This window comes from Thermanaeromonas sp. DSM 22490 (assembly GCF_056378755.1).
The window spans coordinates 1-56743 of record NZ_JBJHHE010000010.1; the positions used below are offsets into that span (position 1 = coordinate 1).

General features: G+C 51.3%; 58 protein-coding genes, 10 tRNA genes, 1 other RNA gene, 1 riboswitch and 1 other annotated feature (1 of these 71 cut by a window edge). Of the genes, 65 read left to right on the forward strand and 4 right to left on the reverse strand.

Going from position 1 to position 56743, the window contains the following annotated elements:
* The first annotated feature begins 177 nt into the window (after positions 1–177).
* From AC1BI1_RS07885 to radA, 13 genes are all read left to right on the forward strand, one after another.
* Complete coding sequence (locus AC1BI1_RS07885) at positions 178–1401, forward strand: ABC transporter substrate-binding protein (RefSeq protein WP_476716748.1); 1224 nt, start codon at positions 178–180, stop codon at positions 1399–1401.
* An 85-nt stretch (positions 1402–1486) separates the two neighbouring features.
* On the forward strand, positions 1487–2374 hold the full coding sequence (locus tag AC1BI1_RS07890) for a branched-chain amino acid ABC transporter permease (RefSeq protein ID WP_476716749.1): 888 nt from the start codon (positions 1487–1489) through the stop codon (positions 2372–2374).
* A gap of 39 nt (positions 2375–2413) precedes the next feature.
* Positions 2414–3370, forward strand: coding sequence for a branched-chain amino acid ABC transporter permease (locus tag AC1BI1_RS07895; RefSeq protein ID WP_476716750.1), 957 nt, complete (start codon positions 2414–2416; stop codon positions 3368–3370).
* On the forward strand, positions 3351–4136 hold the full coding sequence (locus AC1BI1_RS07900; RefSeq protein ID WP_476716841.1) for an ABC transporter ATP-binding protein: 786 nt from the start codon (positions 3351–3353) through the stop codon (positions 4134–4136). Before AC1BI1_RS07895 ends, AC1BI1_RS07900 begins: the two co-directional genes overlap by 20 nt.
* Positions 4123–4827: an ABC transporter ATP-binding protein gene (locus AC1BI1_RS07905; protein WP_476716751.1), complete on the forward strand. Its 705-nt coding sequence runs from the start codon at positions 4123–4125 to the stop codon at positions 4825–4827. Before AC1BI1_RS07900 ends, AC1BI1_RS07905 begins: the two co-directional genes overlap by 14 nt.
* A 67-nt stretch (positions 4828–4894) precedes the next feature.
* Positions 4895–4994 (forward strand) — tRNA-Sec (locus AC1BI1_RS07910).
* 36 nt (positions 4995–5030) lie between these two features.
* On the forward strand, positions 5031–5231 hold the full coding sequence (locus AC1BI1_RS07915; protein WP_476716752.1) for a DUF1858 domain-containing protein: 201 nt from the start codon (positions 5031–5033) through the stop codon (positions 5229–5231).
* A gap of 121 nt (positions 5232–5352) precedes the next feature.
* Complete coding sequence (locus AC1BI1_RS07920; protein WP_476716753.1) at positions 5353–6573, forward strand: HD-GYP domain-containing protein; 1221 nt, start codon at positions 5353–5355, stop codon at positions 6571–6573.
* Between the two features lie 49 nt (positions 6574–6622).
* Positions 6623–8083, forward strand: coding sequence for a two-component system histidine kinase PnpS (pnpS, locus tag AC1BI1_RS07925; protein WP_476716754.1), 1461 nt, complete (start codon positions 6623–6625; stop codon positions 8081–8083).
* Complete coding sequence (locus tag AC1BI1_RS07930; RefSeq protein WP_476716755.1) at positions 8067–8423, forward strand: AbrB/MazE/SpoVT family DNA-binding domain-containing protein; 357 nt, start codon at positions 8067–8069, stop codon at positions 8421–8423. Before pnpS ends, AC1BI1_RS07930 begins: the two co-directional genes overlap by 17 nt.
* 93 nt (positions 8424–8516) lie before the next feature.
* Positions 8517–8610, forward strand: a riboswitch (cyclic di-GMP riboswitch).
* Between the two features lie 83 nt (positions 8611–8693).
* Positions 8694–9329, forward strand: a complete 636-nt coding sequence (locus AC1BI1_RS07935) for an HD-GYP domain-containing protein (protein ID WP_476716756.1) — start codon at positions 8694–8696, stop codon at positions 9327–9329.
* 714 nt (positions 9330–10043) lie between these two features.
* Positions 10044–10790: a phosphatase gene (locus tag AC1BI1_RS07940; protein WP_476716757.1), complete on the forward strand. Its 747-nt coding sequence runs from the start codon at positions 10044–10046 to the stop codon at positions 10788–10790.
* A 15-nt stretch (positions 10791–10805) separates the two neighbouring features.
* Positions 10806–12164 (forward strand): DNA repair protein RadA, encoded by a 1359-nt coding sequence (gene radA, locus AC1BI1_RS07945; protein ID WP_476716842.1) that lies wholly within the window; start codon positions 10806–10808, stop codon positions 12162–12164.
* Here the strand turns inward: radA and AC1BI1_RS07950 are convergent.
* On the reverse strand, positions 12161–12556 hold the full coding sequence (locus AC1BI1_RS07950) for a DUF1573 domain-containing protein (protein WP_476716758.1): 396 nt from the start codon (positions 12554–12556) through the stop codon (positions 12161–12163). The two genes, radA and AC1BI1_RS07950, sit on opposite strands and share 4 nt — an antisense overlap.
* Before the next feature lie 247 nt (positions 12557–12803).
* On the opposite strand from AC1BI1_RS07950, the gene AC1BI1_RS07955 reads away from it, so the two are divergent.
* The 16 genes from AC1BI1_RS07955 to AC1BI1_RS08030 all read left to right on the forward strand — a co-directional run bounded on the left by AC1BI1_RS07955 (position 12804) and on the right by AC1BI1_RS08030 (position 23725).
* On the forward strand, positions 12804–13934 hold the full coding sequence (locus AC1BI1_RS07955; RefSeq protein WP_476716759.1) for a PIN/TRAM domain-containing protein: 1131 nt from the start codon (positions 12804–12806) through the stop codon (positions 13932–13934).
* Positions 13922–14659, forward strand: a complete 738-nt coding sequence (gene ispD, locus AC1BI1_RS07960) for a 2-C-methyl-D-erythritol 4-phosphate cytidylyltransferase (RefSeq protein ID WP_476716760.1) — start codon at positions 13922–13924, stop codon at positions 14657–14659. The genes AC1BI1_RS07955 and ispD overlap by 13 nt, the downstream gene beginning before the upstream one ends.
* A gap of 8 nt (positions 14660–14667) precedes the next feature.
* Entirely contained in the window at positions 14668–15147 is a 480-nt protein-coding gene (gene ispF / locus AC1BI1_RS07965; RefSeq protein WP_476716761.1) for a 2-C-methyl-D-erythritol 2,4-cyclodiphosphate synthase, read from the forward strand.
* Between the two features lie 39 nt (positions 15148–15186).
* Positions 15187–15423, forward strand: a binding site (T-box leader).
* A gap of 44 nt (positions 15424–15467) precedes the next feature.
* Entirely contained in the window at positions 15468–16184 is a 717-nt protein-coding gene (cysE, locus tag AC1BI1_RS07970) for a serine O-acetyltransferase (protein WP_476716762.1), read from the forward strand.
* Positions 16132–17565, forward strand: a complete 1434-nt coding sequence (gene cysS / locus AC1BI1_RS07975; RefSeq protein ID WP_476716843.1) for a cysteine--tRNA ligase — start codon at positions 16132–16134, stop codon at positions 17563–17565. The genes cysE and cysS overlap by 53 nt, the downstream gene beginning before the upstream one ends.
* Positions 17566–17623: 58 nt before the next feature.
* Positions 17624–18031, forward strand: coding sequence for a Mini-ribonuclease 3 (locus AC1BI1_RS07980; protein WP_476716763.1), 408 nt, complete (start codon positions 17624–17626; stop codon positions 18029–18031).
* Between the two features lie 82 nt (positions 18032–18113).
* Positions 18114–18797, forward strand: coding sequence for an FAD-dependent thymidylate synthase (gene thyX / locus AC1BI1_RS07985; protein ID WP_476716764.1), 684 nt, complete (start codon positions 18114–18116; stop codon positions 18795–18797).
* A gap of 4 nt (positions 18798–18801) precedes the next feature.
* Positions 18802–19599, forward strand: a complete 798-nt coding sequence (rlmB, locus tag AC1BI1_RS07990; protein WP_476716765.1) for a 23S rRNA (guanosine(2251)-2'-O)-methyltransferase RlmB — start codon at positions 18802–18804, stop codon at positions 19597–19599.
* Positions 19559–20059 carry an NYN domain-containing protein gene (locus AC1BI1_RS07995; protein WP_476716766.1) on the forward strand — a complete coding sequence of 167 codons (501 nt, stop codon included), beginning with the start codon at positions 19559–19561 and terminating at the stop codon, positions 20057–20059. The genes rlmB and AC1BI1_RS07995 overlap by 41 nt, the downstream gene beginning before the upstream one ends.
* A 126-nt stretch (positions 20060–20185) precedes the next feature.
* Complete coding sequence (sigH, locus tag AC1BI1_RS08000; RefSeq protein ID WP_476716767.1) at positions 20186–20830, forward strand: RNA polymerase sporulation sigma factor SigH; 645 nt, start codon at positions 20186–20188, stop codon at positions 20828–20830.
* Positions 20831–20925: 95 nt separating this feature from the next.
* Positions 20926–21011 (forward strand) — tRNA-Tyr (locus AC1BI1_RS08005).
* An 11-nt stretch (positions 21012–21022) separates the two neighbouring features.
* Positions 21023–21098 (forward strand) — tRNA-Met (locus AC1BI1_RS08010).
* A 1-nt stretch (position 21099) separates the two neighbouring features.
* Positions 21100–21175, forward strand: a tRNA-Thr gene (locus tag AC1BI1_RS08015).
* A gap of 79 nt (positions 21176–21254) precedes the next feature.
* Positions 21255–22328 (forward strand): redox-regulated ATPase YchF, encoded by a 1074-nt coding sequence (ychF, locus tag AC1BI1_RS08020; protein ID WP_476716768.1) that lies wholly within the window; start codon positions 21255–21257, stop codon positions 22326–22328.
* Between the two features lie 88 nt (positions 22329–22416).
* The gene (locus AC1BI1_RS08025) at positions 22417–22812 is read left to right on the forward strand and encodes a YkvA family protein (RefSeq protein ID WP_476716769.1); all 396 of its coding nucleotides are present in this window, start codon (positions 22417–22419) and stop codon (positions 22810–22812) included.
* A gap of 46 nt (positions 22813–22858) precedes the next feature.
* On the forward strand, positions 22859–23725 hold the full coding sequence (locus AC1BI1_RS08030) for a DNA-methyltransferase (RefSeq protein ID WP_476716770.1): 867 nt from the start codon (positions 22859–22861) through the stop codon (positions 23723–23725).
* 193 nt (positions 23726–23918) lie between these two features.
* On the opposite strand, the gene AC1BI1_RS08035 is transcribed toward AC1BI1_RS08030, so the two are convergent.
* Positions 23919–24269 carry an EamA family transporter gene (locus AC1BI1_RS08035; protein ID WP_476716771.1) on the reverse strand — a complete coding sequence of 117 codons (351 nt, stop codon included), beginning with the start codon at positions 24267–24269 and terminating at the stop codon, positions 23919–23921.
* A 191-nt stretch (positions 24270–24460) separates the two neighbouring features.
* Between AC1BI1_RS08035 and tuf the strand changes: the two genes are divergently transcribed.
* From tuf to larA, 32 genes are all read left to right on the forward strand, one after another.
* Positions 24461–25663 carry an elongation factor Tu gene (tuf, locus tag AC1BI1_RS08040; protein WP_476716772.1) on the forward strand — a complete coding sequence of 401 codons (1203 nt, stop codon included), beginning with the start codon at positions 24461–24463 and terminating at the stop codon, positions 25661–25663.
* A gap of 147 nt (positions 25664–25810) precedes the next feature.
* Positions 25811–25901, forward strand: a tRNA-Ser gene (locus AC1BI1_RS08045).
* A gap of 10 nt (positions 25902–25911) precedes the next feature.
* Positions 25912–26007, forward strand: a tRNA-Ser gene (locus tag AC1BI1_RS08050).
* Between the two features lie 130 nt (positions 26008–26137).
* A tRNA-Arg gene (locus AC1BI1_RS08055) sits at positions 26138–26214 on the forward strand.
* Positions 26215–26237: 23 nt separating this feature from the next.
* Positions 26238–26314, forward strand: a tRNA-Arg gene (locus AC1BI1_RS08060).
* 72 nt (positions 26315–26386) lie between these two features.
* Positions 26387–26869: a tRNA adenosine(34) deaminase TadA gene (gene tadA, locus AC1BI1_RS08065; RefSeq protein ID WP_476716773.1), complete on the forward strand. Its 483-nt coding sequence runs from the start codon at positions 26387–26389 to the stop codon at positions 26867–26869.
* Positions 26847–26942, forward strand: a tRNA-Ser gene (locus tag AC1BI1_RS08070). Before tadA ends, AC1BI1_RS08070 begins: the two co-directional genes overlap by 23 nt.
* Positions 26943–27007: 65 nt before the next feature.
* Positions 27008–27103 (forward strand) — tRNA-Ser (locus tag AC1BI1_RS08075).
* Between the two features lie 21 nt (positions 27104–27124).
* Positions 27125–27389, forward strand: an RNA gene (ffs, locus tag AC1BI1_RS08080) — signal recognition particle sRNA large type.
* A gap of 99 nt (positions 27390–27488) precedes the next feature.
* Complete coding sequence (gene dnaX / locus AC1BI1_RS08085) at positions 27489–29180, forward strand: DNA polymerase III subunit gamma/tau (RefSeq protein WP_476716774.1); 1692 nt, start codon at positions 27489–27491, stop codon at positions 29178–29180.
* Between the two features lie 23 nt (positions 29181–29203).
* Positions 29204–29521, forward strand: a complete 318-nt coding sequence (locus tag AC1BI1_RS08090; protein WP_476716775.1) for a YbaB/EbfC family nucleoid-associated protein — start codon at positions 29204–29206, stop codon at positions 29519–29521.
* Positions 29522–29544: 23 nt separating this feature from the next.
* Positions 29545–30147 carry a recombination mediator RecR gene (gene recR / locus AC1BI1_RS08095; protein ID WP_476716776.1) on the forward strand — a complete coding sequence of 201 codons (603 nt, stop codon included), beginning with the start codon at positions 29545–29547 and terminating at the stop codon, positions 30145–30147.
* 65 nt (positions 30148–30212) lie between these two features.
* Positions 30213–30437, forward strand: coding sequence for a DUF2508 family protein (locus AC1BI1_RS08100; protein WP_476716777.1), 225 nt, complete (start codon positions 30213–30215; stop codon positions 30435–30437).
* Between the two features lie 3 nt (positions 30438–30440).
* Positions 30441–30713 (forward strand): pro-sigmaK processing inhibitor BofA family protein, encoded by a 273-nt coding sequence (locus AC1BI1_RS08105; RefSeq protein WP_476716778.1) that lies wholly within the window; start codon positions 30441–30443, stop codon positions 30711–30713.
* A gap of 93 nt (positions 30714–30806) precedes the next feature.
* Positions 30807–31913 carry a ferredoxin oxidoreductase gene (locus AC1BI1_RS08110; RefSeq protein ID WP_476716779.1) on the forward strand — a complete coding sequence of 369 codons (1107 nt, stop codon included), beginning with the start codon at positions 30807–30809 and terminating at the stop codon, positions 31911–31913.
* Positions 31885–32655: a thiamine pyrophosphate-dependent enzyme gene (locus tag AC1BI1_RS08115; RefSeq protein ID WP_476716780.1), complete on the forward strand. Its 771-nt coding sequence runs from the start codon at positions 31885–31887 to the stop codon at positions 32653–32655. Before AC1BI1_RS08110 ends, AC1BI1_RS08115 begins: the two co-directional genes overlap by 29 nt.
* Positions 32655–33227, forward strand: a complete 573-nt coding sequence (locus AC1BI1_RS08120; protein WP_476716781.1) for a 2-oxoacid:acceptor oxidoreductase family protein — start codon at positions 32655–32657, stop codon at positions 33225–33227. Before AC1BI1_RS08115 ends, AC1BI1_RS08120 begins: the two co-directional genes overlap by 1 nt.
* Positions 33228–33303: 76 nt before the next feature.
* Entirely contained in the window at positions 33304–33558 is a 255-nt protein-coding gene (locus tag AC1BI1_RS08125) for a 4Fe-4S dicluster domain-containing protein (protein ID WP_476716782.1), read from the forward strand.
* A 121-nt stretch (positions 33559–33679) separates the two neighbouring features.
* A complete protein-coding gene (locus AC1BI1_RS08130) occupies positions 33680–34435 on the forward strand; it encodes a GntR family transcriptional regulator (RefSeq protein ID WP_476716783.1) in 756 nt (251 codons plus the stop codon).
* 22 nt (positions 34436–34457) lie between these two features.
* The gene (locus AC1BI1_RS08135) at positions 34458–34955 is read left to right on the forward strand and encodes a nucleoside deaminase (RefSeq protein ID WP_476716784.1); all 498 of its coding nucleotides are present in this window, start codon (positions 34458–34460) and stop codon (positions 34953–34955) included.
* Positions 34956–35076: 121 nt separating this feature from the next.
* Positions 35077–36195, forward strand: coding sequence for an ABC transporter permease (locus AC1BI1_RS08140; protein ID WP_476716785.1), 1119 nt, complete (start codon positions 35077–35079; stop codon positions 36193–36195).
* Positions 36195–37130, forward strand: a complete 936-nt coding sequence (locus tag AC1BI1_RS08145; protein WP_476716786.1) for an ABC transporter permease — start codon at positions 36195–36197, stop codon at positions 37128–37130. The genes AC1BI1_RS08140 and AC1BI1_RS08145 overlap by 1 nt, the downstream gene beginning before the upstream one ends.
* 42 nt (positions 37131–37172) lie before the next feature.
* The gene (locus AC1BI1_RS08150; RefSeq protein ID WP_476716787.1) at positions 37173–38234 is read left to right on the forward strand and encodes a BMP family lipoprotein; all 1062 of its coding nucleotides are present in this window, start codon (positions 37173–37175) and stop codon (positions 38232–38234) included.
* A gap of 12 nt (positions 38235–38246) precedes the next feature.
* Positions 38247–39773 carry an ABC transporter ATP-binding protein gene (locus AC1BI1_RS08155; protein WP_476716788.1) on the forward strand — a complete coding sequence of 509 codons (1527 nt, stop codon included), beginning with the start codon at positions 38247–38249 and terminating at the stop codon, positions 39771–39773.
* A gap of 179 nt (positions 39774–39952) precedes the next feature.
* The gene (locus AC1BI1_RS08160) at positions 39953–41860 is read left to right on the forward strand and encodes a sigma 54-interacting transcriptional regulator (protein ID WP_476716789.1); all 1908 of its coding nucleotides are present in this window, start codon (positions 39953–39955) and stop codon (positions 41858–41860) included.
* Positions 41861–42053: 193 nt separating this feature from the next.
* Positions 42054–43358: a four-carbon acid sugar kinase family protein gene (locus AC1BI1_RS08165; RefSeq protein WP_476716790.1), complete on the forward strand. Its 1305-nt coding sequence runs from the start codon at positions 42054–42056 to the stop codon at positions 43356–43358.
* 26 nt (positions 43359–43384) lie between these two features.
* Positions 43385–44428: a 4-hydroxythreonine-4-phosphate dehydrogenase PdxA gene (pdxA, locus tag AC1BI1_RS08170; RefSeq protein ID WP_476716791.1), complete on the forward strand. Its 1044-nt coding sequence runs from the start codon at positions 43385–43387 to the stop codon at positions 44426–44428.
* A 745-nt stretch (positions 44429–45173) separates the two neighbouring features.
* Positions 45174–46247 carry a TRAP transporter substrate-binding protein gene (locus tag AC1BI1_RS08175; RefSeq protein ID WP_476716792.1) on the forward strand — a complete coding sequence of 358 codons (1074 nt, stop codon included), beginning with the start codon at positions 45174–45176 and terminating at the stop codon, positions 46245–46247.
* A gap of 101 nt (positions 46248–46348) precedes the next feature.
* Positions 46349–46825 carry a TRAP transporter small permease gene (locus AC1BI1_RS08180; RefSeq protein WP_476716793.1) on the forward strand — a complete coding sequence of 159 codons (477 nt, stop codon included), beginning with the start codon at positions 46349–46351 and terminating at the stop codon, positions 46823–46825.
* 11 nt (positions 46826–46836) lie between these two features.
* Complete coding sequence (locus tag AC1BI1_RS08185) at positions 46837–48111, forward strand: TRAP transporter large permease (protein ID WP_476716794.1); 1275 nt, start codon at positions 46837–46839, stop codon at positions 48109–48111.
* Between the two features lie 101 nt (positions 48112–48212).
* A complete protein-coding gene (locus tag AC1BI1_RS08190) occupies positions 48213–49193 on the forward strand; it encodes a uroporphyrinogen decarboxylase family protein (RefSeq protein WP_476716795.1) in 981 nt (326 codons plus the stop codon).
* Between the two features lie 37 nt (positions 49194–49230).
* Positions 49231–50502, forward strand: a complete 1272-nt coding sequence (gene larA / locus AC1BI1_RS08195) for a nickel-dependent lactate racemase (RefSeq protein ID WP_476716796.1) — start codon at positions 49231–49233, stop codon at positions 50500–50502.
* A gap of 655 nt (positions 50503–51157) precedes the next feature.
* On the opposite strand, the gene AC1BI1_RS08200 is transcribed toward larA, so the two are convergent.
* The gene (locus AC1BI1_RS08200) at positions 51158–51490 is read right to left on the reverse strand and encodes a nucleotidyltransferase domain-containing protein (protein WP_476716797.1); all 333 of its coding nucleotides are present in this window, start codon (positions 51488–51490) and stop codon (positions 51158–51160) included.
* A 179-nt stretch (positions 51491–51669) separates the two neighbouring features.
* Between AC1BI1_RS08200 and AC1BI1_RS08205 the strand changes: the two genes are divergently transcribed.
* The 4 genes from AC1BI1_RS08205 (at position 51670) to hepT (ending at position 53007) form a co-directional block, all read left to right on the forward strand.
* Positions 51670–51879: an AbrB/MazE/SpoVT family DNA-binding domain-containing protein gene (locus AC1BI1_RS08205; protein ID WP_476716798.1), complete on the forward strand. Its 210-nt coding sequence runs from the start codon at positions 51670–51672 to the stop codon at positions 51877–51879.
* A gap of 90 nt (positions 51880–51969) precedes the next feature.
* Positions 51970–52149, forward strand: a complete 180-nt coding sequence (locus tag AC1BI1_RS08210; protein ID WP_476716844.1) for a PIN domain-containing protein — start codon at positions 51970–51972, stop codon at positions 52147–52149.
* Between the two features lie 6 nt (positions 52150–52155).
* Positions 52156–52551 (forward strand): type VII toxin-antitoxin system MntA family adenylyltransferase antitoxin, encoded by a 396-nt coding sequence (gene mntA / locus AC1BI1_RS08215; RefSeq protein WP_476716799.1) that lies wholly within the window; start codon positions 52156–52158, stop codon positions 52549–52551.
* Complete coding sequence (hepT, locus tag AC1BI1_RS08220) at positions 52552–53007, forward strand: type VII toxin-antitoxin system HepT family RNase toxin (protein ID WP_476716800.1); 456 nt, start codon at positions 52552–52554, stop codon at positions 53005–53007.
* 605 nt (positions 53008–53612) lie between these two features.
* Here hepT and nifJ read toward each other — a convergent pair.
* A protein-coding gene (gene nifJ / locus AC1BI1_RS08225) for a pyruvate:ferredoxin (flavodoxin) oxidoreductase (protein WP_476716801.1) crosses the window boundary here: on the reverse strand, positions 53613–56743 show its 3' portion. The gene runs 400 nt beyond the window's last position; the window shows 3131 of its 3531 coding nt (coding positions 401–3531); its start codon lies beyond the right edge, outside the window; its stop codon occupies positions 53613–53615.

Consider the following 56743-nt stretch of genomic DNA (forward strand, 5'->3'; position numbering starts at 1 on the left):
ATACTATACATAAATACCCACTTACCATTGGAGACAAACAAAATCAAAAAAATTACCTAGCTCCACTTGACAGCTTCGGGAGGCAACTGGCAATTGACAGTTGATCCGGAGCGGGTTTATAATAAGGCAAAGTGTGCATAAGGGCGCAAGAATAAATTAAAAAGGGGGTCCTGTAGAGTGAAGAGTTTAAGGAAAGTATTTCTTCTGGTAGTTTCCCTGTTGCTCTTAGCGCTTCTGGCAGCCTGTGGGCAAGCTAAACAAAGCGACAAGGCAAGCGGGCAGCCGGCAGAGAAAGGTACAGCCGAGGTTATTAAAGTAGGGCTGAATCTAGAGCTCTCCGGCGAAGTAGCTACTTATGGTACCGCTATTAAAAACGGTATCCTTTTAGCCTTTGAAGAGATTAACCAGGCCGGAGGCGTCCTGGGCAAAAAGTTAGAACCGGTAGTCCGGGATAACGCCAGCAAGCCAGAGGAAGCTATGAGCGTGGCCACCAAGCTGGTAACTCAGGAAAAGGTGGTGGCCATCTTGGGTCCGGCAACTACCGGCGCTACCAAAGCCTCCATACCCGTAGTAACGGACAATAAAGTTCCCCTTATTTCGCCCTCAGCCACTGCCCTGGATGTGACTTATGACCCGCAGAGCAAGAAGGTGCGCGACTTTATTTTCCGTACCTGCTTTACAGATCCTCCCCAAGCCGTAGTGGGAGCCGAGTTCGCCTTTAAAGAGCTGGGGGTCAAGAAAGCGGCTATCCTCTATGACAATACCAATGATTACAGCAAAGGTCTCTACAAAGTGTTTAAAGATGAATTCACTAGGCTCGGCGGACAGGTAGTAGCAGAGGGAAGCTTTGGTAAAGACGATCAGGATTTCCGGCCGCTCCTTACCAAAGTAGCCCAGGCCGGGGCCGAGCTCATTTACCTCCCCGCGTATTATGAAAAGGTGGGCAAGATCGTCGCTCAGGCCCGTGAATTAGGCATCAAGGTGCCTATGCTGGGAGCTGATGGTTGGGATTCTCCGGAACTGGTGAAGTATGCTGGTGGGGCCCAGAACCTGAAGGATACCTACTTTACCAACCACTACTCTTCGGCTGATCCTAGTGAAAAAGTGCAGGCCTTTGTCAAGGCTTACAAGGCCAAATACAATGCTGAGCCGGATTCCTTCGCTGCTTTAGGTTATGAGACAGCTTATCTTTTGGCCGATGCCATAAAGCGCGCAGGTAAAGCTGATCCGGTAGCCATTAAGGATGCTTTGGCTGCCACCAAGGACTTCCAAGGTATCACCGGTAAGATCACCATGGATGCTTATCACAACCCGGTAAAAGAAGTGGCCATCATTGCCCTGGTGGATGGTAAGCAGACCCTAAAAGCTAAGAAGTTGGCGCCGCAGCTTAAAGTAGAATAAGACATTATCATCAAGGCCAATGGGGGGGTCTAAACCCCCTCATTGGATTTCTTACCTGGGCCAAAAACAAGAGGAGTGGCAAAAGTTGGCAGAGCTGCTGCAACAATTGGTCAACGGCTTGACCTTAGGTAGCATTTACGCCTTGATAGCCCTAGGTTATACCATGGTTTACGGCATTATCCAGTTAATTAATTTTGCCCACGGCGATGTGCTCATGGTAGGGGCCTACATTGCTTTTTTTGCCGTTACAAGGCTCAAGCTCAACATCTTTGTCGCTCTGCTGCTGGCCATGGCCGGGTCCGCCCTGCTGGGGATGATCATTGAAAGAATTGCTTACCGGCCTCTGCGCCAAGCCCCGCGGCTGGCCGCTTTAATCACGGCCATAGGCGTTTCCCTTTTCTTAGAAAATGGCGGCCTGTGGTTACTGGGTACGGACTACCGTTCTTTTCCCTTGGGAATTATTACTAATAGGACCTACACTTTACTAGGCGGTATGGTGCGCTTTACCAGCATGCAGCTCCTTATCCTAGCCATTACTTTTCTGATCATGGTTATTTTGCAATATATCGTGCACTATACCAAAGCCGGGAAAGCCATGAGGGCTGTAGCCTTTGATAAGGAAGCCGCGGCTCTAATGGGTATCAACGTGGATAGTATTATTTCCCTGACCTTTGCTCTGGGGTCCGCCTTTGCAGCAGTGGCTGGTGTTCTTTTAGGACTTTACTATAATACTATCCATCCCCTTATGGGCTTGATGCCGGGCTTGAAGGCCTTTGTAGCGGCAGTTATAGGCGGTATAGGCTTAATCCCGGGGGCTTTGACCGGAGGCTTTTTCCTGGGAATTATTGAAGCCCTGGTCGCCGGTTACTGGACCAGCGAACTCCGAGACCCGGTTGTTTTCTTTTTGCTTATTCTTGTTTTGCTTTTCAGGCCGGCAGGCCTCTTAGGGAAACACACCATTGAAAAAGTGTAAAGGCTATTACAGTTTGAAGTTTGAATGAGGCGAGAAGCCATGGGTTGGTTGAGGAGCAAAAATATAGCCATTTTTTTGGTCCTTATCGCTATCTATTTTCTAGTAGACCTGCTTTTTCGGCAGGGTATCATCGGCAAATTTCAGGAAGTCAACCTCATGCTATTGGGTATCAATATTATCCTAGCCACTAGCCTTAATCTCATTGTGGGCTTCACGGGTCAGCTGGCCCTGGGGCATGCTGGCTTCATGGCCATCGGCGCTTATGTGTCCACTATTTTTACCCTGAAATTGGGACAACCCTTGGCCCTGGGGTTGGTGGCTGGAGCCCTGGCTGCAGCGTTGGCCGGCGTGCTCATAGGCTTGCCTACTCTGCGGCTCAGGGGCGACTATCTGGCCATAGCTACCCTGGGCTTCGGCGAAATTATCCGGGGGCTGGCCGTCAATATAGAATATGTAGGTGGGGCCGCTGGCATTATGGGTATACCTCGCCTCACCAACTGGGCCTGGCTTTATTTTACCACAGTGCTTACGGTGGTCATCATCAAACACTTTCTCAATTCTACTCACGGCCGGGCCTGTCGTGCGGTCAGGGAAAATGAAATTGCAGCGGAGACTATGGGCATAAATACTACTTTTTATAAGGTCGTAGCCTTTACCATAGGTGCTTTTTTTGGTGGGGTAGCGGGAGCCCTTTATGCTCACTACTTTTACCTCATACAGCCCGGCACATTTTCCTTTTTACGCTCCTTCGACATTCTGGTCATGGTAGTCCTGGGAGGGCTGGGCAGCTTGAGCGGCTCTATTTTAGCGGCTATGGGAATAACATTGGTCAATGCTTTGCTGCAAGACCTGGCCCTGTTGCGGATGGTCGTTTATGCTCTGTTGTTAGTTCTAGTGATGATTTTCCGGCCCCAGGGTCTTATGGGAACCCGGGAGATTACCCTTAACTGGCTAAGGGAAGGACGGAATGAAATCCGTGGCGCTGCTAGAAACTAAAGATCTGACCCTTTATTTTGGAGGTTTGGCGGCTGTCTCTCGGGTCAACCTCCAAATCCAAGAGGGCGAGTTAGTGGGCCTCATCGGGCCCAATGGTGCCGGCAAAACAACGGTTTTTAATCTATTAACCGGCCTTTATCGGCCCGATGCCGGCGATATTCTTTGGGAAGACCGTAGCCTGGTGGGTTTACGCCCCTTCCAAATAACCAAGTTGGGCATAGCTCGGACCTTCCAGAATATCCGCCTTTTTGGGGAGTTAAGCGTACTGGACAACATCATGATAGCCTACCACTGGCACAGCGGTTACCCGCTACTCGGGGCTATCGTTCGCCTTCCCTCTTATTATCGCGGGGAAGAGGAGATGAGGCGAAGGGCAGAAGAATTGCTGCATTTGTTTGATCTTACAGCCTATGCTGGCGAAAAAGCTAAAAACTTGCCTTATGGCGAGCAGCGCAGGTTAGAGATTGCCAGGGCCCTGGCCGCCCGGCCGCGACTTCTCCTCTTGGACGAGCCGGCAGCCGGCATGAATCCTCAGGAAACCCAGACTTTAATGGATTTTATCCGCTGGCTGCGCGAAAAATTTGCCCTAACCATTCTTTTAATCGAGCACGATATGTCTCTAGTAATGAACCTCTGTGAAAGGATTTATGTCCTGGATTACGGGGAGGTAATTGCCCAAGGTACACCTGAGGAAATTCACCGCCACCCCCGGGTTATCGAGGCTTACCTGGGCGAGGAGGTGGCTTCTGCCTTTGCTAGTGCTTAAAGATGTCCATGTTTACTACGGAGCCATCCACGCTTTAAAAGGGATATCTTTAGAGGTTAACCCAGGAGAGATAGTAACCCTCATTGGGGCCAACGGTGCAGGTAAAAGCACCACCCTAAAGGCTATTTCGGGCCTGGTCCGCCCTCAGGAGGGGGAAATAGTCTTTCAGGGCCATCCCCTGCACCGGCTTTCCCCCCAGCAAGTGGTCAAAATGGGAATTTCCCATGTCCCGGAGGGGAGGAGGATATTCCCCAACCTTACAGTGTTAGAAAACCTGGAGCTGGGGGCTTATTTAAACCGGGATAGAAGAAAAATACAGGCTGCCCTGGAGGAGGTTTGGCGTCGCTTTCCGCGCTTGAAAGAAAGGCAGAGGCAGCTAGCCGGCACTCTCTCGGGCGGAGAACAACAGATGCTAGCCATTGGCCGGGCTCTGATGACTAGGCCTAAACTTTTGCTGCTGGATGAACCCTCTATGGGGTTGGCTCCCCTTTTAGTAAAGGAGATATTCTCCATAATTCAGGAAATCAGTCATAGCGGAACCACCATACTGCTAGTAGAACAAAACGCCCACATGGCCCTGCAGGTAGCCCACCGGGGATACGTTTTGGAGACGGGGCGGATTGTGCTGGCCGGGCCTGCCTCTGAACTAACAGGAAGTGAAGAGGTTAAAAGGGCTTACCTAGGCGGCTAGGGTATTTTAGGGGGGTTCCTTGCTTAAAGGGCTAGTTTATGTTAAAATAAGCTGTGCAGCCTTAAGCGGGGGTGGATCGGGCCTGGTGGCCTGCCTGGACTTCAAATCCAGCTGGCGCGCGGGGTAACCTCGGGCGCGGTGGGTTCGATTCCCACACACTCCCGCCAGCCCCCCTTAAACGTAAATAACCGGAGGTGAGGATCTTGACCATTACCAAGAGCATGAGTATTACTGAGGTGGTAAGCAAATATCCCGAGACTGTCCCTGTTTTTATGCAACATGGTATGGGATGTCTGGGGTGCGCAGCAGCACGCTTCGAAAATATAGAACAAGGTGCCCTGGCCCACGGCATCGATGTGGATAAGCTCATCGAGGATCTGAATAAAGCAGTGGAAAAGGAGTAAAAAAAGATTCAACTTATAGAGGAGACTAAAAGCGGCCGGGGATGGAAGTAGATCGCTCTTTATCGTGATCAAAAGATCAGCGTAAAGGGCGATTTTTTATTAAGTACGAGGAGGTCCACCCATGGGTTGTTCTCCAGACCGCCCCTTTTGCGAGCTTATTGCCGCTCTGGCCACAGTGCTGGATATGGAAGACGATCATAAACTCTATCATGCCTGGCGAGTAGCTTTGATAGCCAGGGAGCTGGCACGGGAACTTATGCCGGCGGAAGAACCCTTTATTTTTTATGCTGGCCTGCTCCACGATTTGGGAGGCATTGGGTTACCTGACCATATTGTTCACCGGGCGCTCAAACCGGGGGCTGAAGAGGACCCCGAAATACGCCAGCACCCCCAGCGGGGCGCGGCTATGGTGCGCCTGCTGCCTGGCCTAGGAGAAAGGGTAGCTAGGCTGGTGGAGGAACATCACGAGCACTGGGACGGTTCAGGGTTTCCGCGGGGATTGAAAGGCCAAGAAATCGCTCCCGGCGCACTACTAATAAATATTAGCGATGTTTTTGATCTCCATCTACGGGTGGCACCTATTAAGGCTTGGGATAAAATCCGTACAGGCATGGCCCGCCTGGCGGATAGAAGTTACCCCGTAGAATTATGGCAGAAGTTTGACCATCTCATGTCCACTTCCTTCTGGGAGTACATAGCTACTGATGCTGCCCTGGATAAGGCAATCCTGGCAGCTATGCAAGAACTACCTCCGGTGGAATTTTCTCCAAATCAGACCTTAAAGGGCAGTGTTGCCCTCTTTTCCCAAATTATTGATGCCAAGCATGGCTATACCGGAGGCCATTCCCAGCGGGTGGCGGCGTATGCCGTTAAATTGGCCAGGTGTCTGGGTGTGGGCGAGGAAGAGAGGGAAAAATTGGAGATGGCTGGCCTTTTACATGATTTCGGCAAAGTAGCTGTTCCGCGGGCGGTACTGGATAAACCAGGACCCTTGGACAATGACGAGTGGCAAATAGTCAAGAAGCATCCGGGACGCACCATAACCCTGCTCAGCCAGATCTCTGATTTAAAGGAGCTGGCCGAAGTGGCCGGCTTGCACCACGAGCGGTATGACGGCCGGGGCTACCCCTATGGGCTCCAGGGACCAGAAATTCCCCTGGCAGCCCGTATCATTGCTGTAGCCGATGCCTTTGATGCTATGACTTCACCCAGACCTTACCAGCGCACCCGGTCCCCGGCTGAGGCCCTGGAAGTTTTGCAGCGGGATGCTGGTAGCCAGTTTGATCCCGACGTAGTGGCTGTGGCTAAAGTGTTAGCAGATCCGGAAGGAAAGTGCCCTTGATCCTTTAGAAAGCCGGAGCAGGAAGTATGAGGCCTTGGGGGTGGTATAAGTGCAGCGCCTGGCACGTAAGTTAGCCCTTAATATAGGCGCCCTGGCCTTTTTAATTTTATTGTTGACATATCTAATGATCCGCTATATGGTGTGGTATAAGCTGCTGAATCGGCTGCCAGGCCTAACCCCTTGGCTGGAGATGGCTGACTTAAAGGTCCTTAAAGGCTGGCTATTCCTGCTTTTTTTAATGATGCTGGTTTTTTTGACCCTGGGTACTTATTTTTTAGCCCGCAGTCTCCTCCTCCCTTTAGAAATCATGCTTCCCGCCACGAGGCGCATTGCCTCTGGTGATCTGGAACAGCGGATAGAGGTGGACGGGGATGACGAATTGGGTCTTCTGGCGCGGAACTTAAATGAAATGGTGGATCGCCTGCGCAGCAATATCCGCGAGATTTCCAATGAGAGAAATAAAATTAAGGCCATCCTGGCCAGTATGAAAGACGCCGTCTTGGCCGTAGATCAGGTAGGTCGGGTGATGTTTTTTAATCCGGCGGCAGAAGAAATGCTGGGTAAGAGGGAAGAAGAAGCCAGGCAAAAGTATTTGCTGGAAATAATTCGCAACCATGAAGTCGACAGGCTGGCCAAGGAGATTTTGGATAAAGGAGAGCCGGCTGAAGTAGAGCTGCGCCTTTTTCCCACTTCTCCTCGCATTTTTAGAGTTCATGGAGCCCCTATAATTGGCGAACAGGGCCGAATCGTCGGTGCTGTGCTATCCATTCGCGATATTACCGAACTTCGCCGCCTGGAGCAAATGCGTACAGAGTTTGTGGCCAATGTTTCCCATGAACTGCGTACCCCCTTAACCTCTATCCGCGGCTTTGTGGAAACCCTCCTGGAAGGGGCCTTGGAAGATGAAAAGATTAGCCGCCGGTTTTTGGGAATTATTAACAGTGAAGCCCGACGCCTGCAGCAGCTCATAGAAGACCTATTGACCCTTTCCAGACTGGAACACCATACCCCTGAACCTGTAACTAAAGGCGCCTCTTTGAAGCAAGCCCTGGACCGGGTCCTGGAGGTCGTAGGACCCCTAGCTCAAGAAAAAGGGGTAGATTTAAAGGTGGACATTCCGGAGGGCTTTCCGCCTCTCTGCTTGCCGGAACATTTTCTGGAGCAGATCCTGCTCAACCTCCTGGATAACGGTATTAAATATACCCCCAGAGGAGGCTCGGTGACCGTGGTAGCCTTCCAGGAGGGGCGAAAGGCCCGGGTGGAGGTAAGGGATACCGGTATAGGCATACCGAAAGAAAGCCTGGCGCGGGTTTTCGAGAGGTTTTACCGGGTGGATAAGGCCCGTTCCCGAGAGATGGGAGGGACAGGTCTAGGCCTGGCCATTGTCAAGCACATGGTGGAATCCTGCAGGGGCACCGTAGGGGTGGAGAGCACCTTGGGGAAGGGCAGCAACTTTTATTTTGTAATACCCTTGCTGGAAGGCATGGAAGGGGGTGACCGGGTTACGTGAGAAGAAGAGCGAGGGCTTTGACCAGGACAAAAGCCAGGAAGTCATTTATCGTCGAGTAGTAGACGATAAAGGGCGAGTAACTTTGCCCCTGGAGATGCGGCAGCAATTAGAAATACGCGCCGGCGAAGAAGTAGAATTTCTGGTCCGGGAAGATGGGCAATGGTATATACGCAAAAGCTTTCCCCAAAAAGTTTGCAGCTTTTGTGGTTGCATGGTGGATTTGCTCAATGTTTGGAGCCAAACTTTGTGCCGCCGATGCGCGGAAAAATATGTATACACCCTAGCCCGGGAGCTGGATTTAAAAATTTTGGTGGGAAAGGGTGGGAACTGGAAAGATTGAGTAGGATTTTGGGTGATAGTGTCGAATAAGTTAATAACCTCCATATCCCACAAATAAGCGCCAAACAAAATAAAGCATTTACAGGAAATGTGAGCTGCTTCAGGGTAAACCTGTCGAAAGGCAGGGGCACAAAGCCATGGGTCTAAGGCTCCTCCAGCAGGGAAGCTATGATCGCCAGGCTACCGGCTCGCTGAGGAAATAGCCTTGCCCTTGAAGCAAGGTTATTTTATTTTAACGGGCAGTAATGAGAAGAAAGGGATGTTAACCTAAGTGATCGCCGAGACCGTCACCGTTTTATTACAGCGATTGTTCCGCCACTCGCGCCTCACCTACAATCATAGCATTCACGTGGCAACAATAGCCTATCAGCTGGCGGGCGAGCTCGGTTTGCCTGAAGATGAGATAGAACAGATCTTTTTAGGAGCCTTGGTGCACGATATCGGCAAAATTCGCATACCTAAAAGCACCTTACATAAAAAAGGCGAGTTAACGCCTGCTGAATGGCAAAAGATGTACCGGCACCCGGAGGAGGGCTGTAAACTTTTACCGGACTTAGAGGCCTGGAAGCCTATTAAAGAAATGATACTTTATCATCATGAAAAATGGGACGGGGGAGGTTACTGCGGCCTGATAGGGCCAGCGATCCCTCTGGGGGCCAGGATTATAGCCCTGGCTGATGCTTTTGATGCCATGACCTCTCCTCGACCCTATCAAAAGATGCGCCATCTGGCAGCCGCTATGCAGGAAGTGGAGAGGTGTAGTGGTACCCAGTTCGATCCAGAAGTAGTCGAAGCCCTCTTTTCCCTGACCAAACACTTACTTAAAGGCCGGCGAGGAACAGGGCGCCGCAAAATTAATGAAATCTTAATCAGAACAACATTGAGTCTTAACAGTAATGAGTTATAATTTCACCTGAAAGGACACCCGCTAGCCCTTCAACCAAGCGTCCTCTGACCTCCTTTTTATCATATATACTTACTTTGCCCAGAGTTTAAATCTGGGCCATTTTTTTAAAATACGGAAGGCCACCCTAAAAAGAGTGGCCTTCTTTGTAAAAAGAGCCCATAAGGACCTTTGCTCCGGCTATGACAAATCCTTACATAGCCCACGGCAATCTTTCGACTACCGCAGACCATTACAGAACTTGCCATAACCTTAGCTCGATAGATCAAGGATACCTTAGAAGCCAGTATGGATCTCTCGACCCACTACTGACCTCCAGCTTATTAACGTAGAGCTAATAGCCTGCGGCATCCCAGACTATCTTAGCTCGACCACCGGTCATCCTTACAGACCTGCCGGCAATCCTTGGACTGCCGGCAAGCCCTGACGGACCTACCGGTGATCTGCCCGCCGGCTGGTACCGAGCCCTATGACCCGGTACCAACCTTTGGCCGAAGGTTACCGAGCCTTAAACTTAAGACCCGGTAACCTTCTGGGCTCGGCCCCTATGGACCCTGACGCTATTATTATTTACCCGTAACAGGAGAATTATTTATGCAACGCAAATTTATTTCTTGATAAATCCTGGTTTTTTAAGACGATTTTAAAAGACAAGGAGCTGTCCCTTACGCTATACTTTAGGTAAGGAGGCAAGAATGGAGAAAAGGGGCGAAAAAAATGTATTGTGAAGCCGATCTCCATATTCATACCGTTGCCAGCGGGCACGCCTATAGTACAATCAAGGAATTGGCGGAAGCAGCTGGTGAAAAAGGGTTAAAAATGATCGCCATTACCGACCACGGGCTTAAAATGCCGGGCGGTCCCCATGAACATTATTTCCACAACCTGGTGGCCCTGCCGCGCAAAATAGGGGAAGTAGAGATATTGCGGGGAGTGGAAGCTAACATTATCGATGACGAAGGGCACCTGGATGTACCAGAAAAAATATTGGAAAAATTGGACATAGTTTTAGCAGGTTTCCACCTGGACACCGGCTTTGACGGTCGCAGCCAGGAGGAATATACCCGGGCCGCTATAGCCGCTTTGAACAACCCTTATGTTCACATACTCGTCCACCCCGGCAATCCAGATTTTCCCTTGGACCTGGAGGCGGTGGCCCAGGCAGCCGCTGCCACCAACAAGGCATTGGAGTTTAACAATAACTCCTTTTCCATCAGTCGACCGGGAAGCCTCCCGCGCTGCCAGCAACTGGCTCGCTTGGCCAAGCAACATAAAATACCGGTAGTGGTGTCCAGCGATGCCCATATCTACACTGCTGTAGGTAATTTTGTACGAGCTTGGCAGGTGGTGCGGGGAGCCGGCATTAGCGAAGATCAGATAGTGAATTTAACAGTTAATCGAGTAAAGGAATATTTAGGCTGGCACCGAAGGCGTAGCAGGACCCCTAAAGGCCAGCAACCCTAGAGGAGGTAAGGGCCCATTAAGAACAAGGTTCGCTTTGTTTGCCAGGCTTGCGGCTACGAAAGCGTCAACTGGTTGGGGCGCTGCCCGGTTTGCGGAGGATGGGATACCCTGGCCAGGGAAATGGGGGTTATCTCCGGGGATGCCAGGTCTCCGGCAGGACATAGAACAGCCCCTGTAGCTTTACTCCAGGCGCCTGAGCTTGACGAAGCGCGCCTCACATCGGGTTTAAGGGAATGGGACCGGGTTCTGGGAGGGGGTCTCGTCCCTGGGTCCTTGACCCTGGTGGGCGGGGCGCCGGGCATGGGTAAATCAACCCTCTTGCTTCAATTGGCCCATTCTATAGCCCAAAGGTATGGGGCGGTCCTTTACGTCTCCGGGGAAGAATCCCTGGGCCAGACGCGCCTGCGGGCTGAACGACTGGGGCTTGTTTCTTCGTCCATTTATCTTTTGACCGAGACGAACGTTCAAGCTATCCTGGAACAAGTGGAAACCTTAAAGCCGGTACTATTAGTTGTAGATTCAATCCAAACGGTTTTTTTGCCGGAAATACCGGCAGCAGCGGGCAGCCTTTCTCAAGTGCGGGAGTCAACCTACGCTTTTTTGCGAGCGGCCAAGCAAGGCGGCCCGGCTGTAATCTTGGTGGGGCATATTACCAAGGACGGGTTTCTAGCCGGACCCAAGCTGCTGGAACACCTGGTAGATTGTGTGCTTTATCTGGAAGGGGAGGGGTTGCAGGCCTATCGCCTTTTGCGGGCTGCCAAAAACCGCTTTGGCTCTACCAATGAGCTTGGGGTTTTTGCTATGACATCTCAAGGGCTGGTAGAGGTCCCCAACCCTTCGGAAATATTGTTGGCCGAGCGGCCCCAGGGAGTGGCGGGTTCGGTAGTTACGGCCTGCTTAGAAGGAACCCGTCCTTTATTATTGGAGGTCCAGGCTTTAGTTACCCGGACCAGCTTTGGCCATCCCAGGCGGCTGGCCACAGGACTGGATTATAACCGGGCTTTGTTGTTGGTGGCAGTCCTGGAAAAGAGGGCTAATTTCCCTTTAAGCAGTTATGATGTTTACCTAAATGTGGCCGGTGGAATTAATATTAGCGAGCCGGCAGCCGATCTGGCTATATGTTTGGCCATTGCTTCTAGCATAAAAGAAGAACCCCTCGACCCTCATCTCCTGGTTTTAGGAGAAGTTGGCCTGGCCGGCGAAGTACGAGCAGTGGCCCAGGTCGAAAAGAGGGTGGAAGAGGCTCGGCGTCTAGGTTTTTACCATTTTATAGTCCCAGAAGGGAACAAAAACGCCTTCCCCCGTCCGGAAGGGGAAATATGTTTTGTGCGCAGCATAACTCAGGGTTTGCGCCTGGCTTTCAAAAAGAGCTAAGTAAGGCTAAAGAAACGCAAGGTGCTGAGTTTGTCCTGTTCCTTATCAAGTACAGTTGTCAGGCTGATGCCGAGGCTGTTACAAAGGGCGGTAAGATAGAGGAAGAGCTTGCCGAGTTCCTCTTCTACGGTTTCCCTGCAATCGGAGCAGAGTTCGCCTGAGAGGTGGTTAGTGAGGAGGGATGAGAGATCGGCTAAACTTATGTCAGGTGGAAGGGCCTGTTTTTCGGCCCGGATCTGGATGCAGCCGCAATTAGTTACTGCTTTAACTACAGCCCGGTGTACGCGGGCATGGGCTTCTTGAGCTTTAGAGAGTATATCTAGAATGCTTTTATGCCTAATGGTATATTGAGCTACCATCTCTTGAAAACGGTCGCATAGGAGATCGGACATGGGTCTTTTCCCCCCTTCAGGCTAATTATAAGCAAGGGGTTGGAGGCTGTCAACCGAAGGCCGATGCTGGTTTATCTCTAGTTTTGAACCTGTTTCGTCTTTGGATAGAGCGGGCCAAATCCAGAAGGCGGTCGAGTTTGCCAGCATTGCAAATATCTGTTATAATGAAGAAAACAAAAAGGAGTTGGTATAATATGGGGGTAGGTGAGGAATAATCGAGAAGGAGAAAAAAGGAGTAGGTGAGATAATGGTTTATCGTCTTATACGTACTGGTATTTCCTTGGCCATGGCCACCATCGGGTTTTCCCTGGCTCAAGCAGGCCTTTCCTTGTGGATTACGGGACCACCGGGCATCAAATGGCCGCTTCTAGGGTTGATTACGGTTCTTTCCGGTTTAGCCGGTTTTGGCATGTCTTCCCGTTTGATAAGTCTTATTATCCAATCCCTTCGCTGGCTGGAGGGAAGGCTGCAGCGCCTGTCGGCCCAGGAGATTGTGAGCGGCGCCATGGGACTTATTCTCGGTCTTATTATTGCTAATCTTTTAGGGGCGTCCTTTATCCACCTGCCATTTATAGGCCATTATATTTCCATGGTGGGGAGCATCTTTTTAGGTTATCTGGGCTGGAGCTTGGGGACCAAAAGGCGAGAAGAAATCTGGGGTTTGTTTGCTTTTTTACCCAAGTTAAGCGCTAAAGATAAAGCTAAAGGGGAGAATTATCGTAGCGGAGCTAAAATACTGGATACCAGCGTCATTATCGATGGCCGCATCGCTGATGTGATTGAGACCGGTTTCTTAGAAGGCACTATGATTATCCCTAGCTTTGTCCTGGAAGAGCTGCGCCATATAGCTGATTCCTCGGATATATTAAAGCGTAACCGCGGCCGCCGGGGTCTGGACATTCTTAATAAAATTCGTAAAGAGTTAGGTGTGAACGTCAAAATCTATGAGGAAGATTTTGAGGACCTGACGGAAGTGGATAGCAAATTGGTCCGCCTGGCTCAAAAATTAAAGGCCCCCATAGTGACCAACGATTATAATCTGAATAAAGTGGCTGAACTCCAGGGGGTACGGGTGTTAAACATAAACGAGCTGGCCAACGCAGTTAAACCTATAGTCCTGCCCGGCGAGGAAATGACCATCCAGGTTATCAAGGACGGCAAAGAAGCCGGGCAAGGTGTAGGCTATCTGGACGACGGCACCATGATCGTGGTGGAAAACGGTCGCCGCTACATCGGCCAGTCCATAGCGGTACTGGTTACGAGCGTCTTACAGACCTCTGCCGGCCGGATGATCTTTGCCCGACCCAAAGTGCTAGAGCGCAAAAACAACGCCCAGCATCCACCCTTGGAGCGGGGAGAATATCAGTGCCTTTCTTAACTGCCCTGGTAGCGGCAGCAGGACAGGGTAAACGGGTGGGGGCCGGTGGCAATAAAGTTTACTTAAGCCTAAAGGGAAAACCTTTAATAACTTACAGCCTAGACGTGCTAGAACGTTCACCTTTGGTGCAGGCTATCGTAGTGATTACCCGGCAAGAAGACATGGAACAATGCCGGAAGATTATTGCCGAAAACAGGTATACCAAAATTAGAGCCCTCGTAGAAGGAGGGAAAGAACGCCAGGATTCTGTTTACCAGGGACTACAACGCCTGCCCCAGGATACAGATCTAGTGGCTGTGCACGATGCAGCCCGACCCCTTCTAACTGCGGAACTTTTGGATAGGGTGGTAGCAGCGGCAGAAAAGGTAGGAGCTGCGGTAGCAGCTGTACCCGTCCAGGATACCATCAAACGGGGGAATGAGCAAGGCCTGGTGGAGAGCACCCTGGTGCGAGAGGGCCTGTGGGCTGCCCAGACACCTCAGGTATTTCGCCGCGAGTGGCTGGTGGAAGCCTACACCAGGGGGCTAGCCCAGGGCTGGCAGGTTACCGACGATGCTTCTTTAGTGGAGAAATGCGGCTATCCAGTAAAGTTGGTATTAGGGGATTACAATAACATCAAAGTTACTACCCCAACAGACCTGATCCTAGCGACAATTTTGCTCGCTACCAGGGAATCTCCTGGGGGACCGGCCGGGGAGCTACTCCGGCACTTTAAGGGGGTGTGAAACATATAATGCGCATAGGTCTAGGTTTTGATGTGCACCCCTTGGTGGAGGGGAGAAAGCTCATCCTCGGCGGGGTAGAAATTCCCTATGATCTGGGACTGGCAGGGCATTCCGATGCGGATGTGCTGCTACATGCCCTGGCCGATGCTCTGCTCGGAGCAGTAGCCTTGGGCGACATAGGCCAGCATTTTCCGGAGAACGATCCTCGTTTTGCTGGCGTAGCGAGCTCGTTGCTATTGCAAGAAGTGTGGCAGAAGGTTACTAAATTGGGTTATCACCTAGCCAATGCCGATTGTGTAGTTGTGGCCCAGCGACCGCGCTTAGCTCCCCATATACCGGCCATGCGGGAAAAAATTGCCGAGATATTGAGCGTACCGGTGAAAAAGATCAGTATAAAGGCCACTACCACTGAGGGGCTGGGTTTTGCCGGCCGGGGAGAAGGTATTGCGGCCCTGGCCACGGTGTTGCTTCTGCCGGAACTTCCTTGACAAGGTTAAAGATAGGGATTTATAATAGGCACGAAAGGGCTAAAGGCGAGGAACGGGAAGAGTAGGCGCCATAAGCCGCCTCCAGAGAGGGATCACCGGAGGCTGGAAGTGGTCCCAGGCCGGCGGGTGCTGAAGTGCCCCCGGGAGCTGTACGGCCGAAGGTCAGTAGGCCGTAACGGGTGGCTCCGTTAAAGGCTAAAGCGCTGTCTGGCGCTGGCAGAGTGGGGAAGTAATTTCCCAAGCAGGGTGGAACCGCGGAAGCCCTTCGTCCCTGGCGGGGCGAAGGGCTTTTTGCATCATGGAAAGGAGGTAAAAGATACATGTGGTGGCGGATAAAGCGGGATATTGAAGTTGTTTTTGAGCGGGACCCAGCAGCCGGTAGCCTACTAGAAGTCATCCTATGTTATCCTGGTTTTCATGCCATACTCTTGCACCGGGTAGCCCACTTTTTCTACCGGAAGGGGTTTAAGTTACTGGCTCGCCTTATTTCCCAGTTCAACCGCTTCTGGACGGGCATAGAGATTCACCCTGGAGCCAAAATAGGGGAAGGCTTCTTTATTGATCACGGTATGGGCGTGGTTATCGGCGAGACAGCAGAAATAGGAAACAATGTTACCCTCTATCAAGGAGTCACCCTTGGCGGAACCGGAAAAGAAAAAGGCAAGCGTCACCCCACCATAGGCAATAACGTGGTCATAGGAGCTGGGGCCAAGATATTAGGCAATATTACTATCGGTGATAACGTTAAAATCGGTGCCGGTTCTGTAGTGCTGCGGGATGTACCGCCCAACTGTACGGTGGTCGGAGTGCCGGGCAAGATTGTAGTCCGCAATGGCCGCCATGTTGCTGATACCAGGTTCACCGAGGTAGACTTGCGCCACGAAGATTTGCCGGACCCGGTGGCGGAGATGCTCCTCTGCCTGCAGCGCCAGATTCAACGCCTAGAGCAGCGGCTGGAAGAATTGGAGGGTAAAAATCTTGAGCCTGCATCTCTACAATACCTTGACGGGACGCAAGGAAAGGTTCGTTCCTGCTGAGCCGGGCCGGGTTAAAATGTACGTGTGCGGCCCTACTACTTATAACTACATCCACCTGGGCAATGCCCGGCCGCTGGTGGTCTTTGACTCTTTACGCCGTTACCTGGAATACCGGGGATATGAGGTGTTTTATGTACAGAACTTCACCGATATTGACGACAAAATAATTAAAAAGGCGCAGGAAGAAGGGCAGCCGGCTGCAGCCGTGGCTGCCCGCTATATCCAGGAATTTTTTAAGGACTCCGATGCTTTGAACGTCCGGCGCGCCAGTCTTTACCCCCGGGTTAGCGAACACATACCAGACATTATCACTGCCATTCAAGGGCTGATTAGGCTGGGGTATGCGTATGCGGTAGAAGGGGATGTTTATTTTGAAGTAAGTAAGTTTCCGGCTTATGGGAAGCTCTCCCACCGGCAGACGGAAGAAATGCTGGCCGGTGCTCGAGTAGAAATAGATGAGCGTAAGAAGAATCCCCTGGACTTTGCCCTCTGGAAGAGGGCCCGCCCGGGCGAACCTTACTGGGACAGCCCCTGGGGGCCCGGCCGGCCGGGATGGCATATTGAATGTTCCACCATGGCTTTAAAATACTTGGGACCAGGCTTTGATATTCACGGCGGCGGGGCTGATCTCATCTTTCCTCACCATGAAAACGAGATAGCCCAAGCTGAAGCCTTGACAGGAAAACCCTTCGCGCGCTTCTGGCTGCATAACGGCTTTATCACCGTGAATCAGGAAAAGATGTCCAAATCCCGAGGGAACTTTTTCCTGCTGCGCGATATTCTAGAGAGCTTCCGCCCCCAGGCGGTGCGGCTCTACCTTCTCAGCACCCACTACCGCAGCCCCCTGGATTTTGCTGATGAGTATCTTGAGGAAGCGGAACGGAGTTTTGAGAGGTTGGCCAATGGGCGCGCCGCCCTAGCCGAGGCTTTGGAGGAAGTGAAGGAAAAGGGGGAGGGAGAAGATCCCAGTTCCCGCCAGTTTAAAGAACGGATCAATTCTTTGCGGTATAAGTTTGAAGCCGCCCTGGACGACGATTTCAATACAGCCCAGGCCCTGGCTTCTCTCTATGAGATGGTGCGCGAAGTTAATAGCTATATCCATAAAGGAGAATTAGGGCCGGGCGCAGCAGACGCCCTTAAAACCGCCGCCTCTGCCTTGGACGAGCTGGGAGAGGGAGTCTTGGGCCTTTTTGGACCGGCCCGGGAAGAGGCGGATGCAGGGCTCATAGCAGGTTTGGTGGAGCTGATAATCAGCCTCAGGCAGGAAGCGCGCCAACGCAAGGATTGGGCTACAGCTGACTATTTGCGCGACCGCTTGAAGGAACTGGGTATTATCCTGGAAGACACTCCCCGGGGTGTCCGCTGGAAAATACGCCGTTAAAAGGCGGGGGAAAATATTTTAAAAAGGGTGAAGGAACACGGAAGAATTATTGCCAACGGTGCGTAACTTAAATAAGGTGCAGGTGGAAACCCTCTCCCCGGTGGTCCTGGCTTATGTGGGCGATGCGGTCTATGAGCTTCTGGTCAGGAGTTACCTCGTACAGGGGGGAGGAGGGGTGGATTACCTGCACCGCAAAGCTGTGGACTTTGTGGCCGCAACCAACCAGGCGCGGCTGGTACCCCAGCTGGAAAAGTTCCTGACTAAAGAAGAGAAAGATATCCTGCGCCGTGGCCGCAATGCCAAACCGGGACACCTCCCCCGGCACGTAAAAGCCCTGGAATACCGGTATAGCACCGCCCTGGAGACCCTCTTTGGCTATCTCTACCTTCAGGGCAATTGGTTACGCTTGCAGCAAATTTTTGCCGCCATCTGCCAACTTATCGCGAAAAAAGAGCCGCTTCTCTAGTTATTCGGGCTTCGCTGAACACTGGGAGGCGGGTGCCAGCGACACCTCCAAAGGTTATGTAGCCGTGGAGAGGAGAAAAAGGATGCGGGTAAACTTGATCAGCTATACCCCTGATCCGGAGAGGATAGTGGCTGCGGCAGCACGCCTTTGCTACTCCAAGCGGGGAGCAGGAGAATTGCTCGAAAATATGGGAGACCAAGAAGTAGGCCGTCTCCTGGAACACCTGTTGGCTAGCGGGCACGAATCTCCTGCCGAACACGTTACCTTTACTTTTGCCATTGAAGGGATTAGCCGGGCCCTTTCCCATCAACTGGTACGGCATCGTATAGCTTCTTATTCCCAGAAGTCACAGCGCTATGTAAGCGAAAACGACTTTGAATATATTGTACCCCCCAGTATTGCGGCCTGTCCAGAAGCCACCCAGATTTTTCAGCGCTGTATGGAGGAGATACGCAAGGCTTATGCGGAACTGGACAGGCTAGTACCACGGGAAGATGCGCGGTATGTGCTCCCGGCAGCCTGTGAGACCAAGCTGGTCTGCACCTTTAACGCCCGCAGCCTGTTTAACTTTTTTCGGCTCCGCTGCTGCTCCAGGGCCCAGTGGGAAATCAGGGAGCTAGCCCTAAGAATGCGGGAAAAGGTGCGGGAAGTGGCGCCGCGGCTGTTTGCTATGGCTGGTCCTGATTGCGAGGTTTTGGGGGTTTGCTATGAGGGCCGGTTCAGCTGCGGCCGGGCCAGGGTAATAAAAGAAAGGGGTCAAACTTAAAGATATGGATGAAATCCTGGCAGGGCGCAATGCGGTGAGGGAAGCCTTAAAGGCCGGCCGGCCACTAAATAAAATTTTAGTGACCAAAGGCGCTGAAGGCCGGGCGGTGGCTGAGATCCTATCCCTGGCCCGGGAGCAAGGTATACCTATTCAGCAGGTAGACCGCCGGGCCTTGAACAGGGTGGCTGGCAATGTGCCCCATCAAGGTATAGTAGCTCTGGTTGCGGCCAAAGAATATGTAGAACTGGAAGATATTCTTAACAGAGCTAAACTGAGGGGAGAACCGGGCTTTTTGGTCATGCTGGACGGCGTCGAAGACCCCCAGAACCTGGGAGCTATCTTGCGTTTAGCCGATGCCTGCGGGGTTCATGGGGTAATTATCCCCCGCCGGCGCAGCGCTGGGCTTTCGCCTGCGGTGGCCCGGGTTTCGGCTGGAGCCATAGAATATGTGCCTGTAACCCGCGTGGCTAACTTGAGCTCTACCTTAGAAAACTTAAAGGAACAGGGCCTCTGGGCCATAGGGGCCGATCAAGAAGGAGAGACGCTGGCCTTTGCTGCCGACTTTACCTTGCCTCTGGTGTTGGTGTTGGGTGGTGAGGGGAAGGGTTTATCTTCCCTTTTAAAACAGCGATGCGACCTGAGGGTAAGGTTGCCAATGCTGGGCCAAATCAACTCCTTAAACGTCGCCACGGCCGCTGCTGTCCTTATGTACGAGGTGGTTCGGCAGCGCAAATTTATTTCTCTCGCAAAGGAAAGTCAAGATGAGTGTCCTAATAATCGACGGTTACAATGTGATTCATAGTTGGCCCGAACTTCTTAAGCTTAAGGAGTCAAATTTAAGCCACGCGAGGGATAAACTAATAGATGAGATGATCAATTTTCAAGCCCTGCGCGGGGAAAAAGTAATCATTGTCTTTGATGCCCATCACTTTAGCGGTACCGAAGTAAGACGGGAAGAAACAACAGGAGTGGAGGTAATTTACAGCCGACAAGGGGAAACAGCTGATACGGTAATAGAGAGGCTGGCAGGGGAACTAGTGGGCAAGGGGGAAGAAGTCCTGGTAGTGACAGCCGACTGGTTGGAACAGAGGCTGGTATGGGGGAAAGGGGCTTTACGCTTATCACCCGCCGGCCTAAAAAGGATGGTGCTGGAGGTCCGCAAGGAGACGGAGAGCTATTCTCGAACCCAGGACCATAATCCCCTGGATGCCCGCTTACCCGATTCTGAGCGGATCGTTCTGGAAAAGTGGCGACGCGGCTAGAGGAAATTTTTCGAGTCTTGCTCTAGAGGTGGATTTCCTGTATAATTAATGGTGTCGTTGGACAAGGATATATAGCCTCCCGAGAAAGAAATTAGAAAATGGAGAAACCGGAGCGGAGGCGGTGCCATGAGCGTTAATCTCCAGCGCGACACCTTCCACACCTACGAGGTCATGGGGGACGAGGAAATTGTTATTTTGGCCCAGGAAGGGGACGATGTAGCCCAGGAATATTTGATAAATAAATATCGCAACTTTGTCCGGGCAAAAGCGCGCTCCTATTTCCTGGTGGGGGCTGATCGCGAGGACATCATCCAGGAAGGCATGATCGGCCTTTATAAAGCTATCCGCGATTTTCGCGGCGATAAACTTTCCTCCTTTAGAGCGTTTGCCGAGCTATGCATTACGCGCCAGATTATTACAGCTATAAAGACAGCTACCCGTCAGAAACACATACCCCTCAATTCCTACGTCTCCTTAAACAAGCCTGTTTATGATGAGGATTCTGACCGCACCCTTCTGGACATCATTTCCGGTTCCAAGATTGCCGACCCCGAAGAGCTGATTATCAGCCGGGAAGAATTTGATAATATTGAGGAAAAGATGGGAGAAATTTTGAGTTCCCTGGAATGGCAGGTGCTTATGTCTTACCTGGAAGGCAAATCCTATCAAGAGATAGCCGTAGACCTCCAGCGCCATGTTAAATCCATTGATAATGCCCTGCAGCGGGTAAAAAGGAAGCTGGAACGTTATTTAGAGAAGCGAGATAGTTGACTGGCTACAGGGCAAGAAATGGCATCCAAAAGTCCTTGACGGTAGCCTGGAGAGTTGCTATAATAACTTTTGCGTCGGAGAAAAAATAAAAAAGCGGAGGGGTACCCAAGCTGGCCAAAGGGGGCAGACTGTAAATCTGCTGGCGATGCCTTCGCTGGTTCGAATCCAGCCCCCTCCACCAGAAAATTTTATTGCGGGGTGGAGCAGTTGGTAGCTCGTCGGGCTCATAACCCGAAGGTCGCTGGTTCAAATCCAGCCCCCGCAACCATGCCCATATAGCTCAGTGGGTAGAGCGTCGCCTTGGTAAGGCGGAGGTCACCGGTTCAATCCCGGTTATGGGCTCCACAAAAAGCCCCGAAGGTTATCCTTCGGGGCTTTCGCCTTTAATAGTAAAATTGTTATACTTAAAACGAGGTGAAGAGAGTTGTCCTTAACCTGCGGCATAATCGGTTTGCCCCTGGTGGGAAAAACCACCTTATTTAACCTCTTGACCTGGTCCGAAGCCGAAACTTCGGCTTTTGCCGGCCGGACCAAGACCAATGTGGGCATGGCTCCTATTCCCGATCCCCGCCTGGATTTCCTGGCTTCCCTTTACCATCCTCGCAAAATCACACCTGCTACCCTGGAAGTTATCGATGTGCCCGGATTCACCCCAGGAGCAGGTGCAGCTTTTTTGACTGCAGTAAGGAAAGTAGATGCCCTGATTCACGTAGTCCGGGCTTTCCGCAATGAGACGGTACCCCACGTGGAAGGGAGCCTAAACCCGGTGAGGGATTTAGACATTGTAAATGCCGAGCTGCTTTTGACCGACCTGCAACTGGTAGAAACCAGACTGGAAAGGATTGCCGCTAGTAAGAAGATTAAAGGTGAGATGCTAGCCGAACAGGCAGCTTTGCGCCGTTGCCAGGAGGCCTTGGAGGCGGAAAAACCTTTGTCGGAAGCCGACCTAACCGAAGAGGAATGGCAAGCTTTGCGCCATATAGAATTTTTGACTACCAAACCTATGATTATTGTGGTCAATATTGACGAAGAACAGCTGCAGCAGGGGCGTTACGAGGGGAAGGAAGAGGTAGAGGCCTATGCCGAGACCAAGGGAATCCCTGTGTTAAGCTTATGTGCCAAGTTGGAAGTCGAAATAGCCAGCCTGGAGCCCGCTGACCGCGAAGCCTTCCTCAAGGAAATGGGTATTCGGGAACCCGGTATTCACCGCCTGGCTCGCGCCATCTACCGCCGCCTGGGGTTAATTTCTTTTCTTACTGCGGGCGAAGATGAAGTACGCGCTTGGACCATCCGGGAGGGTACCCGGGCTAAAGAAGCAGCTGGTAAAGTTCACTCCGATATGGAGCGAGGCTTTATCCGCGCCGAAGTAGTAAGGTTTGAAGACCTGCAAGCTTTAGGAACCATGGTCAAAGTAAGGGAAAAGGGATTGGTCCGGCTAGAGGGTAAAGATTACATAGTCAGCGACGGGGATATCATTAACTTCCGCTTTAATGTATAAGGCTGGCCTCTTCTTCTGACTGTATATGTGACCCTTAGTTGTTTGGGCGGTTTGTACAGCCAACGGTGTTTTAAGGGGGGATACTTTTTTGACTGGAGAGACCAGGTTTCTAGAAAGGTGGAAACATGAAGCAAGAAAGCTGAAAGCCAATGTTTATGCCCTTTACTTTGCCTATAGGGATCCTCGTGTTCCCTGGTATGCTAAGTTTTTTATCGCTGGCGTGGTCGGCTATGCCTTTAGCCCTATTGACCTGATTCCCGACTTCGTTCCCGTTTTAGGTTATTTAGATGACCTGGTATTAATACCTTTGGGCGTTGCCCTCGCTTTAAAAATGATCCCGAAATCAGTTATGGATGATGCTCGCAGCAAAGCTAACAGTTTAAGCCAAAAACCTAAGAATTGGGTAGCAGCAGCTGTTATTATCCTTATTTGGCTTTGTTTGATAATCCTATTCTTCAGGTTAGTAATCCTACTGTGGAGTTAAATCCACCATGCAGCAGGATAGGAAATTAATGGCAGGTGAGTGGCCGATGAGGGACGGGAGGGCGGAACCTCAAAAGGAGAACCTGATACTTGTAGACACCCCGGAAGTAAGAAGTTATTCCCTGGAACAAGTATTAAATAAGGTCATACTGGGCGATGCCTTAAAAGTTTTAAGAAAAATTCCGGCCGAAGCGGTGGACATGGTGTTCATGGACCCGCCCTATTTTCTTCAATTGCCTAAGCGAAACCTAAGGAGGTGGACGGTTAAGACGGTTGTGAAAGGAGTAGATGACGAGTGGGACAAATTTGGGTCTTTCGAGGAGTATGATGAATTTATTTGCAATATGCTTTTAGAAATAAAAAGGGTTATGAAGCCAACTGCAACCGTCTGGGCTATTGCAACGTATCATAGCATTTTCCGCATAGGTAAGATCATGCAGGATTTAGGGTACTGGATACTTAACGACGTCCTCTGGGTAAAGACCAACCCCATGCCCAACTGGTTGGGGGTGAGGTTTACCAATGCTACCGAAACTTTAATATGGGCAGTAAAGGACAAGAAAGCAAAAAAATATACCTTCAACAAGGAACTGGCTAGAGAATTCGGCATAGGGAAGGTAGCTGCTAATGTTTGGGTCTTACCTATTTGCGGCGGGTCAGAAAGATTAAAGGACAAAAACGCCAAAAAACTTCATTCTACGCAAAAGCCCGTTGAGCTCCTCCGAAGGGTGATACTCACCTCCACTAAAGAAGGCGATGTGATTTTAGATCCCGTGGCCGGAGTGGGTACCACAGGATACGTGGCTCAAGCCCTAAAAAGGAATTTCATTATGATAGAAATAAACCCCAAGTATGTAGAAGGTATACGGGGAAGGTTTGAGGCTACCGGAACGCCGGGGAGGTTTTCTACATAAACTGGGTATAGCCAAGACTTAGAGCGGGGGGATTAAAATGGATGAACTAGCTCCGGTAGAAACGGCGGCACCGATGCGTGACCTTGTAGCAGACGGAGCTTTAGTATTTCTTTTTCTGATTTTGCTCATATTCCTCGTTACCTGGCTGTAAATCGCCTCCACCCCTTCCCGCAAAGCCCTTGCGGGTATTTTTTTAGCTGCGTCCCACCAGAATAATGCCCAGGAGGATGAAGGCCAGCCCTACAAAGCGCACCGGCGGCAGGCTTTCACCTAAAAGAAACCGGGAGGCGACGGTAACTATCACATAACTCAAGCTCACCAGCGGGTAGGCATAGCTTAAATCGTAAGTGGCGAGAACCCGTAACCACAGGAAAAAGCTGGCTACAAAGAACAAAAGCCCGAAAAGTATATAGGGTCTGGTGAGCACCACTAAAAGACCCTGGAGACCCAAACTATAGCCTTCCTGGCTTACCCCTAATTTAAAAAGTACCTGGGCCAGCGCTCCTAAAATAACAGATAGCACAAGCAGTACTAAAGGCGGCATGATTTTTCCCTCCTAACAGTACACATTATATCCCGAAAAAGGGATTTGCTAAAGTGAAGTTCGGAATTATTCTCCAGATCAGCGGCAATAATATGCAGGAAAAGACGGACAAGCGTAGAATCATCCATTGGGAGAGAGCCGAGCTAATTAGTGGTGAAAAAGTAGGGCAAGGTAAGGAGGGAACCTAGAGAATGGCCAAGCAAAAATTTGAGCGTAAGAAGCCGCACGTTAACGTAGGGACGATAGGGCACGTAGACCATGGGAAGACGACGTTGACGTCGGCGATAACGTACTGTTTGTCGAAGATAGGGGGGGCCGTACCGACGGCGTACGACCAGATAGACAAGGCGCCGGAGGAGAGGGAGAGGGGTATCACGATAGCCACGGCCCACGTAGAGTATGAGACAGAGAAGCGGCACTATGCGCACGTAGACTGTCCTGGGCACGCGGACTATGTAAAGAACATGATCACTGGGGCGGCCCAGATGGACGGGGCGATATTGGTGGTATCGGCGGCGGACGGTCCGATGCCGCAGACGCGGGAGCACATACTATTGGCGCGGCAGGTGGGTGTACCGTATATAGTAGTATTCATGAACAAGGTAGACATGGTAGACGATCCTGAGCTATTAGAGCTGGTAGAGATGGAAGTGAGGGAGCTATTAAGCGAGTATGAATTTCCTGGGGACGAGATACCGGTAGTGAAGGGTTCGGCCTTGAAGGCGATGGAATGCGGGTGTGGTAGTAGGGAGTGCGAGTGGTGCGGTAAGATATGGGAGCTAATGGACGCAGTAGACAGTTACATTCCGACACCTGAGCGGGAGGTAGACAAACCGTTCCTGATGCCGATAGAGGACGTATTTAGCATAACTGGGCGGGGGACGGTGACCACAGGAAGAGTAGAGCGTGGGAAGGTGAAAGTAGGGGACGAAGTAGAGATAATAGGGTTACGGGAAGAAGTGAGGAAGACGGTAGTGACTGGGGTAGAGATGTTCCGGAAGGTATTGGACGAGGCGGTAGCTGGGGACAACATAGGGACGCTACTTCGGGGGGTAGAGCGTAAGGAAGTAGAGAGGGGGATGGTGCTGGCCAAGCCTGGGAGCATCAAGCCCCACACGAAATTTGAGGCAGAGGTATACGTATTGACGAAGGAAGAAGGGGGGCGGCACACACCCTTTTTCAACGGTTACCGGCCGCAGTTTTACTTTCGGACTACGGACGTAACTGGGGTAGTGAGGCTGCCGGAGGGGGTAGAGATGGTCATGCCTGGGGACAACATACGGATGACCATCGAGCTGATAACGCCCATAGCCATAGAAGAGGGTTTAAGGTTTGCCATACGGGAGGGTGGCCGCACCGTAGGCGCTGGCGTCGTCACCAAAATTCTGGCGTAGTATGATATGCATTAGAATGAGGTGGCCATGATCTGGCCAATCTGATTAAAGCTGGCCTGGCGGGCTTAGGGAGGTTTGCCAGGCCTTGTTTTTTCGTGTCATTGACAGTGAGCGGGTTCATGTGCTATACTAACCTTGCTATTAGCTGGAGGGGTGTCCGAGCGGCTTAAGGAGCTGGTCTTGAAAACCAGTGATGCCTGGAAGGGCACCGTGGGTTCAAATCCCACCCCCTCCGCCAGGGAAAATATGGAGAGATGGCCGAGTAGGTCGAAGGCGGTCGCCTGCTAAGCGATTGTACAGGTGTTAAGCCTGTACCGTGGGTTCGAATCCCACTCTCTCCGCCATTTCTTTTTATAAAGCATCCTGCCTTTTGAGGCAGGATGCTTTATAAAAGGCGTGCCAAACACCCTCTCCTTGACTTTGAGGAATATATTTGTTAGAATAAATGCTGCCGGCGATTGCCGACAAAGACAGGCGCCCGTAGCTCAACAGGATAGAGTAACTGGCTACGAACCAGGTGGTTGGGGGTTCGAGTCCCTCCGGGCGCGCCATTTTTTTATTAAAGGGAGTAAGTGCGTCCGTAGCTCAGGAGGATAGAGCAGCGGTTTCCTAAACCGCGTGTCGGGGGTTCGAGTCCCTCCGGGCGCACCATAGTCTTTTTAGAGCGGCCAGAAGGGATTCAGCTCGCAGCTGTCCGAGGAGAGGAGCAGCCTAAAAAATCCGGTGGATCACCACTTTTATATGAAGCTGGCCCTGGAAGAAGCCAGAAAAGCCTTAAACCTGGGAGAAGTGCCGGTGGGTGCAGTGGTAGTTCAGGAGGGGGAAATAATTGCACGAGCCCATAACCGGCGCGAGACAGATCAAGACCCTACAGCCCATGCTGAAATTCTGGCCCTGCGCCAGGCAGCCCAGAGGCTTAAGAGCTGGCGCTTGAATAGGGCAACGCTCTATGTGACGCTGGAGCCCTGTCCCATGTGTGCGGGCGCAGCAGTGCAGGCGCGGCTTAAGTGCCTAGTATATGGAGCACCGGATATCAGAGCAGGAGCGGTGGACTCGGTGCTCAATGTGGTGGAACATCCCCACTTAAACCACCAAGTAGAGGTGGTTTCCGGCATCTGTGAGGACGAATGCCGTCTGATATTGCAGGAGTTCTTTGGAAGGCTGCGGAGAGAAGGCGGAACACGGAGAGATGGCCGAGTTGGTTGAAGGCGCTCGACTCGAAATCGAGTAGGCGGCTGATGAAGTCGCCTCGTGGGTTCGAATCCCACTCTCTCCGCCATTTTGAACAACAATAAATAAAGAGAAAAGCGATAAACACGAGGCCCTGCGAAGAAACCATTACGCGGAGAGATGGCTGAGCTGGCTGAAGGCACTCGCCTGGAAAGCGAGTAGACGGGTGAAAAACCTGTCTCGTGGGTTCGAATCCCACTCTCTCCGCCATTTTCATTTATGCCAGATTGACCGTGCTAGACGGGGAGGTAGCGGTGCCCTGTAACCCGCAATCCGCTATAGCGGGGTCGAATTCCCACTGGCGGGCCTAATCTGTGGGGTCTGCCCGGTGTAAGGGATGAAGAGAGCTGGGTCCTGCGCGGCGAGAACTCATGAACCCCGTCAGGTCCGGAAGGAAGCAGCGGTAAGTGAGCAATCTCGGGTGCCGCAGGGGTGCCTGGCTGGAGTTACCTGCACCGGTAACGCCCGGAGGTTATGTCCAACAGTGGGTGCACGGTCTATCTTATTTGGGATACCTTCTGGGAAAGATAAGGAGAGATTATTCTTTTGGCCATTAAGGGAATAATCTCTTTTTTAATATTCGGTGGTGGAGAAAATGCCCCAATACCAGGCCCTTTACCGGCAGTGGCGGCCGCAGAGCTTTGGGGAAGTGGTGGGACAAGACCATATAACCGTGACCTTGCGTAATGCTGTACGAACAGGGAGACTTGTTCACGCTTATTTATTCTGCGGCCCACGGGGAACAGGGAAAACCAGTACAGCTAAGATTTTGGCTAAAGCGGTTAATTGTCTCCAACCCCAAGACGGTGAACCCTGCAACCTATGTCCCAACTGCCAGCGGATAACTCAGGGCCTCTCCCTGGATGTACTGGAAATCGATGCGGCTTCCAACCGCGGTATCGACGAAATCCGGCAACTGAAGGAAAAGGTACAGCTGGGGCCGGTGGAGGGCAAATATAAAGTGTACATCATTGATGAGGTGCATATGCTCACCACCGAGGCCTTTAATGCCTTGCTTAAAACACTAGAAGAGCCTCCTGCCCATGTTATTTTTATCCTGGCTACCACGGAACCTCGGAAAGTTTTACCCACTATTATCTCTCGCTGCCAGCGTTTTGATTTTCAGGCTTTAAAAGTCAACGCCATTACCCAAAGACTGCGAGAGGTGGCCGAGGCCAACGGTATAGAAGTAGAATCGGCAGCTTTAAATTTGCTGGCCCGCAAGGCTGCCGGTGGTTTGCGGGATGCTTTAAGCCTTTTGGATCAAATCCTGGCCGGTGCCCAGGACTGTGTTACGGCTGACCGAGTAGCGGCCCTCCTGGGGGTGCCCCGCCAGGATATTTTACAAGAGATGGTGAATGCTCTTCTGGCAGCAGATAGCAGCAAGATTTTGCACCTGGTGGATGTTGCCCTCCAAGAGGGAGTCGAGCCCCGTCGTATCCTAGAAGATCTCCTGGACTGGTGCCGCAATCTTTTGCTCTTGAGTCTAGATCCTAAGGCCGGAGAACTTATAGGGCTGCCGGAAGAAATGCTGGAGAATATGCTGGATACGGCCTGTACCCTGGACGGAGCTAGGCTTTTTAGGATTATGGAGAAGTTACAGGAGGCTGGTGGTGAGCTGAGGTTCAGCACTCAGCCCCGTATATCTTTAGAGATGGCCCTTTTGGGCGTTATAATGGGGGAGGGCGAGCTGTCCGCTGCTAGGATAAAGGGATTAGAGGACCGGGTAAAACATCTGGAGGAGCGTTTAATCAAGCTGGAGAACAACCAGGCTTTTAGAGAGGTTATCCCGGCTACAGCGGCTAATATTATAGCCGATTTTGAGCGCAAAGGTGCGGAAGCTATCCGGCTTAAGGCGCAAACAGGAGTTGAGGCTGGGGCTGCAGAAAAGGCCATGGCCTGGGACCAGGTAAGGGCCGCGCATCTGGAGACGGCGGCCACCATGGCCTTGACTTTGGAGGAAATTCAGCGCCTTTGGCCAGAGGTGCTGCAGGCAGCCCGCAAGAAAAGCATTCACTTGCAGGCCTATTTAAAGGGTGGAAAGCCTGCAGGTTTACATAATAACCGCCTTACCCTTTCCTTTAAGGCTGCCTTTCACAAAAGCATGCTGGAACAGCCTGCCAATAAAAAGGCGGTGGAAGAAATTCTGCAAATGGTCACAGGTTATCCTTTGGAGGTTGCTTTGGTTAACGAAACGCCTAGCGAAGAGGAAGGCAAAATTTCCGGAGACGTACTGCAAAGGATTATTGATTACTTCGGCCCGGATAAAGTAGAAATAAAAGATTAACTTTGTTATTAGGAGTGGAGACAATGAATATAGGCAATATGAACAAAGTAATGAAGCAGATGCAGAAAATGCAGAGTCAACTGGCCAAGGTCCAGGAGGAGTTGGGTGAGCGCACAGTAGAGGCCACGGCCGGTGGAGGGGCCGTCAAGGTAGTAGTAAACGGTCGCCAGGAAGTCGTGAGCCTTACCCTAAGCCCGGAGGCAGTGGACCCCACTGATGTAGAAATGCTCCAGGATCTTATAATAGCAGCGGTAAATGATGCTCTGCGCCGCTCCCAGGAGATGGTGGCCAGTGAGATGGCCAAAGTTACCGGACAGTTTAAGTTGCCAGGCCTCTTCTAAATCCTTACCCGGGGGATGATTTTATGCTTTACTATGCCGAGCCCGTCGCCAGGCTCATTGCCGAGCTCAATAAGCTACCGGGCGTAGGCCCCAAGACGGCTCAACGCCTGGCTTTCCATATTTTATATAGCCCCCCGGAGGAAGTTCGGGCTTTGGCCGAAGCCATCCTGGAAGCTCGGCAAAAAACGCGCTATTGTTCCCTGTGCGGCAACTTGACAGACAAGGATCCCTGCTTAATCTGCCAGGATAATAGCCGGGATAATTCTATAATCTGTGTAGTGGAGGAACCCCGCGACTTGGTGGCCTTGGAGAAAACGGGGCAATTCCGTGGCCGCTACCATGTGCTCCATGGCGCTATTTCTCCCATGGAAGGTATCGGCCCGGAAAAGCTGCGCATAAAAGAGCTTTTGGAGCGCTTGAAAGATAATACGGCAAACGAAGTGGTGCTGGCCACCAACGCCGATGTAGAAGGAGAGGCCACTGCTCTGTATCTGGCGAAAATTTTAAAACCCCTGGGAGTAAAAGTCACGCGGCTGGCCTACGGGATCCCGGTAGGCGGAGATCTGGAATATGCGGATGAAGTGACTTTGGCCCGGGCCTTTACCGGCCGGCGGGAAATGGAGTAGGCAGGCAAAAAATGGCCACCTCTTGCATATGTTTGTTTTAGAGATATGCAAAGGAGGTGGCTTTTATGCTGTCTCAACCTTCTCAATTTAATGCCCTCCCGGCGGAGGTAGAGATACTTGTTGCCGCCTTGAGGGAGGCCCAGAAGGAATGGCTGGAGGCGCAACAGCTTTTTGCTGAAGTTACTGAACCGGATCTGGTGGATCAAGCTATCTACCGCTTGCAAGCCGCTGAACGCAAGTTTGTGTACCTGTGGAAGGAAGTACAGCAGAAATGGACAAGGGGTGTCTGAGAAATGGGAGTTGCGGAGACCATACAACTAATTCTAGCTCTCCTCTTTTTAGCCTTCCTGGTGTATCTGGTAGGGCGGCTACTGCTCACCCCCTTAAGGTTGCTGTCTAAAATAGTGATTAATTCCCTGTTCGGTCTTCTCCTCTTATGGGCCTTCAATTTTGCAGGAAGTTATTTTAGCTTTACCATCCCTTTGAACTGGTTGACGGTGCTCGTTGCCGGTTTTCTGGGCATACCCGGCTTGATCCTGCTTATATTTTTCCGCCTGGTCCTCTAGAAAAACAAGCTGGCTTGGTCGCCGGCTTTTTTATTTTCCCTCCTTTTTGCTCATACTAATCTTGACATGGGAGATTGCGAGGAGGGCAATGCTTTGGTGTCCCAGCCAATTACAGGAGAACAACGGGCCTTTATGACGGGTAACGAGGTGATGGCTTGGGCTGCCCTGGTGGCGGGAGCTGAGGTTATGTACGGTTACCCCATAACGCCCCAGAGCGAAATCATGCATTACTGGACACGCCTGGCACCCAAGTACGGCCGCAAGTTTCTCCAGACCGAGGATGAGATTGCGGCTGGGTTCACCACTATAGGAGCCGTCCTGGCGGGCAAGAGAGCCTTTACAGCTACAGCCGGCCCGGGCAATATCCTCATGCAGGAGCCCCTGGCCATGGCCGAAATGATGCGCTTGCCTGTAGTGGTGATAGTGGCCCAGCGAGGCGGACCTTCTACAGGTACCGTAATTTATTCCCAGCAGGAATTAAATCTGACCTGTTTTGGTGGTAACGGCGAGGGCCTGCGCATAGTATATTCTCCGTCCAATCACCAGGAGCTCTTTGATTATACTTTCAAGGCTTTTAACATAGCCTGGAAATACCGTTTCCCCACCTTTATCCTGGGGGATGGTTATCAATCCAAGATGCGTGAACCCGTAACCCTTTATGATCCCCAAGACCAGGGGATGGAAGTGGTACCCTCTCGACCTCTAGTGGGCTTGCCGGGGACGCCGGGTAAGCTTCGGCCTCCCGTACACTTGCGCAACACTTACAACCTGGAAGAGGAGCTCTACGAAGCATTGCAAGAATCCATTGCGGCCTACGAAAAAGTGGGTCCGGAAATAGTGGAGTGGGAGGCTTACGGGACCGAAGACGCCGATTACCTGGTGGTGGCCCACGGGGTGGTGGCGCGGGCTGCCCGGGAAGGAGTAAAGATTTTACGGGAGACAGGGATCAAAGCGGGCTATTTTCGCCCCATTACTTTACGCCCCTTTCCAGGAAACCAACTAAGGGAAATCGCTTGCCGGGTGAAACTTGTCCTGGTAATGGAATCATCTTACGGACAGCTGGAACGCCAGGTAAGGGCAGAAGCTTACGGCTTGAGCGTCCCCCTAAGGGGTTATCGCCGGCCGGGAATGGGTATAACGCCAGAAGAAATAGTTAGCGAGGTACAAAAGTATGCTTCCCTCTCTACCCCAGATGCCTAAAGTTTGGCGGGTGGAAAGCAAGCCCCATAAGTTCTGTCCCGGTTGCGGACATGGCATCATCCTCAAATGCCTAGGAGAAGCCATTGACGAACTAGGCCTTCAGGACCGGGTCATTTTCGGCTGCGACATCGGCTGTTCTTTACTGGCTTGGGACTTCTTCAACTTGGACACCGTCCAGACGCATCATGGCCGCACTGCACCGGTGCTGGTAGGTTTGAAGAGGGTGCGGCCGGAGTTGGTGGCAGTGGCCTATATGGGTGACGGCGGAGCTTATGCCATTGGTGCCCAGCACCTCGTGGCCTCCGCCTGCCGCGACGATCCGGTGACAGTAATTGTGGCCAATAATACGGTATATGCCATGACCGGGGGCCAGATGGCCCCTACCACCCTGCCGGAGGAAAAGACTGAAACCACTCCCTATGGTCGAAAAATAGAGGAAACGGGGCCATCCCTACGCGGTCCGGAGCTGGTGGTTAGCATCGCTGCCAGCGGAAGCTATGTGGCGCGGGGGAGCGTAGCCAATGTTATCCAGCTAAAAAATTTTATCAAAAAAGGCCTGAAGGTCCAGTTAGAGGGCAGCCACTTTTCCTTTATCGAGGCTTTATCTACCTGCCCTACCAACTGGCGGACCAATGCCCGGGAGACATGGGATTTTTTAGAGAAAAAGATGCACGCTTATTTTCCCTTAGGGGAGTTCCCTGTTCCTGCTCGACCGGCGCTGGCCGGGGAGGGAAAAGTATAATGCTAAAGAAACGCCATCTAAAAATCGTCCTGGCCGGAGAGGGTGGTCAGGGAGTACAGTCAGTGGCCGAGATTATAGCTGAGGCAGCTTTCCGCAACGGATACCAGGCGCTGTATATTCCCAGCTTTGGGGTGGAGCAGCGAGGCGGGGTTTCCTTGGCCTTTGTCCAAATTAGCCAGGACGCTATTGGAGCCCCCATATTCAGGACCGCTGATATAGCAGGAGCTTTAAGCCGTCGGGCGGTCAAAAAAGTGGGCCAGTATCTGGGAGAATACACCTGGCTCCTGTATGATACCAGCTTGGAAGATGAAGTAAAGGACACCTATCCTCGTTTAAGGCACCTGGTAGGCATACCGGCTCTACGAGTGGCGCAAGAAGAAATGCACCCGCGCGTTTTTAATGTTATTATCTTGGGCGCACTGTTGCGCTTGATCGGTTTTTTACCCCGGGAAAAGGTGGAGGCTGCTCTGGAGAGGCAGTTAGGGCATAAATTCGCCCAGGATCCCAGCTTGAAGGAACTGAACTACCGGGCACTGGAGCGGGGCCGGGAATTATGTCCCAGGCAACTTTAGACCCCCTTTCCACATTTGCGCTTATAGCCCTGCACCTTTCTCCCATGAACCGGTTAAAAAGGAGGCAATTTTATCCTTGAGCCACTTTCAACCTATTACCACCGAAAACGGCAAAGGTATTTTTCATTTATACCCTGCTCTATGCAAAGGTTGCGGCCTGTGCATAGAAAAATGTCCGGTAAAAACCATCGGCTGGTCCAAACATCTGGGCGCATTTGGCACGCCGGTAGTGGAGCCCGGCCACGGTGAGCCCTGCATAGCCTGCAAGAAATGCCAGCTGGTCTGCCCAGATTGCGCCATTTGGATTGAGCGAAAGGTTGACAAGGAATAGATCAGCCGCGGGGCGAACCCAGTTAAAAAAGGTTCTAAAAAAACTATTGAAAGTAGGCACAAATAACGTTATGATTAAGTAGTAAGTAGTATGTACTACTAATCGGGGGCAGGAGAAAAATTTGATTTCTAATTTTATTCCCAAGATCGATAATGAGGAATTATCTCTAAAAGTTTACAGGGTTCTTTTGAAAATGCTAAGGGAAGGATGTTTTGGAGAGGCAGGGAAGTTGCCGGCAGAAGATGTTCTGGCGCAAAATTTGGGAGTTAGCAGGAATGTTTTAAGAGATGTTTTAGCCAGCCTGGAAGCTGAGGGGTTCATTACCAGACGACGAGGAATAGGAACAATCATAAATCAGTATGTTTTAAGTGCTACTTCCCGCTTAGACTTGGAAAAGGACTTTGAAGAAATGATAGCAGATGCGGGCTACCAAGCCTCCTTGGATTTTTTGGCCGCCGAAATTATTGGTGCCGAAGGGCATATCGCTGGCTATCTTTCATTGCCACCAGGGGAAAAGGTCTTAAGAATAGAAAAAATTTATTTGGCCGATAACCGTCCTGCAATTTATGTGGCGGATCATATTCCTTACAGCTTAATTATTGACCCCCAATACGATCTTGAGGAATTAAAAATACCGATTTTTCGGTTCTTAGAAAGAAAGTGCCAGGCCAAAGTTGAAATCGTTTTGATGGAAATCGAGCCGCGTTTAGCTGACTACAAAATTTCACAATTGCTTAAAATTATGGAAGGAGAGCCTGTGCTTTATTTACACGAAACAGGGTATAATGTGGCTCAAGTACCTGTACTATGGTCCCAGGCTTATTATCGCAATGGCGTTTTTAAGCTGACTATCCTCAGAAGAAATTATTTGGGGTGATTGGAAGGTGGACCTACAGGATATGCGACTCAAAACCTTTGATTTGGAAAAAGAAAAAGTATACCTTATGAAGGCTATCGAAGCCTCAAAAAGGGCGAGGGAGCATGGTAACACCCCCTTTGGTTGCCTTTTAGTGGATAGGGAGGGCAATATACTTCTGGAACAGGAAAACATCGAAATAACAGAACGTGATTGTACAGGGCATGCTGAAACTGCCTTGATGCGCAAAGCCTCCAGTCTTTACAGTAAAGACTTTCTGTGGAATTGTACCCTGTATTCTAGTGCTGAACCCTGTGCCATGTGTTCGGGCGCCATTTACTGGGGCAACGTAGGCCGGGTTGTATATATTTTAAGCGAAAAACGACTGCGGGAACTTACGGGTAACCATCCGCAAAACCCAACTTTGGATCTCCCTTGTCGCCAAGTCTTCGCAAGTGGGCAGAAAGATATAATCGTTTTTGGCCCCCTTCCAGAACTAGAAAAAGAAGCTATTGAAATACATGAAGGTTACTGGAAATAATCAGTAGAGCTATATTGTTCTAAAGCAGTGGGTAAAAAATCTGTCTAGTTTAGCAGGAATAAAAATAATTATGTAGAATAAAGTAATATTAAATATTACGATAGCAATGGGGAGTGGGTGTGTGAATAATCAAATAGCTAAATCCTGGCTTATTCAAACGTTAATTCTGCTAGGCGCCCTGGTGGGCGCCCTGCTGGTGGGTGCTGTGCTTCTGATTATAGCCGGGTCGGACCCCATAAAAGCTTACAGCGTTATGTTTGCGGGTCCCATAGGTAGCGAATTCGGCATCACAGAAACCCTGGTTCGAGCTACTCCTTTGCTTTTAGTGGGCCTCGGTATAGTCATATCTTTCCGCAGCGGTATTCTCAACATAGGTGGGGAAGGGCAAATACTTGTTGGAGCTATAACTGCCTCGGCCGTAGCCCTGGCTCTCCCCGGCTGGCCTAAGGTTATACTTTTACCCCTGGTGTTGCTGGCCAGCTGTGTGGCGGGCAGCATATGGGGTGGTATCGCCGGCTGGCTAAAAGCCCGTTTGTCGGTTAACGAGATTTTAAGCACCGTCATGCTAAATCAGATCGCCTTCCAATTTTACCTTTATCTGATAAGGGGGCCCTTGATCGATCCCCAAGAGGTAGCCTATGGTACCGGGGTACCGCAGACAGCCATGGTGCCTGAGCAGGTTTGGTTGGCCCGGTTAGTACCGGGTATGCGCCTGCATACAGGCTTTATTCTAGCGCTTATTCTGGCCGTCCTAGTGTATATATTCTTGTGGCGCACTACTATTGGCTACCGTATGCGGGCTGTGGGCGCGGGGCCAGAGGCCTCGCGTTATGGGGGAATTAGGGTGGAATTCTACCTTATTTTGGCCATCGCCCTGGCCGGCGCTTTTGCCGGCCTGGCAGGTGCAGTAGAAGTGCTGGGAGTTCACCATCGCGCCCTGGAGTCCCTTTCGGCCGGATACGGATTTAGCGGCATAGTAGCGGCCCTTTTCGGTCGCCTCCATCCTCTGGGCACCATACCGGCATCTATACTGATAGGCGCCCTTATTTTAGGGGCCGACATGATGCAGCGTGCTGTTAACGTGCCGGCGGCCATAGTTATGGCTATCCAAGGCCTAGTTATCCTGTTTGTAGTATCCAGCGACCTCTTGCTGCGGAAACCCGAATTGTTGACGCGGATTTTTACCCGGTATATCTTTCCCCGTTCTAAACAAACAAAGGAGGCAGGAACTGGAGTATAATGGAAGACGTAATCAGTCAAGGTCTAATAGTTGGAATACTGGCTACGGGAATTCGCCTGGCCACCCCCTTTTTGCTGGCAGCCCTGGGTGAAATGTTTACTCAGCGCTCAGGAGTGTACAACCTCGGTATCGAGGGGATTATGCTCATGGGGGCCTTTATGGGATTTTTCGTAACCTGGCGTACCGGCAATCCATATTTCGGTATCCTTACCAGCTTAATCGTTGGAGCCCTGATGGGCGTACTCATGGGCATAGTTAGTATAACTTTTAAGGCCGAACAAGGTATAAGTGGAATTGGCTTATATATGTTTGGCTGGGGCCTGTCGGGGCTGCTCTTCCGCCTTTATGTGGGGGCCATAACCGCCATTGAAGGACTGCGTCCCTTAAAAATACCTGTTTTAAGCGATATCCCGTATATTGGAACAATATTTTTCTACCACAACTGGCTGGTGTATCTGGCTTATATTTTGGTCCCTATAACCTGGGTTATTCTTTATAAAACTACCTGGGGCCTTAAGGTCAGAGCGGTAGGTACTACTCCCGAAGCAGCCGACACCCTGGGTGTAAGCGTAGACGGTATCCGTTACCAGTGTTTAATCTTAGGGAGCATGCTGGCAGGTCTGGCAGGAGCTTATCTTACGGTGGGACAGGCCAACATGTATGCGGACTATATAACTGCCGGTAGAGGATTTATTGCCGTGGCTCTGGTTTACTTCGGCCGCTGGAGCCCTCTGGGTATCCTGGCAGGCTCGCTACTCTTCAGTATGGCAGATTCTTTCCAGCTATGGGTTCAAGTGCTGGGCATTAGCGTGCCCTATGAGCTGGCAGTAATCCTGCCGTATGTAATCACCATAATGGCACTGGCTGTATCCTTCGGCCGCGTTTGGGCACCCGCGGCCCTGGGCAGGCCCTATGAACGCGGAACCCGGGGGTAAAGCAGTATTTCAGCATTGAAATTAAGAAGGAGGATCTAGGACATGCAGAAATGGAAGAAACTCTTAACCATCTTGTTGTCGGTAACCTTCTTAGCCACGCTGGCTGCCTGTGGCGGCAAACCTGCCACCGACACCCCAAAGGAAGGGGAGGCCAAGAAGCCGGAGAAAGTGCGCATTGCGCTGGTCCTTCCCAGCACTGTGGACGATATGGCCTGGAGCCAGTCCATGTATGAAGGTCTTAAAGCTGTGCAGGAGAAAATGGGTAAAGATAAGGTAGAGATTGCCGTAAGCGAAAGGCTGGGCAATGCTGTCGACGCCGGAGCGGCCATTAGGCAATATGCTAGCCAGGGGTATGACATTGTGATAGCCCATGGCGCCCAATACCAGAGCGTGCTGCGGGAGATTGCAGCCGATTTTCCTAAGACTACCTTTGCTTACGGGACCGGATTCCAGACGGCGCCCAACATCTTTGCCTATGATCCCCAGGCCCAGGAAGGCGGGTATCTCCTGGGGATACTGGCAGCTATGATGACCAAATCCGGCATAGTAGGTATAGTAGGCCCTGTAGAATCTGGAGATGCCATTAAGTATAACTATGGCTTCCAGCAAGGGGTGGCTGCCACCAAACCTGAAGTCAAAGTTCGCATTGCTTATACAGGTTCTTTCAATAATATCGTTGGAGCAGGAGAGCTGGCCAAGGTGCATATGGATGCCGGCGCTGACATTCTTACGGGTTCTTCTCAGCAAGCTGTGGGCGCCATACGGGCGGTGGCCGAGCGCAGTGGTAAGTACTGGCTATCCACCGATATGGATCAAAGCAGCATAGCTCCTAATACAGTCCTGGCCGCCCAGGTTTATCATTGGGAAAAGGTAGTCACCAAGATGATAGAACTAAGGAAGCAGGGGGTACTCGGTGGCCAACACCTGGTGTTGTCTTTTGCTGACGGCACTTTAGAGCTTAAATATAATTCCAAGCTGGCTGATAAGATACCGCAGGAAGCTAAAGATGCTGTAGAACAAGCCCGGCAAAAGATTGCCAGCGGAAGCCTAAAAATAGAGCTTCCTAAGGAACAGCCTAAGAAGGAAGAACAGCAAAAGAAGTAAAGGGGAAACTAGATGGTAGAAGAAATCAGGCATCTTGAAATGCGCGGGATTACCAAAAGGTTTCCCGGAGTATTGGCCAATGATCATGTTGACCTGGAAATACGGGCCGGAGAGGTACTGGCCCTTTTAGGGGAGAACGGGGCCGGTAAAAGTACCTTGATGAGCATCCTTTACGGCCTTTACCAGCCGGACGCGGGAGAAATTTTGGTAAACGGACAACCGGTAAAGATAACTTCTCCCCGGGTAGCCCTGGAGCTCGGTATTGGGATGGTGCACCAGCATTTTATGCTGGTGCCCACCCTTACGGTAGCTGAAAACGTAGCCTTAGGCTTGCCTTCTCCTAGAGGGCCTTTCCTGGATCTTAAAGCGGTCAGCCAGAAGATCAAAGAAATTTCCAGCACTTATGGCCTGGCCGTCAATCCGGAGGCTTATGTCTGGCAACTGAGTGTGGGAGAACAGCAGCGGGTAGAGATAGTCAAGGCGCTTTATCGAGGGGCTAGCCTGCTTATACTGGACGAACCAACGGCTGTGCTTACTCCGCAAGAAGCCAACGAGTTGATCGCGCTGCTTAAAGGTATGGCCAGGCAGGGGCGGCCTATAGTCTTTATCAGCCACAAATTAAATGAAGTCATGGCAGTAAGCGATAGGGTAACGGTCCTGCGGGACGGCAGGGTAGTGGCTGCGCTAAAAACTTCTGAGACCTCACCTCAAGAGCTGGCCCGCCTCATGGTGGGCAGGGAGATGGCTCCGCGGGTAGCCAAAAGGCAAGGTTCGCCAGGGAAAACTGTCTTGGAGCTTAAGGAGGTTTGGGCTCCTAGTGATAAAGGGACTCCGGCCCTCCGGGGAATATCTTTAGAGGTCAGGCAAGGGGAAATTTTGGGCATAGCGGGGGTTTCCGGTAACGGACAAAAGGAACTGGCCGAAGTTATAAGCGGGCTGAGAAAAGTAACTAAAGGCCAAATCCTATTAGAGGGAAAAGATATCACTAATTGGCCTCCGGAGAAGATTATCAAACAGGGGCTGGGATATATTCCTGAGGACAGACTGCATGTAGGCATTATACCTTCCTTTGCCGTGTGGGAAAATCTTATACTCAAAGACCATTACCTTCCACCTTATGCCAAAGGTATTTTCTTGCATAACCAGAGCATAAGATCGCGGGCTGCTTCGCTGGTGGAGAGCTTTGGAGTTAAAACACCTAACCTGGATACTCCCAGCGGCCGCCTTTCCGGTGGCAATATCCAGCGGGTGATCCTGGCCCGGGAGATTACACGTAATCCCTCCGTACTGGTGGCGGCCTATCCTGTGAGAGGGCTAGATGTAGGAGCCACTGAATACGTCCATATGAAGCTTATGGAAGCCAGGGACAACGGGATGGGGGTACTCCTCATTTCGGAGGATCTGGAAGAAATTATGACTTTATCCGACCGCATTGGCGTAATATATGAAGGGCAGATCATGAGGGTTATGGACGCGGAGGAAGCTGATGAACGCACTTTAGGGCTGCTTATGGCCGGAGTCAGGCAGGCAGCTTCTTGAGATTGTACCCACCATAAGAATAGCCCGCGCGCTATCACCGCCAAGACAGGCCCCAAATAAGATAGTTCACCAACCGAGGCTGTTGACCAAGCAGAAGGTCAACAGCCTTTCGTGTCGAATCCCTTAAAGGGATAAAGGCGCCAAAAACGTGACCCTGCGGGGGAAAGAGGGGGTAACCCGTGTCCGGCCGTTTAGCCCTCATCGCACCTTATGCCGAACTGGCCGAACTGGCATACCAGGTTTGCCGGGAACTAGGGATGGAGGCAGCTATCGCCGTCGGAGATCTGGCCGAAGGCGTTAGAGTAGCCCGGGAATTGGTGGCAGAAGGAGCAGAGGTAATAATCAGCCGGGGTGGTACGGCCACGGCCATTTCCTTGCAGTTAGATGTTCCAGTAGTGGAGATCGCCGTGAGCGCCTTTGACCTGGTCCGGGCCCTGGCCGAGGCCAGAAAATACGGCCGCCGGATCGGCGTGGTAGGCTTTCGCAATGTCATTTATGGCAGCAAGAGTTTGGAAGAAATATTAGGCGTCCATATCCAAGAGATAGAAGTCAAAACCGAAGAAGAAGCGCCGGCAGCCATCGCAATCGCGCGGGAAGCGAACTTGGAAGTCATAGTAGGCGACGCCGTTTCGGTCCGGTGGAGCAAAGAACGGGGCCTGGCCGCTGTACTGGTGACCTCGGGCAAAGAAGCCATAGGTCTAGCTTTGCGTGAAGCCCAGGAACTGGCAGAGGTACGCCGCAAAGAACGCGCCCGGGCCGAGCAGTTTAAAGTAATCCTGGACTTTACTTATGAGGGCATTATAGCCACGGACCAGGAAGGGCGCATATCCTTGGTAAATCCGGCGGCGGAAAAAATTCTGGGGGTAGCCGAAGGGCACCTGGTAGGCCGTCTTGCCAGCGAGGTTTTGCCAGGCCTGGCTCTGAAGCATGTGCAAGAGAGCGGTAAGGCCCGGCTGGGAGAACTGCACCGGGCGGGCAACTCCCTGGTGGTACAAAATGTGGTGCCCGTAATTGCGGACGGGGAGATCGTGGGTGCGGTGGCTACTTTTCAGGACGCCAGCCACCTCCAGGCGGTAGAGGCCAAAGTCCGTCAGGAGCTTTACCTGAAAGGGCATGTAGCCCAGTTTACCTTTGCCGACATCGTAACCGCTAGCCCGGCCATGCAGCGAGTAATCGCCCAGGCTAAGGAGTTTGCTATGGCCGAAGCCACCATATTAATTACCGGTGAAACAGGGTCAGGCAAAGAAATGCTGGCCCAGAGCATTCACAATGCCAGCTGGCGTAAAAACGGGCCCTTTGTGGCGGTAAACTGCGCCGCCGTGCCGGAAAGCCTGCTGGAAAGCGAACTGTTTGGTTACGAAGAAGGAGCCTTCACAGGTGCGCGTAAAGGAGGCAAAAAAGGCTACTTTGAGCTGGCCCATCATGGCACGCTTTTTTTGGACGAAATAGGCGAACTCCCTCTAAATCTTCAGGCCCGCCTTTTGCGCGTGCTACAGCAAAAAGCCATAATGCGAGTGGGGGGTGACCGGGTGGTCCCAGTGGATGTGCGCATTATTGCCGCTACCCATCGCGACCTGGAGGAAGCAGTAAAAGCGGGGGCCTTCCGGCGCGATCTTTATTATAGATTAAACGTCCTGCGCTTATACTTGCCCCCATTGCGCCAGCGTAAAGAAGACATTCCTTTGCTTGTACAGCAACTGGTGGAAAAAATCTGCTGCCGGACAGGGCGCTTGCCGCCCACGATTGGACTGGAAGTTTTACATGTTTTCCAGCGCTATGCCTGGCCGGGTAATGTCCGGGAACTGGAAAATATCCTGGAGCGGTTGGTGGTCTTGCGGAGCGGTATGGAGGTGAGCCTAGAGGATATAAGAGAATTGGTAGACATAGTACAGGCCGAGGCCCAAAATGGTGCTAATACAGAAACATTAAAGATAGATCTAAAAGGTACTCTGGCCGATATGGAAAAAGACATTATCTATCGCACCCTGGAAGCAACCGGTTATGACCGAGAGGAAACTTGTCGCCGTTTAGGAATAAGTAAAACTACCCTCTGGCGGCGCTTGAAGAGCTGGGAGGTTTCAAAATGAAAACATGTATTACAAAGTGAAAAACAAAGCCAGGTCGTTAAGTCTCTGGGAAACCAGGCTTATTTTTTGGTATAGCTTTTCAATATGAAAATCTACAAGGTTTTCACCAGAGCTCTAACTGAGGAGTTTCTAGCTTGGTATGGATCTTGCTACAGAATGAGAAGTGAATGCAGCACCAGGAGCGAGGGTATGTATGGAGCAAATAGCCATTATCGCTGACGATCTTACCGGGGCAAGCGATACCGGAATTCAGTTTTGTAAATATGGCCTGAAGACCATGGTCATTGTTGATTACCAGAATATAGAGTACGGGGATAAAGAGAAGGAAGTTTGGTCTATAAATGCAGATACCCGACCCTTGACGGTAGAAGAAGCTTATAAGCGTATATATGATATTACCCGAAAATTGAAGGATATCGGATTTAATCGTATTTATAAGAAAATTGATTCTACCCTTCGGGGGCATCCCGGAGCCGAGCTGGAAGCCATGATGGATGCCATGAAAGTCGATTTAGCCCTAGTAGTACCAGCTTTTCCTGCCAACGGCCGTTTGATGATAAATGGGTATTTAGTTTTATGTTCTCCTCCTAGCAAAGATATTGCGAAGGATGAGAGCAAAACGGATCTACCAGAGGGGAGCTCGTGCCATGTTCCGACCCTTCTTCAAGGGGAAATGCGGCGACAGGTAGGGAGTATAGGCCTGGAAAGCACACGTAAAGGGGAAGAAGAACTGGCGAGGGCCATTACTGCTTTGCGGAATGAGGGCAAACAGGTGTTGGTGCTGGATGCAGCCACAGAGGAAGACCTGGCCAGGATTGCTGGGGCCTGTAATTTATTGCCTGGGGAAGTGGTGATAGCAGGATCAGCTGGCCTAGCGGCCCACCTGCCGGCAGCCTGGGGGCTAAAAGCTTCTGTCTCCAGGATATTACCTCAGGAAGGTGTTATTCTGCTCGTAGCCGGCTCGCGCAATCCTGTTACAGCGGTTCAAGTAAAAGAAGTATTGGGAAGAATGAAGGCGCCTTTGGTAGAAGTGGGCATAGAGGCGATTAAGAGCGGACACCTTAAGGAAGAAGTTGAACGGGTAGTGCAGAGGGCTGAAAGGTGGCTTAAGGGTTTAGAGTTACCGCTTCTTCTTGTAATAGCTGTGGGCAGCCTATTTGCTGGAGAAAGGTTGTTAGAGAGGGGGGATAGCTCTTCACATAGCAAAGCCATTGCGAGTGGTTTAGGAGAGATTACCCGGCGTCTGGTGGCTGGAGGACGAGTGCGGAGTCTTGTAATAACCGGTGGAGATACTGCCGTTCATATATGCCGTGCCTTGGGAGCCCGAGGTATTGATCTAGTCACAGAGCTGCTCCCCGGTATTCCCTTAGGTAGACTTTTAGGAGGAATGGCTGAGGGTTTACCTGTGGTGACCAAAGCGGGGGGATTTGGTCCATCGGAAGCCTTTGTGAGGGTGGTGGAATATTTGCAAGAGCCAACTAGGGTAGTGAGAAGGTGAGCTACCTTTAAAGGAGATGAAGTTTGGTGACGATAAGGCCTATAATTGCCATTACAGTGGGGGACCCTTGCGGCATTGGGCCAGAAATAACCGCCAAAGCCCTATCACTTCCTGAAATATATGACCAATGTCGCCCTCTGGTCATAGCCGACGCCGGACTCATGTGTGAGGCCGTGCGGATATCTGGAGTCGATCTGGGGGTGAGGGCGGTAGAAAACCCTGCCCAGGGCCGCTATGAGTACGGCACCATAGATGTTTTGGACCTGCAAAACGTGGACCTAAACCAACTGGAGTATGGCAAGGTCACGCGTCTGGGAGGGGAGGCCAGCTTCCAGTATATAGCCAAAGCCATTGAACTGGCCCTGGCCGGAGAGGTGGATGCTGTCACCACCGGTCCCATCCATAAAGAAGCCCTAAATTTGGCGGGCCACCATTACGCGGGGCATACGGAAATTTTCGCCGACCTTACGAAAACGAAAGATTATTGCATGATGCTCATCGATAAAAATTTCCGGGTTTCCCACGTGACCACCCACGTGGCCTTGAGCCAGGTGCCGTCGTTAATAAGAAAAGATCGAGTGCTAAAAGTAATTGAGCTCACCCATGAAGCCTTGCTCAAGATGGGCATAGCCCGGCCCCGCATAGCCGTGGCCGGCCTCAATCCCCATGCCGGCGATGGAGGACTGTTTGGTCGGGAGGAAATCGAGGAGATCGGCCCGGCCATCGCAGAAGCCCGCAAACAGGGTAAGGAAGTAGAAGGGCCGCTGTCGCCGGATACCATCTTCGTAAAACTCCGTGGCGGCCAGTACGATGCCGTGGTGGCCATGTACCACGACCAGGGGCATATTCCTACCAAAGTTGTAGGTTTCCAATATGATGACACCTCTGGCACCTGGGGATCTGTGGCCGGGATCAACGTTACGCTGGGTTTACCAATCATACGTACCTCCGTCGATCATGGCACCGCCTTTGGCAAAGCAGGTAAGGGTACGGCCAATCCTGAAAGCATGGTGGATGCCATCAGATTAGCAGCAGAATTGGCGTGTGGGGGCAGGATAAGTAAAGGTTAGCAAATGGGAGGTAGAGGGGGCAAAAATAATGAAGGCTGCCACCGTTACTGAACCAATAAAGTAGTGATCCAAGAAATTGAAAATCCACTAATTGGACCTAACGGAGAATATTGGGCCATGGCTAGCCACCTTAGTCTTGAGAGTTAATGCCTGGAAGCTGGGTCACTTTCAGGCCCGCTCAAAATGGATAACCGTAGCTGAAATAGCAGTGTGCGCCTTTGCGCAAAAACTGCTGGGCTTAAGTTACTTCCCTTGGGTACTAGAAAGTTTAGTTTTGCTTTTAAGAGTAAGAGATAAAGGTGTTTGTTAAGGGGTTGTTAAGGGATATAGAAGGGCGGACTTGGACGACTCACAAGTTAGCCAAGTAGTTTTTTCAAGCTCGTTACGCGCCGTCGTCAAGAAACTGTAGGGGACAGTATCAAGGACCCCTGTTACAGGATGAGACGACTTGCTCATTTTGCTAGCACGGAGGTGGGGTAGCGGCTTTTCACCATATATTTCAAGTACTTTCAGAGAAATGAACAAAGTTCCATTGTAAATCCTCAAATTAATTCATTTTTCATCAAAACGCAATGAAGACTTACGGGGGTGAAAGCAACTTTACATTTTCAGATTAAATCACTAGGAACAAAACTTATTCTCCAATTGGCTCACCAAATTTTATTGTTAAACATAGGGGCGAATAAGGGAAGGAAATTGGCCTTTTAAACGAAAGCTGAAAAAATAACAAGGGAGGGCGAAGTTAATGAAGTCAGTAAAAAAGATGGTAGTAATTGCTGTGGGAATTATGATTTTAGGGCTCAGCTTACTTATAGGCGGCTGTGGGCAAAAAAGGTCAAGCCAGGGTCCCACAGGGCAAAAAGCAGAAGAACAATACGTAATACGCTTTGCCCACTATGCTCCCATGGAGCAACCTCTCCATAAGGGGGCAGAGGAATTAGCGAAAAACGTTAACCAGCGGTCCAAGGGTCGCCTCGAAGTGAAAATCTTTCCCAACAGCCAGCTGGGCTCCATTGCCGAGCAGTTGGAACAGTTGCAAAAAGGATCTATTCAAATGATGTTTGCCAATTCCTCCTACCTGGGAAATCTGGAGCCTAGTTTTGCGGTGTTTGATGCCCCCTTTGTCTTTGACAATGAAGAGCACGTAAGACAGTTTGCCCGTTCCGACATAGTCCAGGAGATGGCTAAGAGGCTGGTACAGAGCCGCGGGATACGTATCCTGGACGCTTCAGCTATTTTCGGGCCGCGCCACCTGAGCACTAAGTCAAGGCCCATTAGAAAGCCGGAAGATTTGAAAGGCCTGAAGATTCGCGTCCACGAGGCTCAAACCAGGGTGGATACCATAAAGGCTTGGGGAGCTGAACCAGTGGTCACACCCACAGCGGAAATGTACATGGCGCTTCAGACGGGGCTGGCGGATGGCCAGGAAAGCCCTTTATCCTGGCAAAGGGACAACAAGTACTGGGAGGTTCAAAAATACGTAATGCTGACTGGACATTTCGTGCAAAATGAAAATGTTGTAATCAACGAGAGTTTCTTCCAGTCGCTACCGGACGACCTGAAAAAAATACTCAAAGAAGAGGCCATAAAGCTGGCGGACAAGGTTACCCAAGGCTACAAAGAAGCCAACACAAAAGCCCTGGAGGACTTGAAGGCTCACGGTATGATTATCGTTGACGACGTGGATAAACAAGCCTTCCGAAAGGCAACGGAAACCATGTGGAACAAGTGGCAGAGCAAGTGGGGACAGGGCCTGCATCTCAAGGTAGTCAACAAGCAGTATAAAGTGCTGTCACCGGAGGAGTGGCAGAATTTCTAAACCCAAGCTGGTACGGACAGGGGCCGGAGGTGTTTGCCGGTCGCAGCTCCGGTCCCCTCTATTCTCGCTATGGTCGGAAAAGGGAAAGAGGTGTAAGAGGGATGTGGTCCAAGATAATAAACAATCTTGAGGAGATTATTGGGGGCGCTTGCCTGGTACTGGTTATTGTAATTGTGCTTTTAGCTATCGCCTTCCGTTCGATTCTAGGCAGGCCGCTGGTGTGGGCCGATGAATGGGCTAGACTCCTTTTCATCTGGGCCATCTTGGTTGGAGGAGCCGCGGGCATCAAGCGTCAAGGCCTGATAACCGTAGACCTGCTTTACGCCCATGTCCCGGGTAACTGGAAAAAAGCTATGGATGCTCTTGCCTTTGTATTGGAGGCCCTCTTGCTCATTCTATTAATATATGCGGGGGCCATGTTCACTGGAGCATTTACCAGGGATAAAACGCCCATGGCTGGCATTCCTGTCGTCTGGCTATATTCGTCAGTCCCTGTAGGGGGTTTTTTGATGCTTGTACGTTTAGTGCAAGCCTTTGTACTGAGGGTACGCTCCTGGAAGGTCCACTGGAGCAGTTAGGGGGTTAGGAAGTGGTCGCTTTCCTGTTACTACTACTGTTATTCTTGTTTGCCATTAACATGAGGGTAGCCTTTGCCCTTACCATTACTGCGGCAGCAGGGATGCTCTTGAGCACAGGTGTGGACCTTACCACCCTGCCCCAGCGGATACTGGGCGGGATGAATAGCTTTATTTTGCTGGCTGTTCCTTTCTTTTTGCTGGCCGGCATAGTCATGAACAAAGGAGGCATAACGAAGCGAATATTCCGTTTCGCCCAGAACTTGGTGGGCTATATTCCTGGCGGTCTGGGGCACGCCAACATCGTAGCTGGTATAATCATGGCTGGTATTTCGGGGTCCGCCCAAGCCGATGCGGCAGGCTTGAGCAAGATCTCCATTGAGGGTATGACCCGCGAAGGTTACGGCCGGGCTTTCAGCGCTGCTGTTATTGCTGCCGCAGCTACCATCGGACCGGTTATACCTCCCAGCATTATCTTGGTGGTATATGGAGCCTTGACCAATGCTTCGGTAGGAGCGCTTCTTCTTGCCGGGATCGTACCAGGCCTGACCATGGGGGTCTTTTTCATGATTGTTACTTATATATTAAGCAAGCGCAGGAATTATCCCGTGGTGCCACCCCCTAGGCTTTCTGAGGTGTGGGTCAGTTTCAAGGAAGCGGTCTGGGCCCTCCTTACTCCGGTGGTCCTAATTGGAGGGATGTTTGGTGGCACCTTTACTCCTACCGAGGCGGGAGCCATCGCCGCTCTTTATGCCATCATCGTCTCGCGCTTTGTCTACCGTGAATTACACTGGAAGGATGTCCCACAAATGCTTACCGAGCTGGTGGTAGCTAATGCGGGGGTGATGCTTATTATAGGTGCTGCCGCGCCTCTGGGCTATGTTGTGGCCTATGAGCAAGTGCCCCAGGCCATCGCAGAATTGATGTTGAGTATCTCTCAGACCAAGTGGGTGGTCCTTCTTCTCATCAATGTGGTGTTGCTAGTTGCCGGCATGTTTCTAGAAGGCATTGCCATCTTAACTATTATGGTACCGCTGTTGCAGCCCCTGGCCAGGTCACTGGGCGTGGATCCTGTCCACTTTGGTATAATAACAGTTCTAAACCTGATGATAGGGACCTTAACTCCTCCCGTAGGGGTTGTAAGCTATATAGTCGCCAGCATCGCTAACTTGAGCCTGGGAGAGTTCCTCCGGGAGCTATGGCCGTTCTTGCTAGCCCTACTAGCAGCCCTACTCCTGTTTACTTATGTTCCTGAGCTCTCATTGTTCATTCCGAAGTTACTTCTTTAAAAGTTTAATGCCAGCACAGGGCGGTTCTGGCTTGTTTCTTACATTGGTTACCTTTCCCATTGGCTACCTTCCATGTTCCTTACAGAGGAGGCGTTTAGAAAATGACTTCACGCGAACGTGTTTTGACTGCGCTACGGTTGCAGGAACCGGACCGAGTACCCTTTGTCGATACCATTGTACCGCGCATGCAGCAGATGCTCATGGGTCGGGAAGATTTTACGCCGGTCGAACTCGCCCGGAAATTAAACATGGACGCTATCTGGTTAGACATGTTCCCGCCGCTTTTTGCCAAGAAGCGCTGGTTAGAAGGAATGGAAATAGTAGAGGACGGGCTCATCAAGAGTGATAGCGACTTAAAGTTGATGGAATTTCCGGATCCTTCTAGTGAGAAATTGTATGAGCCGGTCAGGCGATTTGTGGACGCCTGGGGCCGCGAAGATCTCGCCCTTTGCGTCCGCATCCGCCTGGGCGCCAGTCCCACCCTGCTCAGCATGGGCTTGGAGAGTTTTTCCCTGGCCCTCTTCGACAACCGGGCCCTGGTCGAAAAAGTGCTAGATGCCTACACAGAATGGTCGGCCCGGGTGGTAGAGAAGCTAAATGTCATGGGGGTGGACTTCCTCTGGGCCTGTGACGATATAGCCTTTAAGACAGGTCCCATGTTTTCTCCCCAAGTCTTCCGCGAGCTCTTCCTACCGAAACTGCAACGCGTGGCCCGAGCCATAAAATTGCCGTGGATCTACCATTCTGATGGCAATCTTATGCCCGTACTAGATGACTTGCTGACCTTGGGCATGAACGGCCTCAACCCCATCGAGCCGGGGGCCATGGATATAAATGAAATAAAGAGAAAATACGGCCATCGCGTGTGCTTGGTAGGCAATATTGATCTTAATTATACCTTGACTCAAGGTACCCCGGAGGAAGTAGAAGAAGAGGTACGGCAGCGTATCGCCCAGGTAGCGCCGGGCGGCGGGTACATCTTGGCCAGCTCCAACAGCATTCCCCACTATGTTAAGCCGGAGAACATTTCTGCCATGGCCAGGGCAGTAGAGAAATATGGTTGGTACCCCATAACAGTTTAAGGATCTTAACGGGAACCTTTTGCAAGAAGGTGGAGAAATGATTCTGCGTATACCCTACGGCAAGTCTCACTTGAGCGCTGAAGTGCCAGATGAGAGGGTCAGGGCCATACTTGAACCCTGCGAATTGGATCCTGGTAAGGCGCAGGAAGACATAGTTCGGGAGGCTTTAGAATGCCCTCTAGGGAGTCCACCTTTAAAAGATTTGGCCCGTGGGGCAGGGTCAGTGGTCATTATCACCAGCGACCATACTCGTCCGCTCCCTAGCTCCATGACCTTGCCCCTTCTCTTGGCCGAAATCAGGGCTGGTAACCCGCAAGCAGACATCACTGTGCTAATCGCTACTGGCCTGCACAGGCCGCCTACGCAGTCAGAGCTTCTCGAGCGCTTTGGGGAACAGGTGGTCAGGCAGGAGCGAATTATAGCTCACGAAGCCCGCGACCGAGATAATCTCGTTTATATGGGGCAGCTCCCTTCAGGGGCTCCCTTGTGGCTTAACCGGCTAGCCCTGGAAGCTGATCTACTGATTGGGGAAGGATTCATTGAACCCCACTTCTTCGCAGGTTTCTCTGGCGGGCGTAAGAGCATTTTGCCTGGTATTGCAGGCCAGGAGACGATTTTATGGAACCACTCAGCCATGATGATTGACCATGCGAATACCCATGCAGGCCTTCTGGAGGGGAATGTCTTCCACCTGGATATGGAGGCGGCTGCCCGGAGAGCAGGCCTAGCGTTTATCTTGAACGTGGCGCTAGATTCTAGCAAGCGTATAATCGGCGCTTTTGCTGGCAGGCCTGACGCGGCCTTTAGTGCTGGGGTGAATTTCGTACGCCAGATTGCAACTATCAGACGCTGCCCTGCTGAAATAGTGATAGCAGGCAACGGGGGATATCCGCTGGACCAGAACCTTTACCAGGCAGTTAAGGGAATATATACTGCTGCTAGGACGGCTTGCCAGGGCGGTATTATCATTATGGTGAGCTCCTGTCTGGACGGGATAGGCGGAGAAAAATTTTATGACCTCTTGACGCGCGCCCCCGATCCTACCGCCTTGCTCGACCAGATACGGGCCACCCCGCCGGAAAAGACTGTGAAGGATCAGTGGCAGGTCCAGGTGCTGGCCAGGGTGCTCAAGGCCCATAAAGTAATACTTGTAACAGACCGGATCGAGGGGTGTCTATTGCGCCGGATGCATCTGGAACCCGCCGCCAGCTTGGAAGAGGCACTGGAAATGGCCGACCGCCTTCACGGAGAAAAGGCTTCGATAACTGTTGTTCCCAATGGAGCAGGGGTTATTATTGAAGACAGTTAGCCAGTGCAAAAACAGGAGGGTGACGCTTCTTCCGAGAATTTGAACCCCAAGAGGGTGATACTTAAGCCGCCCTTGTTCGATGCGCTTTCTTAGTTTTCTAGGGTCGGCTAAAACTCCCTCCCTCCGAGGTCTAACGCTTTTCTGGTCTCGGCCTGGTAAGTTATGCCTGAACTATATGCAGGTTAAAAGCGGGGGCACAACCTGGTCGGAGTACTTCTTTATTTGGGTCCAACTAACAGGGGGCAATAAGATTAAGGTCCTTTTCCTTTTCGGAGTCGGCAAAATAGGTAAGGCTTTTGAGGACGTGATACAGGTTAAAGTGGGTTCCTGCAAATTAACGCCGGTAGAGTTCCAGGTACTGGCGTAAGTTTGCAATTTCTCCGGCGGATAAATACAGGTGGTAAAGATCCTTTTTGCTGCCTTGCGAGACGATGGCTGCGGTTCAAACGATCTTCAATTTAGTTTGAGGCGCCACAATATAGGTAAAATAAAAGGATTATTTTCTAATAAGAAAGCTTTTTATCAGGCGCCTGACTTTAACCATAGCATCTACACACTGTTGGGCATGAAAGCATATCGCTTCATAAACCGGCACCTTGGTGCGCCTTCCCGGGAGGCTACTTTATAATCTCCTTCTGCTTTCTCTAACCACTCTTTAGTGAGGGGCTTCATATAATGTCACACCTCTGGTCAGGATTTCTTGAAGAAAGAAATCTCCTTGGCTAAGGCGCTCCTTTACCTGCTGAGGGGTGCGCACAATGATATCTAAAGGAACTGGGTGTTCTATTTCGAGGGAGATTTGCGTTGCCTGCAAAACAGGCCTCAGTCTAGTTTCCATGATTACAAGAAGGTCCACATCGCTGTCACCATGCGGTTTCCCGTAAGCATAAGAGCCGAATAATATAACCTGAGAGGGTTTAAATTTATTAACAATGTCCTCAACAATGCGTTTGATTTGTCCCAAGTCGGGTTGAACTTTCGTATTCATGCCCCATCCCTCTTCTTTTAATGAAGCCTCGAACCCCTTGCTTTCATTTTACATCATTATACCATTTTTTGTAGGATGTGAAAGTCTATTCAAGGAGCGGATACTAGTTACAAAACATTGATCTTAAATGTGAAATGTAATACGATAAAAGCATCGATTATATTCATGGGGGTATCGATATGGAGGTAAGAGTATCCAGCAAATACCAAGTAGTCATTCCTAAAGAGGTGCGCGAGCGCCTAAATATTAAGAAGGGGCAGACCCTGGAAATCATTATCAGAGGTAATTCTATAAGTTTGGTACCGGAAAAGGAACTGTCCGAGCTAAAGGGCTTTTTAAAGGGGATGAAACTAGATGATACCCGAGATGAGGAGGAGCCCCTGCTATAATAATTTACGAAGTTTATAAAAAAGTTAAACGAGAATATTCTGAAGCAGACGCTCTAACAGCTATCGGGCCTATCCCTTAAGACCAGAGTAATCACTCTGGATACCCCTTATCTTCTTATGGCAGCCGATATTAGCTTGCAGTACGGTTTGCCTATGGCTGATGCTATAGTTTATACGGTAACCACTATGTATGGAAGTCAGGTAGTGACCAGCGATAAGCATTTTAAAAACCTGGATATGGTAGTTTACCTTGGACAGGATAAGGGGTAATTCATTATGGAGAACAAGGTTTATCAACTTCTTAAACATTACTTTACCGGCCAACCCCATGTGCGCATGGCCTTCTTATTTGGTTCCTGGGCCAGGGGAAAGGCCAGGCTCGATTCTGATGTGGATGTAGGTGTTTATTTGGAGCCAGGGTATACTAGGCAGGATATATCCCGCATGTGGAATGAACTAGAGGATCTGGTGGAAACGAAGGTGGACTTGTTAGTATTAAATGAGGCCGATCCTTCTCTGGCCTGGGCGGCGTTGCGGGGGAAGCGTCTGGTGGTGCGGGACTTTGGTTTTTACCTCCAATACATGCTTGACATTTCGCGGGAAGCGGAGGACTTTCACGAATATATTCTGGACTGGTGGCGATGGCGTACGAAGTTAAGGAGGACGGAATAAATGGCGCCCATTAGTAAAGAACAGCAGGTGTCTATCATCCGGCGCTTAAGTTTTATGGAAACCGAACTTGCAGATATTAAAGCCTACAAACAGCTTGATTATTCCCAATACCAGCAAGATCGCAAAAGCCGACGTGATGTAGAAAGGATGATTGAGAACCTGATTAATGCTTCTCTCGATATTGCCAAGATTTTATTGTCGGGAGACGATAGAGAAGTACCTGCCACCTACCGGCAAGTATTTATACAGTTGGAGGAGGCGGGTATTCTGGATAAAGATCTGGCCTTGGCTTTAGCTGAAATAGTTAGGACTAGAAATGTCCTGGCCCACCAATACCTGGATATTAAATGGGAGTTAGTTAAAGATTTTCTAACGACTGGGGTTAGTGCTATAGAGCAGTTCAGACGCCAGGTAGAACGGCAATTAATTGCTTTACAGGAACGATCGGAAGTTTAGCTATACTTTATAATACATATGTTCAAAAAGCGGAGAGGAAGCGGAGGGAAAGCGGAGAGGTTGTGGGGAAGGTGAGTTAAGTATAATTTAAAAGAGCTAGTACGCGGGGCCCCTATGAGAAGCCGATTAGCCAAAAAATGGTGGCGACTTATTGTAACCACAAGACCCTGACTTCGGGATTACTGTTTTCCCGGTCCAAGGCAGTTTAACTCCTTTTGGTGTTCTCGCGCTAGATCTCCCAACAAATCGACGTTCCTGTATTTGCCATAGAGTTCCTCTGCGATGTTTTGTTTTGCAGGACTCAGAATGATTCTCTCGCCTTCGAGCTCAACTGTAAATTTAGCCCCCGGCTTCAGTTTCAAGACCTCTCTAATCTATTTTGGGATTACTATCTGCCCTTTGGTTGACAGAAAAGTGACGGTCAATACTATCACTCCTTAATTTCGTTCTTACTATAGAGTAAGATAACGCCACTCTTTTGCCAATGCAGATTTGAATGGGCGGAGATAGACACAGGAAAACCCCACAGCCTAAATCAAGCTGTGGGGTTTTGCACCTTTACTGCTAGTTAATGCTGGCGGCCTTCGGTGGGTAGCTTCCAATACTTATCTCTGGGCCAGCTTTTGGTAGAACGCCAGTCTGGCTTTAGCTTCCTCTTCCGCCTGGGCGAAGAGTTCTTCGGCTTTATCCGGGAACTGCTTCTTTAAGGCGGTGTAGCGGATTTCGCCCATTAGGAAGTCCTGGAAACTCAAAGAGGGGGCCTTGGAGTCCAGGATGAAGGGGTTTTGGCCCTGGGCTGCCAGTTCCGGGTTGTAGCGATATAGCGGCCAGTAGCCCGCCTCCACGGCCCGCCTACCCTCCCGCTGACTTTTGCTCATATCGATACCGTGGTTGATGCACGGCGCGTAAGCGATAATGAGGGAGGGACCGTTGTAGGCCTCGGCTTCCACCAGCGCTTTTATGAGCTGATTGGGGTTAGCCCCCATGCAGACCGAGGCTACATAGACGTAACCGTAGGACATGGCCATAAGGCCCAGATCCTTTTTCCTGGTCCTCTTGCCGGCCGCGGCAAAGCGGGCTACCGCACCGGACGGGGTAGCCTTGGAAGATTGGCCGCCGGTGTTGGAGTAAACTTCCGTGTCCAGGACCAGGATGTTTACATTGGCTCCGGTGGCCAGGACGTGATCCAGGCCGCCGTACCCGATGTCGTAGGCCCAACCGTCCCCGCCGATAATCCAGATGGATTTCTTGGTCAAGTAGTCCTTCAAGTTATCGATGGTTACCAGCAAATCCTGGAGTTCCCCTCTGGCCGCCTCCCTCTCCCGGGTCAGAAGTGCTTTAATCCGATCGCCGGCTTCCCGGGAACGAGCGGTGTCTTCTTTGCCTTCCAGCCATTCCCGGCAGGCGGCTTTAAACTCGGGGCTAAAGCCCTCGGCTGCCAGTGCCTTCTCCATGGCCTCGGCCAGCTCCTCCCGCCTCCTTTCCACGGCCAGGCTTATGCCGTAGCCGAATTCGGCATTGTCCTCGAAGAGGGAATTGGCCCAGGCCGGGCCAAACCCCTGGCGGTTGACCGTGTAGGGGCAGCTAGGAGCGCTGCCGCCCCAGATAGAGGAGCACCCGGTGGCATTGGCGATGATCATGCGGTCACCGAAGAGCTGGGTGACCAGCTTTACATAAGGAGTCTCGCCGCAGCCGGCGCAGGCGCCGGAGAACTCCAGTAAGGGCTGGCGGAACTGGCTTCCCTTAACGGTGGCCGGATTAAAGTTGACCTGTACCTGCGGCAGGGCCTCGGCAAAGGCATAGTTTTCGCTTTCAGTGGCCAGGGCCTCCTCCAGCGGGACCATGGTGAGAGCCTTGGTTTTAGCCGGGCAAACATCGAAGCAGTTGCCGCATCCGGTGCAGTCCAGGGGTGAAACCTGGATGCGGAAGAAGAGGCCCTCGGCTTCTTTACCCATAGCCTTTTTAGTGACGAAGGTTGCCGGCGCCCCTTGCAAGTCCTCCGGACGGGCCAGGTAAGGTCTAATGGCGGCATGGGGGCAGACCAAAGAGCACTGGTTGCACTGGATGCAGTTTTCCGCCTCCCAGCGGGGAACGTTTACCGCTATGCCCCGCTTTTCATATTTGGTAGTTCCGGTGGGGAAGAAGCCCCCCGGCGTAAAGGCGCTTACCGGCAGCTCGTCGCCTTTCAAGGCCAGCATAGGCCGCATTACTTTGCGGACGAACTCCGGTTCCTCTTCCCGGGTAGCTGCAGCTTGAGAAGAATCCTGCGTACAGTTGAGCCAGCTTTCCGGGTAGCGGATCTCCTCCAGGGCTTCGGCTGCCCGGTCCACCGCTGCCCAGTTCATCTTGATGATCTTATCGCCCTTTCTGCCGTAGGTTTTCTCGATGGACTCTTTAATATAGCGGAAAGCGTCCTCCGGCGGTATGATATTAGCAATCTTGAAGAAGGCCGCCTGCATGATGACATTTATGCGACCGCCCAGGCCCAGTTCCTGGGCTATCTTGACAGCGTCGATATTGTAGAATTTAAGCTTCTTCTCGGCGATGGTCCGCTTCATCTCAGCCGGCAACTTTTCCTCCATTTCTTCCAGACTCCAACTGGAGTTGAGGAGGAAAATGCCGCCAGGTTTAATACCCTCTAGCAGGTCATAGCGCCCTACATAGGAGGGGTTGTGGCAGGCTATGAGGTCCGCCTGGTCGATGAGATAGGCGGACTTAATGGGCGACTTTCCAAACCGCAGGTGTGAGATGGTTACGCCCCCGGATTTTTTAGAGTCGTAGACGAAATACCCCTGGGCGTACAGGTCCGTGTGGTCGCCAATAATCTTAATAGAATTCTTGTTGGCACCAACCGTACCATCAGACCCCAGACCGAAGAACTTGCAGCGATAAAGCCCCTTGGGTGCCGTATCAATACGCTCTTTAATTTCCAGGGAGGTCCCGGTAACATCGTCGGTGATGCCCACCGTGAAATGATTTTTGGGCTGGTCGGCGGCCAGATTATCGAAGACAGCTTTGACCATGGACGGAGAGAACTCTTTAGAGCCCAGACCATAGCGGCCGCCCACCACCAGGATATGGCTTTTACCCTTTTCCGCCAGGGCGGTAGTGACATCCTGGTAAAGGGGCTCGCCCAAAGCACCCGGTTCCTTGGTACGATCCAGCACAGCTATGCGCTGGACGGTAGGCGGAAGAGCTTCCAGGAAGTGCGCGGCAGAGAAAGGACGGTATAGCCGTACCTTAATAAGACCTACCTTTTCTCCCCGCTCTACCAGGTAATCCACCGTCTCCTCCACCACATCGCAGGCAGAACCCATGCAGACGATGATTCGTTCGGCATCCGGCGCGCCTATATAATCAAATAGGCGGTAATGACGGCCGGTCAGTTCGCCTACCTGCTTCATGACTTCTGCCACGATGGCCGGCGTAGCCAGGTAATAAGGATTGGCAGCCTCCCGGCCCTGGAAGAAGATGTCCGGATTCTGGGCGGTACCAGCCTGGTGGGGATGCTCAGGGTTAAGCGCTCGGCGGCGGAAGGCCTGAATAGCCTGCCAGTCCACAAGTCTAGCCATATCTTCATATTCAATGACCTCTATCTTTTGCACTTCATGTGAGGTACGGAAGCCATCGAAGAAATGGACAAAGGGCACGCTGGCCTTTAAAGTGGCCAGGTGGGCCACCAGGGCCAAATCCATCACTTCCTGTACCGAAGCAGAAGATAGCAGGGCAAAACCTG

Coding starts and splice junctions, on each gene's coding strand:
- AC1BI1_RS07895 (WP_476716750.1), top strand. CDS start 2,414: ATGGGTTGGTTGAGGAGCAAAAATATAGCCATTTTTTTGGTCCTTATC.
- AC1BI1_RS07920 (WP_476716753.1), top strand. CDS start 5,353: ATGGGTTGTTCTCCAGACCGCCCCTTTTGCGAGCTTATTGCCGCTCTG.
- AC1BI1_RS07940 (WP_476716757.1), top strand. CDS start 10,044: ATGTATTGTGAAGCCGATCTCCATATTCATACCGTTGCCAGCGGGCAC.
- AC1BI1_RS07950 (WP_476716758.1), bottom strand. CDS start 12,556: ATGTCCGATCTCCTATGCGACCGTTTTCAAGAGATGGTAGCTCAATAT.
- AC1BI1_RS07955 (WP_476716759.1), top strand. CDS start 12,804: ATGGTTTATCGTCTTATACGTACTGGTATTTCCTTGGCCATGGCCACC.
- ispF (WP_476716761.1), top strand. CDS start 14,668: ATGCGCATAGGTCTAGGTTTTGATGTGCACCCCTTGGTGGAGGGGAGA.
- cysE (WP_476716762.1), top strand. CDS start 15,468: ATGTGGTGGCGGATAAAGCGGGATATTGAAGTTGTTTTTGAGCGGGAC.
- thyX (WP_476716764.1), top strand. CDS start 18,114: ATGCGGGTAAACTTGATCAGCTATACCCCTGATCCGGAGAGGATAGTG.
- rlmB (WP_476716765.1), top strand. CDS start 18,802: ATGGATGAAATCCTGGCAGGGCGCAATGCGGTGAGGGAAGCCTTAAAG.
- AC1BI1_RS07995 (WP_476716766.1), top strand. CDS start 19,559: ATGAGTGTCCTAATAATCGACGGTTACAATGTGATTCATAGTTGGCCC.
- sigH (WP_476716767.1), top strand. CDS start 20,186: ATGAGCGTTAATCTCCAGCGCGACACCTTCCACACCTACGAGGTCATG.
- AC1BI1_RS08030 (WP_476716770.1), top strand. CDS start 22,859: ATGAGGGACGGGAGGGCGGAACCTCAAAAGGAGAACCTGATACTTGTA.
- AC1BI1_RS08035 (WP_476716771.1), bottom strand. CDS start 24,269: ATGCCGCCTTTAGTACTGCTTGTGCTATCTGTTATTTTAGGAGCGCTG.
- tuf (WP_476716772.1), top strand. CDS start 24,461: ATGGCCAAGCAAAAATTTGAGCGTAAGAAGCCGCACGTTAACGTAGGG.
- dnaX (WP_476716774.1), top strand. CDS start 27,489: ATGCCCCAATACCAGGCCCTTTACCGGCAGTGGCGGCCGCAGAGCTTT.
- AC1BI1_RS08090 (WP_476716775.1), top strand. CDS start 29,204: ATGAATATAGGCAATATGAACAAAGTAATGAAGCAGATGCAGAAAATG.
- recR (WP_476716776.1), top strand. CDS start 29,545: ATGCTTTACTATGCCGAGCCCGTCGCCAGGCTCATTGCCGAGCTCAAT.
- AC1BI1_RS08100 (WP_476716777.1), top strand. CDS start 30,213: ATGCTGTCTCAACCTTCTCAATTTAATGCCCTCCCGGCGGAGGTAGAG.
- AC1BI1_RS08105 (WP_476716778.1), top strand. CDS start 30,441: ATGGGAGTTGCGGAGACCATACAACTAATTCTAGCTCTCCTCTTTTTA.
- AC1BI1_RS08115 (WP_476716780.1), top strand. CDS start 31,885: ATGCTTCCCTCTCTACCCCAGATGCCTAAAGTTTGGCGGGTGGAAAGC.
- AC1BI1_RS08120 (WP_476716781.1), top strand. CDS start 32,655: ATGCTAAAGAAACGCCATCTAAAAATCGTCCTGGCCGGAGAGGGTGGT.
- AC1BI1_RS08135 (WP_476716784.1), top strand. CDS start 34,458: ATGCGACTCAAAACCTTTGATTTGGAAAAAGAAAAAGTATACCTTATG.
- AC1BI1_RS08145 (WP_476716786.1), top strand. CDS start 36,195: ATGGAAGACGTAATCAGTCAAGGTCTAATAGTTGGAATACTGGCTACG.
- AC1BI1_RS08150 (WP_476716787.1), top strand. CDS start 37,173: ATGCAGAAATGGAAGAAACTCTTAACCATCTTGTTGTCGGTAACCTTC.
- AC1BI1_RS08155 (WP_476716788.1), top strand. CDS start 38,247: ATGGTAGAAGAAATCAGGCATCTTGAAATGCGCGGGATTACCAAAAGG.
- AC1BI1_RS08165 (WP_476716790.1), top strand. CDS start 42,054: ATGGAGCAAATAGCCATTATCGCTGACGATCTTACCGGGGCAAGCGAT.
- AC1BI1_RS08175 (WP_476716792.1), top strand. CDS start 45,174: ATGAAGTCAGTAAAAAAGATGGTAGTAATTGCTGTGGGAATTATGATT.
- AC1BI1_RS08180 (WP_476716793.1), top strand. CDS start 46,349: ATGTGGTCCAAGATAATAAACAATCTTGAGGAGATTATTGGGGGCGCT.
- AC1BI1_RS08190 (WP_476716795.1), top strand. CDS start 48,213: ATGACTTCACGCGAACGTGTTTTGACTGCGCTACGGTTGCAGGAACCG.
- larA (WP_476716796.1), top strand. CDS start 49,231: ATGATTCTGCGTATACCCTACGGCAAGTCTCACTTGAGCGCTGAAGTG.
- AC1BI1_RS08200 (WP_476716797.1), bottom strand. CDS start 51,490: ATGAATACGAAAGTTCAACCCGACTTGGGACAAATCAAACGCATTGTT.
- AC1BI1_RS08205 (WP_476716798.1), top strand. CDS start 51,670: ATGGAGGTAAGAGTATCCAGCAAATACCAAGTAGTCATTCCTAAAGAG.
- mntA (WP_476716799.1), top strand. CDS start 52,156: ATGGAGAACAAGGTTTATCAACTTCTTAAACATTACTTTACCGGCCAA.
- hepT (WP_476716800.1), top strand. CDS start 52,552: ATGGCGCCCATTAGTAAAGAACAGCAGGTGTCTATCATCCGGCGCTTA.